This window comes from Yinghuangia sp. YIM S09857, assembly GCF_051388915.1.
Classification (GTDB): Bacteria; Actinomycetota; Actinomycetes; order Streptomycetales; family Streptomycetaceae; genus Yinghuangia.
Map to the genome: position 1 here is coordinate 254,912 of NZ_JBPKBH010000010.1, position 45,395 is coordinate 300,306.

Consider the following 45,395-nt stretch of genomic DNA (forward strand, 5'->3'; position numbering starts at 1 on the left):
CCCGGCCGCGTTGTGCGGCCCCGGCCGTCGCCATGCTCCCCGGGTACCGCCCCGAGAACGGCGAGCCCCCGCGCGACCGCCCCCCGCCCGAGCCCGCCGTGCCCCGTCGCCCGGCCCGTGCCCGACCCGGCCCCTCGCCCGGCCCCGCCCGGCCCCGGTCCCTCGCCCGGCCCGTGTCCGACCCCGGTCCCTCGCCCGGCCCGTTCCCGGCCCGGCCCCTCCTGGCTGCCGCGGGGGAGTCGCCCCGCCCCTCGCCTCGCCCGACCCGTGGTCGCCCCTCGCCCGGCCCGTGCCCGCCCTCGCCCGTGTCCGACCCGGCCACTCGCCTGACCCGTGCCCGACCCGGCCATTCCTGGCTGCCGCGAGGGCCGTCGCCCCGCCCCGAGAAGGCCCACGCGGCGGGCACGCGACCGGAGTTCGGCCGTCGGCGAGCCGATCGTGTCCGCCCGACCCGCCGACACCCCTCGGCCGATGGCAACCCCCTCCTGCCGTCCCGGGGCGATCCGGCCCGTCTGTCCGTCGAGCCTCGTTCTGCCGGGTGTCGCGACTACGTCCTGTAGGCACTAGGCGGTGGCCGATCGTCGCCGGGTGGACAGCGCTTGCGTGTGCCGCGATGGGCGGGTGTGACGCAGGACACGATCTACAAAACGGAAATGTCGCTTGAAATCATGCCGCTTTGCCGCGTGCACCCTTACGATGCACGTGCATCCGAGGCATGCAGTTGCATAAATCGAGACTGCACGTGCATCTGGTCTTGCACACGCCGTGAGCATCGACATAATGAACAGGGTGCACGCGCGATCGGTAAGCGCGCGGATACGCGTCGTCGGGCCGGTTCGATTCGCGGGAGGCAAGACGGTGGTCGCAACGCCCCACCGCTGCATCGGAGCGGGCCCGGTGCGCTTACGAGAGGCGCGGGGGTCGCGCCGAGGTCGGCTGCCCGCCCGGAGGTGCGCATGACCGCCGTCAGCGCCGCGGGATTCTCCGTGGCCACCCTTTTCCGCATGGACATGCCGGGTGGGGACTCCCCGGCGTCCGAAGGCGGAGCCGTCACCGACATCGCCGTGCGGGCCCTCGGCCCGCGCCGCGAATCGGTCAAGGCGGCGCGAGATTTCGCCGCGGACACGCTGGCACGCTGGGGAGCCGCCCAGTTGTCCGACGATCTCGCGCTCGTGGTGTCCGAACTGGTCACCAACGCCTTGTGCCACGGTGTCGAAGGCGGGCCCGGCGGCGGGGAAGACCCCGGCGCCGGCACCGCCGGGCACCCGGTGCAACTGGCCATGCTGCGCAAGGGGACCCGTGTGATGTGCGCGGTCCAGGACCCCGGTCCCGGACTGCCCGCCCCTCGGGATCCGGGCGACGGCGCGGAGACCGGGCGCGGCCTGCATATCGTCGAATGCTTCAGCAGTTCATGGGGCTGGTTTCCGTTGACCGGAGTCGCCGGACGGACCGGGAAAGTGGTCTGGGCGATGTTCCGGATACCCGGCCAATAGCCCGGGAAATTTGACGCCACTTACGGAAGTACGGCAACCCGCCGTGCTTCCTGTGCGTATACGGGTGATCGCGATCGGCGTTCACTGTGCTATTTCTCATTCCCCGTTCCGGAAACGCGGCAGATGCCCCGTGGCACTGCGCGCCGGAATGTCCGGAATTTTCCGCCCGGCTTGGGCGATTTGCTGTCCCATGATCGTTGTGAACGATTTCCGCCGCATCGTGCGGTCATTTCTTAAGCCATTCTTAGGCGTGCCCTGTAATGCTTCTTATAGGGCCTCCCGAGCTTGTGTGGTGATGTGTGGGCGTGCGCTATCATCACTTCCGTACGCTGCATTTGCATGGTCAGATGCACGTGCAGATACAAGTGGCAGGGACACGGCGAACGGTGCCGGGAACGGCGGGAGCCTCCCGTACGCCCCGACTCCGGGCGCGACGAACGGCACAGGTCGTACCACCGGGGGTGGGCAATCGTCGCCGGTTCGCCCGGCAAGAGGTCCAGGAGACATGTCATGCACGGAACGCACAACGGGATGCCGGCCGGGTCTCTGCACGGGGTTACGTGGCAGAAGAGCAGGCGCAGCAACTCGCAGGGCAACTGCGTCGAGATGGCCGCGTTGCCCGACGGAGACATAGCCGTGCGCAACTCGCGGTACCCGGAAGGTCCCGCCCTCATCTACACCCGCGCCGAGATCGTCGCCCTCATCCTGGGCGCGAAGGACGGCGACTTCGACAACCTCATCGCCTGACCGCGCCCGGGGCCGCAGCCGCAGCACGGGCGCGCGTCCGCGCGGCGGGGTGAGGGAACCGCAAGCCAGACGGCAAAGCAGACGGGCCGCACCGGGTGACCGGTGCGGCCCGTTCTGTCAGGTCTCCTTGAGGATCCTGGCGAGCAGGTCCACACTTCGGTCCGGCGGCAGGCCGTCGACGCTGAGCCGTTCCATGACCTCGGTGTACTGGTCGACGTCGTCGCGCTTGTCGAGGTACAGCGCGCTGGTCAGCTGCTCCAGGTAGACGACGTCCGGCAGGTCCGGCTCCGGGAAGCGCAGCAGCGTGAACGGCCCGCCCTCGGCCGCGTGCGCGCCGAAGCGGAACGGCATGACCTGGATCGTCACGTGTGGATGCGCCGCGGCGTCGATCAGATGCTGGATCTGACCGCGCATCACATCGCGGCCCCCTATGGGACGGCGCAGCGCGGCCTCGTCGAGCACCGCCCAGAGCCGGGGCGGCCGGACGCGGTCCAGGATCGCCTGGCGCTGCGTGCGAAGGCCCACGCGGCGCTCCACCTCAGGGGCCGAGGCGTTCGGCTGGCCGGCCACGATGACCGCCCGCGCGTAGTCAGCCGTCTGCAACAGGCCCGGGACGAATTGCACTTCGTAGGTGCGGATGACCGAAGCCGCCTCTTCGAGGCCGACATACACCTGGAACCAGCTCGGCAGGATGTCGCCGTAACTGTGCCACCAGCCCGTGGCGTTCGCCTCCCGGGTAAGGTTCAGCAGAGCCTCGCGTTCCGTCTCGTCGGTAACGCCGTACATCGTCAGCAGGTCCGCGACGTCGCGGTCTTTGAAGCTGACACGGCCCAGCTCCATTCGACTGATCTTCGATTCGGAGGCCCGGATCTCGTAGCCCGCGTCCTCCCGCGAAATGCCTTGGGCCTCGCGGAGACGGCGGAGTTGGGAGCCGAGGAGAATACGGCGAACCGTCGAGCCGCTCCCCGGCTGCGCTGTGGGCATACGTCCTACCTCCGGCAGAATGGACCAGCGCATAGTATGACAGCGCCATCTCGCGTGTCCCCGAAACGCGGGATCAACGGTTGCTTCACGCCATCTTGCTACGTACCGCGATCACCGTGAAGGATCATCGACCTGACGGTGTGTCGGACCCTGGACACGCGGTGTCGGATAGTGAGACCCGCGAAGGCGCCCGAAGGTTGTGCCGCCGCACCCGGCAACAGCCCCGCCAAGCCACCCCACCGCCTCACCACGATCCCCCAACCCCGGGCCCGTGTACGGCGTGTCGGACCTTCGCCGTACGTTGCGGGCATGTCGTCCAGCGTTCATTCTTTCACGTATCTGCGCTCGTCCGCACTTCTCGCCGGTGAGGGCGCACCGCGGCTCTCTTTGGAGACGTCCGGCGGGCTGACTTCGCACGGACTCTCCCCGTTTCCGCGCTTCTTCGCCGGATTTCTCACCGCGCCCGAGGCCGCGGCCGGCGGACTTCTCGCGGTCGCCGACGTCGCCGCGACGCGCTACCACCAGCCGCAGAACCGCGCTTGGCTCGATCCGGTGGTCACCGGCAACGGAGACCGGCTGCGTTTCGAGTCGTTCAGCGGCTGCGGCGGCGTGTACGCGCGCCTCGACGTCCTGCCCGACGGCATCGACGGCGAAATGCTCGGCACCGGAACGACGAACGTCGATGTGAACGCCCCGCTGCGGGAGGCCCTGACGATGGTCGGCGGCTCCGACCCGCTGCACATGGCCGTCGGCCCGGAGGACGTCACCGTCACCACCTTCGACGGCCCCATCGTGGAGAAGAAGGTCCCGCTGCCCGACCGCTGGCTGCGCGGCTTCGCCGAAGTGCAGGTGCTGGCCTCGCGCTTCGACCTGCGCGCCGAGCTCACCGCCGTGGAGGCGGTGCGCTTCCTGCGCGCGCTGCCCAAGAACAACCGTCAGGTGCTGTGGGTGCGCCCGGTCGGCCGTACGCTGCGGGCGGCGCCCGGCCCGTCCGCCGGAGCGGTGTGCCTGGCCGGCCCCGACCGCCTGCGCGCCCTCGCCCGCATCCTCCGGCACGCCAAGGCACTTCGCGTGTACGGGCCCTCCGTGACGCCCGCGAGCCCCGCCGTCGCGTCCGCGTGGGAGGTCGAACTCCCGGGCATGCGGCTGACGCTGACGGTCTCCCCGGACGCCGCCCGCGGTTTCTCCGGCGAGGGCGCGGTGCTCGACGCCCTGGCCACCGACCAGGCGGCCGAGGACGCCGACCTGGTGTCGGCGCTGCTCGCCTGGGAACCGCGCGTCGAGGTCGGCGACCTGGCACGGGACGCCGGGATCGACGCCGAACGGGTACGTGCCGCGCTCGTGCGGCTCGGGACCTCCGGCAGGATCGGCTACGACGTCGCGGAGGCCGCGTACTTCCACCGCGAACTCCCGTACGACACAGGGCGCGCCGAGCGCATGAACCCGCGGCTCCGGGACGCGCACGCGCTCGTCGACGGCGGGTCGGTGTCCGTCGACGGCGACAAGGCCCAGGTGCGCAGCGGGGAGACGACGTACCACGTGCGTACCGCGGGGGACGGCACGTGCACGTGTGAGTGGTGGGCGAAACACCGTGGCGGGCGTGGTCCCTGCAAGCATGTGCTGGCGACCCAGATCGCCGCCCGGCGGGCATCGGGCGGCGGCAGGGCCCCAGGTGACGGCACCGCGGCGGCGACCGCGACGACGGGAACGGAGGCGGCTCGGTGACGGCTCCCACGTGGTCGGACGTACAGGCGCAGCTCAGGCGCAAAGGCGGGCGGCAGTCGCTCCCGGGCCTTTTCGAAGGGCTGAGTGAGAGCGAACGTCGCACGCTCGTCCCGGAGTTGAAGGACGCGGTCAAGAGCCGCAGCAACCACTGGGGCAACGAATCGGTGGTGGTACCGCTGCGGGTCGCCGGTGCCGCGTGCATCGGCGGCGCCGCCGGAGTCAGCCAGTGGCTGGCCCGGCGGGACCTCCAACTGGGCTGGAAGGCCTCGCCAAACGAGGAAGTCGTCACCGTCCTGATGCAGCGCAGTCCCGAGTGGATCCCCGAGATCGCCGAGCGGCTGTCGGCGCGCCTCAGCGGCGAATGGTGGTCCGGCGACTGGGACCTGGTGGACCGGCTGGTGCGCGTCTCCGGCGCCGAGCCGCCGACCGCCGAGCGTTACACGCTGGGCTGGTTCGACAACCACACGCGGCAACAAGGCCGTCGCCCGCAGCACTTGGTGCAGTCCCTGCACGCCGACCCGCTGGCGCCCGTCATGCTGATGCGGCTCTTCGACGTGGAGCAGATCGGCCGCGCGGTCGCCGACAACGAGGGATGGCGGGACAGTTCGCCGGAGCGGACGTGGACGCACGCCTTCCGGAGCCTGGCCGACTCCGGCTTCATCGACCGCGAAGCCGTCCTGAACGCCTGCCTGTCCCGCCTCCTGCGCGGCGTCCAGCCGCCGGACGCCCGGGGATTCGTCTGTCTCTACGAGGCATTGGAGTCGACCGAGGACGAGCAGGCCGCGCGCACCACCACCTACCTGCGCCTGCTGCCCGACGGGCCCTCGGCCGCCGTCGCGGTCGTCCAGCCGACGCTGCGCGCCCTGGACGAGGCCGGGCGGCTCACCGGCGAGCAGGTGGCCGAGGCCACCCGTGCGGTGCTGTTCCGGCCCGAGAAGAAGTACGTGCGGGCCCAGTTCACGTGGCTCGACAAGGCCGTGCGCCGCCACCCCGACCACGCCGCCGACCTCCTGGCCGCCGCGGCGACGGTCTTCACGCAGGACGCGTCCGATCTCCACGACCGCGCCCTCAAGTCCATCGCCAGGTTCCTGCCGAAGCTGACCGTGCCGCAGAGCCTCGCGGTGCGCGCCGAACTGCGAGTGGCACTCGACTACCTTGTCGAGCCCGGTCTCGGGGTGGCCGCCAGGCTGCTCGGCGAGGAGGCCGCACCCGCCGTTCCCGCGGCCGGGCCGGAGCTCCCGCCGTGCATGCCGCGCGAACTCCCCCCGCCCATCGCGTCGATCGACGAACTCGCGGAGGAACTCAACGCGTTCCTCGCCACGCGCCGCAACTCGTGGTCGAGTCGGACACCGCCCACCGACCCGCTCGCCGTGGAGCGTCTCGTCGAAGCCCTGCTCCGGGAGTCCGCCCGCGACCGGCAGGCCCTCGCGGACGGCCTGCGGCCGGTCGTGGAACGGTCGTTGGAGGCCGGACGCATGACCGTGTACGGCGCGGACGTGCGGGACGCCTACACAGCCGTCGCCGCGATGGCCACCGCGAGCATCGGCAAGGGAGGCGGGCAACAGGGCTGGTTCCGAAGTCTGTTCGGCAAGGGCGAGGGCGGCACGCAGAAGCCTGACAAGGGCACGCCGGGGCCGCAGCACGCCGTGGTCATCCGCCTGCACGAGGTCGCACAGCGCCTTCGCGTCCCGAGCAGCGGGCCATACCTCGCCCGGCCGGTGACGGCGACCGGCTACGTCGACCCCGCCGAACTCGTCCATGGCCTTGAGGCGTGGGAGGCCGCAGGGCGCACGCCGTGGGCCTGCGACCTGGAGCAGGCACTGCTGCGCCTGCCCCGCGAGATCGACGCGGACACGGTTGCCCGGGCCGGGAAGCTCGGTTCGCCTGCGGGCGAGTGGGCGGCCCGGGTGATGGCCGAGGGCGGCATGCCGGCGCCCGAGGTGACGACGTGGCAGGGCAGCCGCGTACAGCCCCTGCACTGGTGGCAGGAGTCGGGGGCCGGACAGCCCACGCACCACTACCGCTTGGCGGCGATCGGTCCCACGCCCAAGGTCTTCGCCGACAGCAACATGGCACGGCTTCTGTGTGACCTGCCTGAGGGCAGCGGCCACTGGGAAGCGATCAACGGCTATGCGGTGTCCTCCGATATGCCGTGCTGGGCTCTTCTCGCCCCGGCCCACCGCGACGTCATCGCGGCGCATGCCGCCGTCCCGCTCATCGTGACCGCGAACGACCACCGGGGGAACACCGAGATCCTGCCGCTGCTCGCCGAGGCGGACGGAACCCCCGGTGCGGGCATGTCCCTTGCCCTGGCGTACGGCTTGGGTGCCCGGCACCCGGAGGACCGGACCGTGGCGGCGGACGCGTACCTCACCCTCGCCGCGCGCACCGACGTGCCGTGGGACGCGTCGGCAACGGGCGCGACACTCGCGGGACTTGCCGCCATCGACCGGGTCAAGACGACGCGCGTGGTCGACTCGCTCCGGCAGGTCGTCACCGCGGGTGCCTACGCCGCGACCTGGGACCTGATGACGGGGCTCCTGCCGCCCCTCTTGGCCGCTGAACGCCGCCCCGCGGGCCTCGGGGACCTCCTCGCGATCGCCGCCGAGGCCGCGGCCCGCAGCGGCGCCAGGGGGCTGTTGCCGGGTCTGGAAGCTGTCGCAGCGGCCAAGGGCGGGTCGCGCATCGTTGTGGAGGGCAGGCGGCTGCACACGGTGCTCAGCGCGGGCTGATGCCCGTCCCCCCGGCCGCCCCCCGAGGGCGGTCCGGTCCCGTGCGTCTCCGTCCCGGTGCGTCTCCGGTCACGGTCCGTCTCCGGTCCCACGCGGCGGGGCCGGAGACGGTGCCGGGCACAGGGCGGAGGTGGAGCGCGCAGCCCGCCGTCAACCGGTGTGTCAGCCGAGTACGCGCGCGAACGTCAGTCCGTCGGCGACCGGCAGGATGACCGCCTCGACGCGCGGGTCGGCGCGCACGTGCTCGTTGAAGCGGTGCACCGCCTCCGCGGCACTGTCGGGGGCGGGGGACACGACGTCGCCGCTGAAGAGGACGTTGTCGGCGAGCAGCAGGCCGCCCGGGTTCATGCGGGGGATCAGGGCCTCCCAGTAGTCGACGTACCCGCCCTTGTCGGCGTCGACAAAGGCCATGTCGATATGGGGGTACGACGGCAGCGCGCTCAGCGTGTCGAGCGCCGGGGCAATGCGCAGTTCGATGCGGTCGGTGACCCCGGCCTTGAGCCACGCCTCGCGCGCGACCGCGGTCCACTCCTCCGACACGTCGCAGCACAGCAGCCGTCCGCCCTCGGGCAGGCCGCGCGCGATGGCGAGTGCGGAGTAGCCGGTGAACGTGCCGACCTCGACCGCGAAGCGCGGGGCGACGAGCTTTGTCAGCAGCGTCAGAAGGGTGCCCTGCTCGGGCGGGATCTGCATGGCCGCGCGGTTGCCCAGCGATGTTTGGGTGCGCTCGATGAGCTCTTCCTGGACCGCGTCCGGGGGCGTTGAATGGTCGAGGATGTACTCGTACAGCGCCTCGGTGATCTGGACGTTCTTCGAGAGCGACATAGGCTTCCTTCCGGGACGCCGGGTCCGGTCGACTCGGTGATCGATCTTGTCAGAGTCGGCGGCCCCGGGACACGAGAGAAGGGTGCGACGCGTGACCGACGCGAATGAGCCGTGGCGGCAGCGGCCCGAGGGAGCGGACACCGACGAGGCGGCCATGCAGGAGCTGGCTACCCGCGTGTTCGGTGCCGCGCGGTCCGGGGACGCGGAGATGCTGGCGAGCTACGTGGACGCCGGGCTGCCGGTCGACCTGGCCAACGACGCGGGCGACACGCTGCTGATGCTGTCCGCGTACCACGGGCATGTCGCGGCCGTCGAGGTGCTGCTCAAACGCGGTGCGGACGCAAACCGGGCGAACGACCGGGGGCAGACGCCTCTGGCCGGCGCAGTGTTCAAGAACGAGCCGGAGATCGCCCGGGCGCTGCTCGCGGCGGGCGCCGACCCGGACGCCGGGACGCCGTCGGCCGCCGACACGGCCCGCATGTTCGGCAAACAGGACATGCTTTCGCCTCCCGCCGGGTAGTAACGCTGACGCCGGGAGGCGGAGGCGATGCGATGGGCGGCGGGGAGACGGGCACATGGGACGCCCTCGCACGCTTCGAGTTCGGCGCCGGGCTCCTGCACGTGCGGTCCGACCTGCCCGTCGCCATCGACGGCTCGCTCACCCCGTGGAGCGACCGCTACCACGGCCTGGTGCTGCGGGTGCCGGGCGTGCGGCGGGTGCGCCGCTTCGAGCTGGTCGGCGCGTTCGCGTCCGGCGAGCCCGGCCCGACGGCCGACGAAGCCGCGGAATTCCCGGAGCCGGCCCGGTTCCTGACGCTGTACGACCTCAAGCACCCGGACGTGCTGAAGACCCCGGAGTTCCTCGGCCTCACCGCGATCGGCGGACCCGTGCCGCCGCAACTGGCGGCCGAGCTGGACGGGATCCGCCTCGTGTGCCGCGAACGCCACCGCTGGCCCTCGATATCCGTCGCCCGGTTGTTCCCCGCGGGAGACAAACTGCTGCACCTCGCGGTACGCGGCGACGACCGCGCGGTGGAGCGGTGGCTGCGCTCGGAGGCGGTGCCCGCGTTGTTGCCCGCGGTGGGCGCGGTCGGCGTGCGGTGGTTCGACGCGGGCGAGGGGCGCCACGTGGTGCTGTGCGAACTCCAGGGGCCGATCTGGCCGTTGCCCCCGACGGTCACGCACGATCTGGGTCCGGCGGTGTGGAGCGCGTACCGCCAGGACTATGTGCGCGACGCGCCGGGGGAGTGAAACGGGCCGTCGGGACGCGCCCGCTCTCGAAAGGTCGGCCGGCGGGCTTCCGTGCTCAGTCCTCGACCCGCGTGACCTCGAACCCGTTTGCCTCCAGCCCGGGGAGCACCGCGGCCGCGTCGCCCTCGACCACGATGGTGAGCGCCTCGGGACGCAGGTACGCCGCCGCAGCGCGGGTCGCCTCGGCGGGCTCGGCCGCCACGATCTCGGCGTACTGCCGCGTGACATGGTCGTCCGGCAGCCCGTGCACGACCGCCTCGCGCACCCGGCCGCCGATGCCGCGGGGCGTCTGGAGGCGGATCGGCACGCTGCCCAGCATGTGCGTCTTGGTGGTGCCGAACTCCTCGTCGGTCACCCCGTGTTCGTGCATGCGCCGGACCTCGGTGAGGGCGTCGGCGACGGCGTCCGCGGTGACCTCGGTGTGCACGGACGCGGCCACCGTGAAGGTGCCCACCCGGCGGCCGTGCGCGAACGAGGCCCCGGCGCCGTACGTGTAGCCCTTCACCTCGCGCAACTGGTGGTTGAGCCGCGACGTGAACGAACCGCCCAGCACCTCCGAGAACAGGTCGATGGCGACCAGGTCGGGGGTGGAGCGCGGCGGCGCGGTGTGGCCGATGCGCAGGACGGACTGCACGGCGCCGGGGCGGTCCACGAGGAGCACGCGTACGCCCGGCGGATCCTGCGGTGCGGGCGGTGCGTCGGCGCGGCCGTCGGCTCCGGAGGCGCCCGCGAAGACGGTGCGGCCGAGGGCGTCCAGGTCCACCGCGTCGAGGTCGGCGGCCACCACGAGGGTCCCGGCGGCGGTCATGCGTCGGGCGTGGAAGTCGCGGATGTGGTCCGCGGTCACCAGGGCGTTGCTGGCCGGTGTGCCGTCGAGCAGGCTGCCGTAGCGGCTGTCCGCGCCGAACAGCGCGCGCCGGTACGTCTCCAGCGCCCGTGTCCCGGGCTGCGCCCACTGGTGCTTGAGCGAGCTGGCGATGTCGGCGAGGAAGCGCTCCACGTCTTGGTCGGTGAACGCGGGGCGGCGTACCGCCTCGGCGAGCAGCGCGGCGCCGTCCGCGAGCCGGGCGACCGGGATGTCGACGCCGATGCTCTGCGTCTCCCAGTCGTGGCCCCAGGTCCAGCGCGCGCCCAAGCCCTCGATGGCGAGGGCGAATTCGTCGGCCGTGTAGTTCTCGGTGCCCTCGTCGAGCAGGCCGCCGGTGGCGCGCGACAGCCCTTCCAAGCCCGCGGGTTCGTGCAGCGCCCCGGCCTCCAGGACGAGGCCGGCCCAGGCCATGGCGCGGCCGGGGAGGTGCGCGGCGACGATCTCGCCGCCGGCCACGCGCAAGCGGCGGACCTCGGGGAAGGTGTAGGGACGCGGCCCGACGCCGGCGGGTCGCTCGGCGATCAGGAGGTCGGCGTACGCGGGTACTTCGTCCGCCGGGGTGGTGGCGTTCACGCCGCGTCCTCCTCGTCCGCCGCCGCGGCCTCGCGCGCGGTGTCGCCGGTGTTGTCGGTGTCGCTCGCGGACTTGGCCTGCGGCAGGTACGTGAGCACGATGCGGTTGTCGGGCCGGAACGTGTCGGCGGCGACGCGCAGCACGTCCTCGGCGGTCACGGCGTCGAGCAGGGCGACGCGGTCGCGGATGGCGGCGGCATCGCCGAAGCGCGTGGCGTACTGGCCCAGCGCGTCCGCGCGACCGTTGACGGACGCCAGTTCGCGCAGCCAGTCGCCGGTCAACATGGCGCGGGCGCGGTCGAGTTCGGCCGCGGTGACGCCGCCGTGCGCGGTTTCGTCGCAAATCTCGGCGTACGCCGCGACGACCGCACCCGGCTCGACCCCTTCGCGCGGCGCACACGCGCCCATCACCATGGACGCGTGGTGCATGAGACCCCAGGAGGCCATGAACCCGCTTTCCGCCTGGGCGAGCCGACGGTCCGTCACGAGCGCGCGGTACAGCCGCGATCCGCGTCCGCGGCCGAGCACGGTGGCCAGGATCTCGGCCGCCGCGGAGTCCGCCGAGCCCCAGGCCGGGCCGCGGTGGCACAGGAACACCCGGGGCAGCGGCACGTCTTCGACAAGGGTGACCTCGCGGCCCGCCCCGAACTGCCGCGGCAGTTCGGCGGCTTCGGGGGCCGGGAAGGTCCCGCGCGGTTGCAGGCGCCCGAAGTAGCGCTCCGCGAGGACGGTCACCGTGTCCGGGTCGACGTCGCCGACCACGGTCAGCACCGCGTTGTCCGGTGCGTAGTAGGTGGCGTGGAACTCGGCGAAGTCGGCGAGCGTCGCGCTGTCCAGCTCGGCCATCGAGCCGATCGTCGAGTGCGCGTATGGATGGCCCTCCGGGTAGGCGAGTTCGACCATCACCTCGCTCCAGCGGCCGTACGGCACGTTGTCGTAGCGCTGGCGGCGCTCGTTCTTGACGACGTCGCGCTGGTTGTCCAGCGTCTCCTGGGTGAGCGCGAGCGACCCCATGCGGTCCGCTTCGAGCCACAGCGCGAGTTCGAGTTGCCCGGAGGGCACGGTCTGGTAGTAGTTCGTGCGGTCGGGGCTGGTCGACGCATTGATCGCGTCACCGCCGCAGGACTGCACGTACGCGAAGTGCTCGCCCTTGGCGACGTGTGCGGACCCCTCGAACATCAGGTGCTCGAAGAGGTGCGCGAAGCCGTGCCTGCCGGGCGGTTCGTGGCGGGCGCCGACGTCGTACCAGAGATTGACCGCGGCCAGCGGCACGGACGGGTCCGGACTGACCACGACCCGCAGGCCGTTGCCCAGCGTGCTCTGGTGGATGGGCCAGGGGAACGGGTCCGGTGCGGCGGACGTCTCGCGGAGGGTCGCCGCGGCGGAGGCGGCGGCAGGGGGAGTCTCGCGGGGTTCCGCGGGCACGGTACGTCCCTTCCGGGACGCCCGGGCCGCGCGAACGCGCCCCGTACCGGCGACCCACCTTGAGTCCAGTGAGAGATGACGAATGGTCAAGTATCACAGGTGGGGCGGGTGTCCGGTGCGGGGCGCGTCGGAGTGCGCGCGGCAGCGCGTACGGCCTTGTGGGCTCAGGCGAAGAGCGCCTTGAACTTGCCGAGGGACTCGACCAGGGCCTCCTGGGTGGCCTTGGTGACCTTCCCGGCCATCATCGCGACGGCGCCGCCCTTGACCTCGGAGTCGATCTTGAAGAGCGTGCCCGTGCCGCTGGCCTCGACGATGAACGACTCGACCATGCTGACGCCCATCGGGCCCTTGCCGTCGAGGTCGATGCGGACGCCCTGCTCGACGTTCTTGATCGTCCACTTGATGTCCGCCGGGAAGCCCATGAGCTTCATCTTCTCGTCGTACTCGACGCCGGCCTCAAGCTTCTCCGGGCCCCCGCCGGGGAACTCGACGTGGGGGACCATCCACTGGGAGAAGTTGCCGAAGTTGGCGAGCTTCTCCCAGACCGCCTCGGGCGCGGCGGCGATCTCGATCTGCTCGTTGATGACAGGCATGCGCATGGTCCTTCTGCTCGGCACGGGGGCGGGCGGACCGCCACGTGCGGTTATCGCAGTTCGCGGGTGAAGCTGGGGAGCCTGGCCGCGTCGTGTGCGTGTACCGGCGCACACGGGCGCTGCCGCCGGATCCGGGTGCCGTGAAGCTATCGCCGATATTTGGCACAGTCAATGGTGTCTGCGTCCGCCGACCAACGGAACGTGACGGTGTGTTCGGCCCGCTGCGAGGCAGGCCGTACGGCGCGCTGCGCGTCCGGCGTCACTCCGTTGCCGCGCGGCCCTCGCGGCGCAGGTGGGACGGCACGACCGAGCCCTGCGGATCGCCGGGCCCCGATGCCACCCGGACCTGCCCCGGACCGACGCGCTCGCCGCAGTCATCGCACACCATCACGGCGTTCATGGTGTGCCCGCAGGACTTGTGGGTGAGGGTCAGCGGGGGCCCGTCGGGGGCCGCCCATTCGTCGCCCCACTGGCGCATGGCGGTCAATACCGGCCACAGTGCGCGGCCCTTGTCGGTGAGGCGGTAGTCGTACCGCACCGGGTTGTCCTGGTAGGCCTCGCGCACCAACACCCCGTGGGCGACGAGGTGTTCGAGGCGCTGCGCGAGCACGTTGCGGGAGATGCCCAGGCGCGTGTGGAAGTCGTCGAATCGCGTGACGCCGAGGAACGCGTCCCGCACCACGAGCATGCTCCACCACTCCCCGGCCACCTCCAGGAACTGGGCGACCGAGCACGGCATGTCGTGGAAGCTCTTGCGGCGCATGCCCCCAGCCTAGTGGGTTGCGTGAAAGTACTCACTGTCTCTACCTTGAGTTGCGTCATAGAACTCACTGGGCGGGACCTGCCCGCGGCAGGCAGCGCGCGGCAGCAGCAGGCAAGGGGAGCCGATGTCCGAATCCGAGCCCCGCGACCCCTCCCGGGGCCGTGGGCTGACCGCCGCCGTCGTGTGCGCCGGTGTCGTCCTGGTCAACGTCGACCTGTTCATCGTCAACGTGGCCGTGCCGTCGATCGCCGAGACATGGCCGGACGCCGACCTCGCCGACCTGTCGTGGATCCTCAACGGCTACGCGGTCGTCTTCGCCGCCCTGCTCGTGCCGGCCGGACGCCTCGCCGACCGCAGCGGGCACCGCACGGTTTTCCTGCGCGGCACGGCCCTGTTCACCCTCGCGTCCGTCCTGTGTGCGGCCGCCCCGGGTGTGGGGTGGCTCGTCGGCGCGCGGCTTCTCCAGGCGGCCGGGGCGGCACTGCTCATGCCGTCCTCGCTCGGCCTGCTGCTCACCTCGTACCCGCCCGAGCGGCGGGCCGCGGTCGTGCGCGTGTGGACCGCCGTGGGCGGCGTCGCGGCGGCCGTCGGCCCGGTGGTCGGCGGGCTCCTCGCCGAGCCCGGGTGGCGCTGGGTGTTCCTGGTCAACGTGCCCATCGGCGTGGCCGCGGTCGCCGTCGGCATGCGCGTCCTGCCGGTCGGCCCGCCGGCCGGCGAGCGGGGCCCGCTGCCCGATCTGCTCGGCTCGGCCCTGGTCACGGTCGGCATCGGCGCGCTGGCGCTCGGACTCGTGAAGGCCGACGACTGGGGCTGGGCGTCGCCGCGTGCGCTCGCGGCGTGGGCCGTCTTCGCGGTGGCGGCCGCGTGGTTCGTCGTGCGGACGGCCCGGCACCCGCGCCCGGTCGTGGAACCGGCGCTGGTGCGCGTACGGGCGTTCGGCGTCGCGGGGGTCGCGTCGGTGCTGTTCGGCCTGGCGTTCGCGGGCATGCTGCTCGGCATCACGCTGTGGGCGCAAGGCGCTTGGGAGTGGTCCGCGCTGCGCACCGGCCTCGCTGTGACACCCGGACCCCTGCTCGTGCCGCCGACGGCGATCCTGGCGGGCAAGTGGGCGGTCCGCATGGGGCCGGGGCCGCTCGCCGTGGTGGGCGGCGTGCTGTTCGCGGGTGGAACCCTCTGGTGGGCGGCGACGTTGGAGGTGGACAGCGGGTACGCGTCCTCGATGCTGCCGGGCATGATGCTCACCGGTCTCGGCGTGGGCCTGATGCTGCCCACCCTCGTGGCCGCGGCCGTGACCGCGCTGCCGCAGGAGCACGCGGCGACCGGGTCCGGCGTCGTGACGATGCTGCGCCAACTCGGGTCGGTGCTCGGGGTGTCGCTTGCGGTGGTCGTGCTCGGCACCCCGGCGGTCGGGAGCGCGGCGGCGGACGACTTCGACCGGGTTTGGTACCTGCTGGCCGGGGCGTCCCTTGCCGCGTCGGCCGTGTCGGTACTGCTCGCGGGGGGCCGGAGGGGCGGGGCGCCGGAGGACGCGGAGGCGGCGTACCGTGCGGGTGAGGCGAGATCGGCCGTCCCGGAGACGGCGGACCGGTCGTGACGTCGGGTCGGTGGCGAGCCGGGGGCCAGTCGGGGCCGAGCCAGGGTCGAGGTCAAGTCGACGTCGAGTCGGCGTCGAGTCAGGGAGGGCAAACATGACACACGACACGGCAGCAGGAGCGGACGGCGCTTCGTACGCGACACACCCGGCGCGGCGCCTGTGGGCGGGTGTCGAACCCATCCACGCGCTGGTCTACTTCGCGCCGGAGGTGGAAGAGGCGGCCGCGAAGGCCGGGCTCAAGGGCTGGTTCATGGGCTACTTCGCGGGCCGCGCCGCACCGCTGGGGGCCGTCGGGCCCGAGGCCGTGGGCGCGATGTTCTTCGGCTTCGCGCCGCACAAGGTGGCCCGCGCGCTGCCCGACGCGTGGTCCTTCGCGACGCCGCGCGAGGTCCTGGACTCCCGTCTGGACGCCGTCGACCGCGCGCTGGCCCGCGCCCTGCCGGACGGCGCGGACCTGACGCGCCTCGCCACGCTGCTCGAACACGCGGCAGCCTCCTGCGACTTCGGCGCGCGGCCGCTGGCGGCGGCGTGGTCGGGCGTACGCCTGCCGGAGGACGCCCACCCGCGCCTGCGCGTCTGGCTCGCCGCCACCGTGCTGCGCGAACACCGGGGCGACGGCCACGTGTTCACCGCCGTCGACCACGGACTCGACGGTCTCCAGGCTTCGGTGACCCATGCCGCCGCCGGACTCGCGCCGGGGGAGCGGCTGTTGGTGTCCCGGGGATGGTCCGAGCAGCAGTGGGAACGCGCGCTGGTCGACCTCATCGGGCGTGGCGTCCTGGACACCGAGGGCAACCTGACCGAGGCGGGGGCGGCGCTGCGGACGTCGATCGAGGAGTCCACGAACCGCCTTGCCTCGGCGCCGATCCGGGCGCTCGGCGAGTACGCGGTGGAGGAGACGATCGCCCTGGCGACGCCGCTGGCACGGCATCTGATCGACACGGATGCGGTTCCGGTGCCCAATCCGATCGGTGTCGCGCGGCCGTGAGGGTGCGGCGCCGCGGGTGAGCGGGGGCTCGCGGGGCGCGACGTCGAGAGGCGCTCACGCGTGGGTCTCGGGACGCGGCACCGCTGACCCCGAGCGAGTCGTACCGGCCGCGGATGTCCACAGGGCATTTGCCTGTGGATATCCCGCAGTGTGTGTCCGGGTGACGGACTAGCCTCAGGCGTCATGACAGCAGGTACGCAGGCCGCTCCCGCCGGGGCTCCGGGCGGCCCCCGCGCCGGGGCGGCTGGGCCCGCAGCCGGCCCTGCCGGGCACGCGTCGCCCGCGCGCCTTGAGGCCGTGCTTGAACGCATCACGTACCAGAACGACGAGAACGGCTGGACGGTCGGCCGCGTCGACACCGGCCGCGGCGCGGGCACCGGCGACCTGCTCACCGTCGTCGGCCCGCTGCTGGGCGCGCAGCCCGGCGAGTCGCTGCGCATGTGGGGCCGGTGGGGCAGCCACCCGCAGTACGGCAAGCAGTTCCTGGTCGACGCGTACGAGACCGTCCTGCCGGCGACCGTCCAGGGCATCCGCCGCTACCTCGGTTCCGGGCTCATCAAGGGCATCGGCCCGAAGATGGCCGACCGCATTGTCGAGCACTTCGGAGTCGACGCGCTGGACGTCATCGAGGAGGACGTCCAGCGCCTCATCGAGGTGCCCGGCCTGGGGCCGAAGCGCCGCGACCTGATCGCCGCCGCGTGGGTCGAGCAGAAGGCCATCAAGGAGGTCATGGTCTTCCTCCAGGGCATCGGCATCTCGACCTCGCCCGCGGTGCGCATCTGGAAGGAGTACGCGGAGCGTTCGATCGAGATAGTGCGCACCGAGCCGTACCGCCTCGCCTCCGACGTGTGGGGCATCGGCTTCAAGACCGCCGACGCCATCGCCCGCGCGGTCGGGATACCGCACGATTCGCCGCAGCGCGTCAAGGCCGGGTTGCAGTACACCCTCTCGGAGGGCGCCGACAACGGGCACTGCTATCTCCCGCAGGACGAACTGGTCGACGACGCCGTCAAGATCCTCGACGTCGCCGCCGGCCTCGTGCGCGCGTGCCTTGACGAACTCGTCGCCGAGGAAGGCGTGGTGCGCGAGGAGGTGCCCGGCCCGGTCAGCCCGTCCGGCTCCCAGGGCGACCCGGTCGACGCCGTCTACCTCGTGCCGTTCCACCGCGCCGAGATCTCCCTCGCGTCGCGGCTGCGCTCCCTGCTCCGCGCGCCCGACGACCGGCTGGCCGCGTTCGCGGGCGTCGACTGGACCAAGGCACTCGCCTGGCTGCGCGACCGCACCGGCACCGACCTGGCCACCGAACAGGAGGCCGCGGTACGCCTCGCGCTCACCGAGAAGGTCGCCGTCCTCACCGGTGGCCCCGGCTGCGGCAAGAGCTTCACGGTCCGCTCCGTGGTCGAACTGGCCCGGGCCCGCAAGGCGAAGGTCGTGCTGGCGGCCCCCACCGGCCGCGCGGCCAAACGCCTCGCCGAGCTGACGGGGTGTGAGGCGGCCACCGTGCACCGACTGTTGGAGCTGCGTCCGGGCGGGGACGCGGCGTACGACCAGGACCGCCCGCTGGACGCCGACCTCGTGGTCGTCGACGAGGCGTCGATGCTGGACCTGCTGCTCGCGAACCGCCTGGTCAAGGCCGTACCGCCGGGCGCGCACCTGTTGTTCGTCGGGGACGTCGACCAACTCCCCAGCGTGGGGGCGGGGGAGGTGCTGCGCGACATGCTCGCCGCCGAGCCGCTGCCGCGCGTACGCCTGACCCGGATCTTCCGCCAGGCGCAGCAGTCCGGCGTGGTCACCAACGCGCACCGCATCAACGCCGGACGCCAACCCGTCACCGACGGCCTCGCCGACTTCTTCCTGTTCCCCGTCGAGGAGGCCGAGGACGCCGCGACCCTCACCGTCGACGTCGTCGCCCGCCGGATCCCGGCGAAGTTCCGCCTCGACCCGCGCCGCGACGTCCAGGTCCTGGCCCCCATGCACCGAGGTCCAGCAGGCGCGGGCGCGCTCAACCTGCTCTTGCAGCAGGCCCTGACCCCGTCGCGGCCCGGCCTCCCGGAAAAGCGCTTCGGCGGCCGTACGTTCCGCATCGGTGACAAGGTGACCCAGATCCGCAACAACTATGAAAAGGGCGAATCAGGCGTCTTCAACGGCACCGGCGGCGTCGTCACGGCCATCAACCCCGACGACCAGAAGCTCACGGTGCGCACCGAGGAAGACGAGGAAGTCCCCTACGACTTCGCCGAACTGGACGAACTGGCCCACGCGTACGCCGTCACCATCCACCGCTCCCAGGGCAGCGAATACCCCGCCGTCGTCATCCCCGTGACCACCAGCGCCTGGATGATGCTGCAACGGAATCTCCTCTACACCGCCGTAACCCGCGCCAAGAAGCTCGTAGTCCTCGTCGGTTCCCGCCGAGCCCTCGCCCAAGCCGTCCGCACCATCTCCGCCGGCAAACGCTGGACCGCCCTGGGCCACCGCCTCACCGGCTAACCGCTCAACCGCCGCCCCCGGTTCAGCAGTCCTCGCGCGCGGCCTTCCAACTCGCGCGAGTTTCCTTCAGTCCACTCTTCTCGAACGGAACCATGCCATCGCCATACGCCCGCAGCCGCGCACAGGAGCGGGCAAGATTCCGCCCATAAGGGAACAAGCCCAAAGCAACGCCGAGCGCCAGAACGTCCTCGATCGTCAGCACCTCCAACCCCCACCGCGCCGCCAACCGCCGGCCTGCTCGGTCGTCGATCGGGACCTCACACCGACGACCCGTTCTCGCTCGACCTCACACGCGCCGCTTGCGAACTGCCCGTCCGAGGGCGCTCTCGCGGAACGCGGAGCGGCCGGGTGGTCAGAGCGCTTTGGCCAGGGTTTCGGCGAGGGTCTGTAGGCGCGTGAGGACCTGGGGGAGCTGGGTGGGGGCGTGACGGGCTTTGAAGGGGGCGATGAAGAGGGCCGCGGGGGCGGTGCACCAGGCGAGGACGGCGGGGCCCGCCACGGCTTCGGCGGCGGTGTGGATGCGGGCGGCCACGTCGGGGTGGTAGCCCTCGACGTACGCCTCGCGGAGGAGCGCGGCGTGGTCGAGGACGCGGGTGCCGCTGCCGAGTTCGTCGATGTCGATGACGGCGGAGACGGTGCGGTCCGGACGCAGGAGGACGTTGACACTGTTGAAGTCGCCGTGGACGAGGTCGCCGGTGGGCAGTGGGGTCGGACCGGCGGCGTCGAGGAGGCGGTCGTAGCGGGCGAGCAGGGCGGTGCCCGGAGCGCCGAGTGCCGCGACGGCGCGGCGCGGGCTGTCCGGTCCGTCGTCGGTCGCGGCGGTGAGGGCGTCGGCGTTGCGGTCGCGGGAGGGGAGCGGGTCGAGTCCGGTGTGCAGGTCCAGGGTGTCGAGCAGCGGGCGGACCGTTGCGGAGGTCAGCGGGGTTGAGGCGGAGCCGTACGCGAACTCCTGGACGTGGTAGGCGACTCCGTTGTCGAGGAGGCCGGTCGCGAGCCAGCGGGGTGTGGGGTATCCGCCGGAGCGCACGCGTTCGACCGCTCGGGCGATGTCGCCGATGGGGACGTGGGCGTCGGGGCGGCGCAGCTTCAGTACGGCCCGGCGACCGTCGGGTTCGGCGAGTTGCCAGGCCCCGCCCTGGAGCCCGTCCGCGAAACGTCCGCGGATGGTGAAGCGCAGGCCGTGCGCGTGGTTCGCGGCGCTGACGGCCCGAACGGCGGTCTGCGGGTTGTCGAGGCCGTACACGGGCTTCCTTTGCGGTCGGTGGCGCGCCGCGTGGTCGCGGTGCGGGAGGGGGGTGGGTGTGGCTGCTGATTCACCTTCCCGCCCGCGGCGTCGGAGGCCCGGGAGGGTCAGGTGACCTCGCGGCGGGAGGTGCGGTAGAGACCGGCGGCGAACAGCGCCACGCCGAAGAACGCCGTGTTGCACAGCGCGCGGGACCATTCCAGGGCGGAGATCTCGTCGTGCTCGCTGAGCGGCGTCATCGCCTCGCCGGGGTTGATCCACCTGAAGGGGGCTTCCAGCGCCGAGACGGTGCTGCCCAGGATACCCAGCACGATCGGGATCGCGTAGAAGGCCAGCACCGACAGCATCGGACTGGACAGCAGCATGCCGAAGGCGATGCCGGTGGCCACCGCGACCACGCAGTCGAGCAGGCGCGTGGCGGCGAGGTCGGCGGGGACGCCCCAGCCCCCCTCGGCGTTGTCGGTGGCCAGGGCGAGCGCATGTCCGCCGTACGTCACGACCGTGCTCAGAGCCATGCCCGCCACGGCGATGATCACGCCCGCCGCGAACTTGCCGAACACCACGCGGTGCCGTTTGGGGACGAGGGCGAACGTCGACAGGCCGCTGCGCTGCGACCACTCGGCGGTCACCGACAAGATCCCGATCACCGGCAGCAGCACCGAAAGGCCGAGCTGCGAGGCCAGGAACAATTCCGGCACGTCGCGGTCGCCGTCTTCGCCGGCGAAGACCAGCAGGCACACCATGCCGACCATGGCCAGCACGATCACCGCGAGGACCCAGCGGCCCGAGCGGGTGTCCGTCATCTTGCGCAACTCGACCTTGGTCAGCATCCATTGCGTGGGCCCGGCCGGTGCCGTCTCGGGGACGAAGACCGTCTCGACCGGGTCCTGCCGGGTGGTGGTGTGCAGGCTCATCGTGCCTTCGCCTCCTCGGCGGTCTGTGCGTTCCGGGGCGTCCGAGAGGTCTGCGAGGTCTGCGGGTTCTGCGAGTTCTGCGGGGACCGCGGGTCCTCGTCGGCCTGTGAGCCGGTCAGGCTCAGGAACAACTCCTCCAGGCCCAGGTCCTCCGCACCCCGCAGCTCGGTCAGCGGGACGCCGTGCCGGGCCGCGGCCAGGCCCACCTGCTCGGGGTCCGAGTCGACGACGACCGCGCCGTCCGCGTGCGTGTCGCGTACGCCGAGGCCCGCGCGGTCGAGCGCCTCGCGGAGGGCCGCCGGGTCGCCGGACCGTACAACCGCGCCCGAACGCCCGCGCAGCAACTCGTCCTTCGGCCCCTGTGCGACGATCCGCCCGCCCGCGATCATCACGTAGCGGTCGGCGATCGCCTCCACCTCGAACAGCAGGTGCGAGGACAGCAGCACCGTGCCGCCACGCCGCGCGAAGTCCCGCAGCAGCACGCGCATTTGGTGGATGCCCTCGGGGTCGAGCCCGCTGGAGGGCTCGTCGAGGATCAGCACGCCCGGGTCGCCCAGCAGCGCCTGCGCGATGCCGAGGCGTTGGCGCATGCCGAACGAGTAGCCGCCCACGCGGCGGCGGGCCGCGGCCGAGAGGCCCACGTCCGCCAGGACCTGGTCGACGCGCGTGCGTGGGACGCCGAGCAGCATCGCGGCCAGCACCAGCGTCTCGCGCCCGGTGCGGCCGGGGTGGCGGGCCGAGGCGTCCAGCAGCACGCCGACGTGGCGGCCGGGGTTGGGGATGGTCTTGTACGGTACGTCCAGCACGCTGGCGGTCCCCGCGCTGGGCTCCGTGAGCCCGCAGATCATCCGCATGGTCGTCGACTTCCCGGCGCCGTTGGGCCCGAGGAAGCCGGTCACCGTGCCGGGCTCGCACGTGAACGAGACGTCGTCGACGGCACGGTGGTCGCCGTACCGCTTGCTGAGGTGTTCGACTCGGATCATGCCTCCGAGCCTGCCGACGCCACCCGGCCCGCGGCATCGGCCGTACGTCGACGGCGGCGCGACCAAAGGCTATGCGCCCGGCGCCTTTTCGCCCGTGGCCGGCGTCGCCGTTCGGACATCGGACATCGGGCATCGGACGTCGGATGTCGACGTCGGCGCGCGGGACGTCGAACGTCGGAGAGTCGAAGTTCAGGCTCCGCGTTCGTCGGCATCGTGGACGAGCAAGGCGATCTGCACGCGGTTGTTGAGGTCGAGCTTGGTCAGGAGCCGGGAGACGTACGCCTTCACGGTCGCGACACTCAGCGAAAGCTCCCGCCCGATCTCGGCGTTGGTCGCGCCGCGCCCGACCAGAACGGCCACCTCGCGCTCGCCCGGGCTGAGACGTCCGAGCAGGTCGCGGGCGCGGTCGCGACGCGGGTCGCCGCCGGAGTCGGCGACGTACCGCATCATGCGGCGCAGCACGGACGGCGACATCATCGGCTCGCCGGACGCCACGAGCCGGATCGCCCGGGCGATCTCGGCGGGCGGCGTGTGCTTGAGCAGGAACCCGCCCGCTCCGGCCCGCATCGCGCGCAGCACGTGGTCGTCGGTGTCGAAGGTCGTCATGACGATGACCTGGGGCGCGTCGGGACGCGCGCGCAGGCGGGCGGTGGCCGCGAGGCCGTCCATCGTCGGCATGCGGATGTCCATGAGGACGACGTCGGGCCGGTGTTCGCGTACGGCCGCGTCCACCTCGGCGCCGTCGGCGGCCTCGCCGACCACGAGGATGTCCTCGGGCCCCGAGAGCATCATCGACAGACCCGCCCGGACGAGCGCGTCGTCGTCGACGAGCAGGACCCGGACGGGGGTCCGGTCGTCGGGGGCGTGATGCGGCGGTACGTGGCCCCGCGCGGGCGGGGGTTCTTGCTCGGGTGGCGTCACGGTGACCACGGTAGCCAGGCACGCAGCCGGAATTCACCGCGACCGGGTCCGTGTTCGAGACGTCCCCCGGCCAGCGTCACGCGCTCGGCGAGGCCGATCAGACCGGCGCCCGCCCCCGGTATCGGGTCGCCCGGTGCGGACAGCGTGGTCGGCAGCGGATTGACGATCTCGATGCGCAGCCCGGACCGGCCCGCCGTGTCGACGCGTACCCGCACCGGCTCCCCGAGGGCGTGCTTGCGGGCGTTCGTCAGCCCCTCCTGCACGATGCGGTACGCGTGCCGCCCCAGACTTGCCGGCACCGCGGCCGGGTCTGTCCCGTCTGTCCTGTCGACTCCCTCCTCCGCCGCGGGCCCCTGTGCCGCCGCGCCCCGTTCACCCACGGGGGCGAAGGCGAACTCGACGACCGCACCCGCGCGTCGGGACTGCTCGATCAGCGCGGGCAGGTCCGCGAGTGTCGGCTGCGGCCGGTCCGACTCCCCGGCGTCGTCCTCGCCGGGTGAGGTCTCGTCCGTCCGGAGCATGCGGATGACGTCGCGCAGATCCTCAAGCGCGTCGTGCGCGCACTGTCGGATCACCCCCGCCGCGCGTGCCTCCTCCGGCGACGCGCCCGCACGGAACTCCAACGCCCCCGCATGCACCGCGAGGAGCGAGATCCGGTGCGCAAGCACGTCGTGCATCTCGCGCGCGATGCGCTCGCGTTCCAGGTGGCGGGCCTCGTCGACGCGCAGCCGCTGCTCGTTCTCCGCCTGCCGGGCGCGCGCCTCCAGGGACCGCACCAGCATGCCGCCGGTCAGCGCCACCACGTCGAGGAAGAGAAAGGTGCCGACCGCCTGCCAATACTCGCTCCAGGTCACCGTCGCCATGCGGAACAGCGCGAGCACCAGGACGACATGCAGTCCGACCACCAGCAGCGCCGTGCGTGCGCGGCGGAACGAGGCGACGCTGAAGAACGACGCGATCGCGCTGCCCATGACCGGTACGACCAGGAACCCGGCCACAGCGAAGAACACCCCGAGCACCGTCGGGTGCGCCCGACGGAACAGCGTGACCGACAGGGCCGCGACCGCGCCCAGCACGACCTGCGGCGTGGCGTGGGCGCCGGCGTCCGGGTCGTCCGAGATCGTCGCCAGTAGAAGGAGCACGCCGAGCCCGAGTGCGACGGCGCCCAGGGCGGCGTCGTTTCGCCATTCGCGGCGACTGCGCCGCAAGCCGTTCGCCCACCGCGCGGTGCGTGAACCGGGGACTCCGGACATCTCCCGAACTCCCTCGTGTCGTGCCTGGTGCCGGGCAGGTTCGACGCTGCTCGTCGAGCGTATCCAGGGCGCGGGTGACCACGGCAGCGGCGGAAGTCGCGTCTCCCGTCGACTTTGGTAGGTGCCGACTCCGCAGAGGGTTGGACGGGCCGCCGCCGTTCGTCCGCAGCGCGGTGCCGACCAGGACGTGCACAGGGGCCGAGTCAAGGTGCTCGACGGCACGACGAAACGCCCCCGGCGTCCGTCAGGGACCGCCGGGGGCGTCGTCGTCAATTGCCGCGGTGTTCGCGCAAGCCATAGCCGTAGTCTCAGCCGCGTGCCGCGGCGACTAGCGGATCATGCGAACACCGATGAACCGCGCGCCGCGCCGCGTCATCGCGACCACCGGGATGCTCAGCGCCAGCGAGATCTGAAGGGTCGCGCCCATCGTCAGCATCGCGTCGCCGCCCGGAGAGTCGGTCGCCCACAGCGTCAGGCAGCTCACGCTCGCCGCGATGAACAGCATCGTCAGGATCGCCAACTTGCCCTGCGGCTTGGGGTACTCGATGCGGCTGACCATGAGCCACGCGGTCAGCAGGATGCCGGCGGCGCCCACCACGAACGGCAGGTCCAGCAGCACGATGGAGACCACCGTCAGCGCGCCGAACGGAATCGGCATGCCCTGGAAGACCCCCGGCCGTCCGGGCGTCGACGCGAAGCGCGCGAGCCGAAGCACGCCCGCGATCAGCACCGACAGCGCCACCAGTACGGCAGGCGTCTTGCCGGGGCCGAGCGGGATGGCCGCCCATGTGACCACGAAGAACGCGGGGGCCACGCCGAAGGTGATGACGTCGGCCAGGTTGTCCAGCTCGGCGCCCAGTGCGGAGCGGCGGAACTTGCGCGCCACCAGCCCGTCGCACAGGTCGAACAGCGCGCCGATCAGCATGAGGACGACGGCCGCGGCGGCACTGCGGCGGTCGGCGGGTACGCCGTACCCGTCCATGTGCTGCGCCACGGTGGCGACGGCCAGGAAGTACACCGCCAGGAAGCCGCACGCGGCGTTGCCCAGCGTCAGGACGTCGGCCGCCGAGATGCGCGACGACAGCGGCGTCTCCTCCGCGACCGGGTCGGTGCGCGGGATGGGGTGCTCGTCGGCGTACTCGATCGGCTCGAAGCCGTCGAATTTGTCGAAGTCAGTCCCGGTCAAGGCGCGTCTCCCCGGCTCGGGTCCGCTGTCCGACCTGTACCGCGGGCTCGATGCCCGGCGGGAGGTACACGTCGACACGGGAGCCGAAGCGGATGAGGCCGATGCGCTCGCCGACCTCGACCTCGGTGCCCGGCTCCAGGTAGGGCACGATGCGTCGGGCCACGGTGCCGGCGATCTGCACCAGCTCGACCTCGCCGCGCGGCGTGTCGAACACCCACACCACGCGCTCGTTGTGCTCGCTCTCCTTGTTGAACGCCGGGATGTAGCCGCCCGGCTTGTGTTCGACGGACTTGACGACACCCGTCAGGGGAGCGCGGTTCACGTGCACGTTCAACGGGCTCATGAACGTCGCCACTCTGGTCCGCCCGTCGGGCCAGGGGTCGATGCTCTGCACGACGCCGTCGGCGGAGGCGATGATGCCTTCCTCGACCGGAGTGCGCTCCGGGTCGCGGAAGAACCAGAGCATGCCGCCGGTCAGCGCCAGCGTCGGCACGGCCGCGATGGCCCAGCGCCGGGAGCGGAGCGCCGCACAACCGGTCACCGCGGCGGTCAGCGCGGTCGGCACCAGCCAGGGGGAAGCCCCCTTGGCGAGGCGCACGGACCTGCCGGTCTGCGATGCGGCTGCGAGGGTCGGCGCGGGGGAATCGTCACTCATCGAGAACCTTTGTCGGGGGCGTGCCCGTCGGTAGCGGGCGGCACTCGGCGGATGCTACCTAGACTGAGGGTCATTGCGCTCTATGCCTGGTCGACTCTTTGACCATGGCAGGGCGTACAAATCACCGAAATCGGATGGTTCCTGGGTCTTTCATGGTCGCGAGACACATCAGCTCGTACCGTCAAGGTTGCCCTTCGCATACGCCCTGTGCCAAATCCCCTCCCCCCTGAACAGGCCTCTGAAGAGCCGAATCGGGGGCGAACAGCCCTCGCTTGTGGGTTTTGTGACACGTACGTGACAAACGCCGGGCCGGGCACGTGCCCGGCCCGGCGTTTGTACCGTGCCTCAAGGGTCGCTCCGGCCGGATAAGGAGGCCGTGAGGTGAGCGGATCCGCTAGATTGCAGGGGTGTCGCGGGGGAGTCGCGACGAAGTTGCGCGGAAGCCCTGTCGACCGCTCCCGTCAAGCGGAGTCGACCGCTCCGGTCAGTTGCTGCGTCCGATCATGGTGCCGGGGCGCGCCCCGGTCGGCTCGGCCGCGAGGACGGTCGGGACGCCGCCCACGACCGTCGCGCGCACGCCCGAGTTCCCGCGGCTGAAGCGCCACGAGCCGTCCGGGTTGTCGTACAGCTTGACCTCGGGGCGTACCTCGATCTCGTCGAGCGCGAACACCGCGAGGTCGCCGGCCTTGCCCGGGGCGATGACGCCGCGGTCGCCGAGGCCGAAGAAGCCGGCCAGCTTGCCCGTCAGGTTGTGCACCGCTTCTTCGACGGTCAGCAGCCCCGTGTCGCGGACGAAACGGGTGAGCAGATAGACGTTCTCGCCGGAACCGCAGAAGAGCTGGAGGTGCGCGCCCGAATCGTTGATGTTGGTCAGCGTGTGGGGCTCTTTGAAGAGGTCGGCAATGACCGGCTCGTCGAAGTCGTCCGGGATGCCCTTCATGCAGGACTTGATGCCGTTGGCAATGATCCAGTCCGCGAGCGCGTCGGAAAGGTGCTTGCCCTCTTGCTCGGCGTACGCGCGCCACGAGATGTCCAGCGGGCCCGCCCCGGTCTCGGAGATCGCGAAAATCATCGATTCCGGGCGGTCCAGGCGCGACGTGGACGAACTGATCCTGTTGTCGTAGTCCTCGCGCGCACGGGCCCGCCACTCCGGGTCGGCCAGCACGTCGAGCTTGCTCTCGGCCGGGCCGTTGATCCACTCGTTCCACGCCGCGACGCGCTGGAAGGTCAGCGCGCGCTCGAAGTTGAAGAACGGCTCCAGGGGCTTGTGCGGGACGTTCGGCCAGAAGTCGACCCCGCTCTCGCGGATGCGGCGGTGCAGCGCAATCGTCTGCTCGCGCAGATAGTCCTCGCGCACGGTCGAGGGGATGGCCGTCCACTGCCCGCGCACACCCCGTGGCCCGCAGATGTTCGCGAAGCGCTCGACGTCGGCGTCGATGTTCTCGGGCTCGTTGAACCGGGTGATCATCTGGAGCGTCGCGCCCGGGTGCTTCGCGAGGACGTCGACCAGTGCCTCGAACTCGGCGTCCTCGGCGAGCCGCGTCGGCACGAGCTTGAGGTAGCGGTCCTTGTCGAACACGTTCGTCGACATGCCGATGGCCCCGTGTGCGAGGGACTCGTCGAGGAGCGCGGCCATCTCGGCGACCTCCTCGGGCGTCGCGGCGCGCTCCCACGCGGCCTCTGCGCCCATGACGGTCGTGCGCAGAGTGAGGTGGCCGACAAATCCGGCGACGTTGACGGTCGTCTTCTGGTCCTCGCACGCGCGGCGGTACTCCGGCCAGCGCTCCCAGGTCCACGGCACGTGGGTGGTGAAGGCGTCGAGGGGCAGGTCCTCAAGGAAGGTGAAGAGGTCGAGGACCGGGCCGCGGGCCTCCTTCTGGAGCGGCGCCACGGACATGCCGCAGTTGCCGAAGACGACCGTTGTCGTGCCGTACGCGGGCAGCGGGTCGAGGTCCGGGTTCCACCACATCGCACCGTCGACGTGTGTGTGCGCCTCGATGAAGCCGGGGGAGACGTACGCCCCGCTTGCGTCGATCTCGCGCTCGCCGCGCGACTCCAGGTCGGGGCCGACCTCGGCGATGACTCCGTCGGTGATGCGGACGTCGGCGCGGACGGCGGGTGCGCCCGTGCCGTCGACGACGGTTCCTCCACGTACCAGCAGATCGGCCACGGCCGTCTCCTTGCTGTCGGAAAAGCTCAGGTAGTTATGATGCAGGTTGTAATTTAACTAGGTGAACTAGTCAAGGGCGCCGCCCGCTGGAAGAATCCCGGACCGTGCCGACCTCCACCCCCGCCGCGCGCCGCCCGATCGGCGGACGCCCCCGCGACCCGCAGATCGACGCCGCGATCCTGACCGCCGTGCGCGAGCTGCTGGCGGAGGAGGGATACGCGCGGCTCAGCTTCGAGACCGTCGCGCGCCGCGCCGGAGTGACGCGGCCGACCATCTACAGGCGGTGGTCCTCCAAGCCCCAGTTGGTGCACGAAGCCGTCTTCCCGGCGCGCGACACCGCCGTGCTCATCCCGGACACCGGCGACTTCGCGGCGGACGTGCGGCGGATGATCGCGGACACGGTCGCGTCGTACGCCCGTCCGGAGGCCCGCGCGGCGCTGCCCGGCCTGTTCACCGATCTCAGCCAGGACCCGCTGCTGCGCGCGGAGGTCATCGACGGCCTGGAGAACCGGGTGCGGGAGCAGTTCCACGCGCTGGTCCGCGCGGCGTGCGAGCGGGGGGTGGTGCGTTCGGACGCCGATCCGGACGTCCTGTTCGACGCCGTCCTCGGCGCGGTCTTCACCCGCTCGGTGGCCCACCGCGACGTGGACATCCCGCCCGCGTTCGTGGACGCGCTCACCGCTCTCGTCATCAACGGGGCAGCGGCGCAGCCGGGCGGCTGACTGCCGCGCGAAATGGATGGTGCCGACTCGTCACGCGCGTGGCCGCGGACGGCTACTGTCCTGTCCGTAACCGGTGCAGGTACGGCACGAGGAGCGCGCGATGTCGTCCGACAGGAAGCCGAAGTCCCCGCGGCTGCCGCCGCGTTGGTTCATCCGGACCGCCTGGTACGTCCACCGCGGCCTCTACCGCGTCTCCCGCGGCCGCATCGGTCTGTGGCGTCCTAATGACGAGGCCGACAAATGGGGGACGCTGCGACTGACCACCACCGGGCGCCGCACCGGTCGGCAGCGCAGCGTGATGGTCGGATACTTCGAGGACGGCCCGAACTACGTCACCCTCGCCATGAACGGATGGGGCGCCGCGGAGCCCGCGTGGTGGCTCAACCTCCTGGACAATCCGAACGCGAGCCTCGAACTCGTCGACGGGACAAAGCTCGTACGCGCCCGCGCCGCCACCGGGGACGAGCGCGAACGGCTCTGGGCGCGCTGGCGGATCGTGACCGAAAACCTCGACAGCTTCGCGGCAAGGCGACCGTCCGAGACCGCGGTGGTGGTTCTGGAACCTCGGCCCGCGGAGACAGCGGACACGTCCCTGCCCGCCGAGTAGCGACCCGATTTGTAGGTCGTGTCTGTCGGATCGCGCGTCACCGGAACGTCCCCGCCGCACGGTGCACGGCGCCGTGCGGGTCCGCGCGGTGCTGCGCCGATCACTGGGGTGCGCCGCCGTGACCGCCTGCGCCCCCGACAGGGGCATGGCGCGGGTCCAGGCGGGTAGCCGCGTGGCGTAAGAGAGAGCGTCGTACCCGTGCTCGGGGCGCGGGGACCAGGTGAGGGAGCGCCGCAGATGATCCGCAGCCGTCACCACAAGCACGCGGTCGAGGAAAGCGCCGGGCCCATCTCCAGGGACAGGGACCACGGCGGCCAGGGGGCGTCGTCCGAGGAATCCGCGCTGCCCGCCGAGGCCCGCGCGGATGTGGCGGGCTCCGGATACCCGGGGTCCAACCCCGCCGAGAAATACGCGGCCGCCCGTGACGAGCGCCGCCGTGCCACCGACGGATCACCCGCGCTGGACCGGGCGGTCGGTCGGGACGACGTCGAGGGCGCCGACGACTCCGGGCCGAAGGCCTCGGATCCCGAAGCGTCGGACGGTCAGGCCCCCGGCTCCGCGGACACTGAGACCCGCGAGTTGTTGACCGACCAACCCCCGCCCAACCGCCGTACCGCGCCCTGACGTGCCGTCAATTCCCAAGGGCCGCGCCGCGAGCGGTCGCGCGGGCTGGTCCGTGTCCGACGCCGGTCCGACCCGGGGCCGGTGCGTTGTCCACAGCTCGCGGATCACTTTCCAGGTCTTCCACAGGTTCGCGGCCCGCCCTCAAAACCTCGCGCCATCCGTGCCACGATGCGATGCAAGCCGGTGATCACGGGGTCGCCGGGGGCACGGCAGGCCGCGTGGTGCGGGCTGCGGACGCAAGGGAGGCCGCCTGATGGGGCTCGACGCATGGAACCTGCCGGGGGAGCGCGAGGGAAGGCCGGCGCCGGATGATCTCGCCGAGCGACGCAAGGCGATCTCCGCGATCCCGCAGCAGGTGGAGCCGGGGGCGAGCGTGTCCCAGGAGGTCTTCGGAGGTGTACCGGCGGTGGTCGTCACCGTCGCCGAGCCGGTGCGCACGGTCTTCTATCTCCACGGCGGCGGCTATCGGCTGGGCGAGGCCGCAGGCTGGACGGGCTTCGCGTCCCGCCTCGCCACGGCGGCGGAGGCGCGCGTGGTGCTGGTCGACTACCGGCTCTCGCCGGAGGCCCCCTTCCCGGGGGCGCTGCGCGACGCGGCGTCCGCGTACGACGCCGTGCACCAGGCCTTCGGCCCGGTCACCGTCGGCGGCGACTCGGCGGGTGGCGGCCTCGCGGCGGCGCTGGCCCTGGCGATCCGGGATGCCGGACGCCCCGCGCCGGTCGCGCTGATGTTGTTGTCGCCGTGGCTCGACCAGACCTGCGAGTCGGCGGCGTACGCGCGAAGTGGCGCGACGGACCAGCTCTTCGGCCTGGAGGCCGCCCGGACCGGCTCGGACCTCTACCTTCAGGGCCACGACCCGCGCGATCCGCTGGCCTCACCCGTCCTGGCCGACCTGGAGGGCCTGCCCACGACGCTGCTGTTCGCAGGCGGCGCCGAGGTGCTGTTGGACGACGCGACCCAGTTCGCCCAGAAGGCCTCCGCGGCGGGCGTCACCATAGAAGCCCACTTCGTTGCGGGGATGCAGCACGTGTGGCCCACGGTGTTCCCCGACCTGCCGGAGTCCATACGCGCCTTGGCCACCATGGCCCGCTTCCTCCGCGACAACTGAGGCACCTCACGCGGGGCGCCCTCTTCGCGTCGACGCCCCCACATCCCCCCAGCTCGCGCAACGGCTCTCGGCTCGCAACCCCCACAACCCCAACATCCCTACCAACACCCGCTCTTGCCGTCGTCCCCACGACGGCGAGTCGGCCTGGCGCTGCCTGGTGGTCGTGCCCGGCAGGCAGCGGCAATACGTCCGATGCCGCCCGGGGTGCGACCCCTGCGTGCTTCCCCACACGGCAGGGGCCGCCCCGGCGAGCGAAGTGCCGCTATGCGGCGGTGACGTTCTCGGCCTGGGGGCCCTTGGCGCCTTGGGCGATGTCGAAGGAGACGCGCTGGTTCTCCTGGAGTTCGCGGTAGCCCGAGGCATTGATGGCGGAGTAGTGCACGAACACGTCCGCCCCGCCGCCGTCCTGGCTGATGAAGCCGAAGCCCTTCTCCGAGTTGAACCACTTCACGGTGCCTGTCGCCATCGACCGGTCCCCTTCGATCACGCCTCGGGCACCTCCGTGGTGCCCGCCGGGCCTTCCGCGGCCCGGCGATCAAGGGCCTGCCCCGTGCGCACGCCCCGCAATCACCCGAATGCGCAACGGGTCTCCAGACGGGCAGTTGTTCGCTCCTTGACAACAACATAGGGTCACGGTCGAGTCACGCCGTGCGTTCACTCCGAGTGTGGGTGGTACTCGCCCGGTGCCGGACAGGCAGTCCGGTGCGAGAACACCAAGGAGGATCTTGTGGACGCGTTCGAGACCCGCATCATCGCCGTCGTCGCCGACGAGTTGGGCATTCCCGAGACCGAGGTGACCGTCGGTTCGCGGTTCGCCGACGACTTCGGGATGGACGCCTTCGGCGTGGCCGGCCTGGCGCTGCGTGTCAGCGAGGAGTTCGAGGTCGCCCTGTCCCACGACGACATCGAGGCCGTCGAGTCCGTCCGGGACCTGATCGACGCGGTACGCGAACTCGCCCCGCAGGCGACCTGACGGCGGCCCGGACGACACCGGGCACCCTGCGGTTCGGCAGCCGCGGCAACTTCGGTCGCGGCTGCCGAACCACCGCACGACGAATTCACGGACGGGCCCGGTCTCCGAAAGCCGTGGGGCGACGCCCCGCGGGCAGTCAGCCGGCGGGCGTCCGGGAGGTGGGCAGGGCGATCAGGTCCGCGACGACGGCGCCGCGGTCGGCCGGGTGGCGCAGCGCGGCATCGGGGTTGATGCGGTAGTGGTTGCGGCGGCCTTTGCGGGTGCGTACCAAGTAGCCGGAGGCGGCCAGGTCGCCGAGGATCGAGCGCACGGCGCGTTCGGTGAGATGGCAGGTGGCGGCGATCTCCTTGAGCCGCATGTCCGGGTTCCTGGCCACCGCCGTCAGCACCCGCGCGTGGTTGGTCAGGAAGGTCCACCCGGCACCGGCGCGATAGGCCCGCGTACGTTGGGTCGGCGCGCCGTCACTCATAAGGCCAGGCTAAAACGCACCGGTCCGAACCGCGACAGAGGAAGGAAGATTCCTCTATCTGTTGACGGGCCCTCGGCAGAAGCGGAGTGTGGAAGGGCGGCCGCCACGTGGGCGGCGCAAAGGAAAGAGGATCGCCATGACCCGCAAATTCCGCGCCCGGAAAGCCATCCGGCCGCCTCCGGCACCGCGCCGTGCGCAGCCCCGCAGCCCCGCCGCCACCGCCTCGCACCCCGTCCTGAGCACCGACCTCCGCCGCACCACAGGGCATCTGGTCGCCCAGGTCTCCGGCGAGGTCGACCAGGACAACGCCGACGACCTCCGGCACACGCTCACCGACGCGCTCGCCCGCACCGACGGTCGCAACCTGCACGTGGACATGGCCCGCGTGACCTTCTGCGACTCCTCCGGCCTGCACGCCCTTCTGGCGGTACGCACCCAAGCCGAGGACGCCGCAACCGAACTCTCCCTGGAACCGGGCGCCTACGTCGACCGCCTGCTCGACCTCACCGGCACCCGTGCCCTGTTCAAGGTGGCCCATGTGCCCACCTCGCCCGGTCATCCGGATGTGTGGACTGCGTAACCCCGGTGAAGCTCATCGTCCGCGCAGCTCCCGCAGTCCCGTCACTTCGTGTTGGTCTCCCCGGCCGGGGGCCGATCTTCAGCCGCCGGTGGCCTTCACGAACCAGGCGAGGGATTGCTCGTCGCTCAGCACGGACTCAAGGACCAGATCGCCGGGGACCCGCGCGAACAACCTCCCCGGGTTCCACGACGAGCGTTCGCGGGGTCGGTCCAGCACCAGGAGCCGTATGCCGTCGACCGATCGGATGTCGTCAGGGCATCCGTCGACCGGGACCGCGGAGCCGTCCGCGTTGCTCATGGCGAACTCGGCGTATGCGTCGACGGACGAGACGCTGCCGGGAGTGAAGGGCGCGTTGCGCGCCAGGGCCACGGCCGCCGGGTCGGGCGCGGCACCCGGTACATGGCCGGCGCCGATGAGGACGTCCGCGAGGAGCGTGAGCAGTTGGCGGTTGCAGCCGAGCCCGCCCATGCGCATGCGGTACGCGGCTCCGGACGGCCGGTGCAGCACGACGAGCGGTTCGTCGTCGAGCATGCGCACGATGTGGCGCAGTGAGGGCAGACCGGTGTGCCACACCACAGCGACACGCTCCACCTCGGCTCGGAACTGTGCTCGTTCCGCAAGGCTGTCGCGCAGTGGGCGGTGCGAAAGCACGGCGACGGTGGCCAGTTCCCACTGCTGGACCTGCCACCACGCGATGAGGCTGCGCAGGGCCCGCTCGTCCGCGTCGGCGCCGACGAGCTGCCCGACGATGTCGCCCGGGATGTCGACCGACTCCGGGACCGGTACTGCCGCGCCGCCTGATGCGTGCCATATCCCGGGGAAGTTCACGGCCTCGCGCAGCCCGTCGCGCGCCCGGTCGAGGATGACGGGACCGCAGTCGGTCGGGTCCGCGCCCAGCTCCACACAGGCCCCGATGATCACGGAGAGCATGCCGTGATGGATCAGCGGCAGGTACTGAAGGAGCTCGGTGAGCCGGGGGACGGCCGCCGCCGCTTCGTTGCGGTCGGTCCGCGGCAGGGCTATGAGGAGTGCGTTGACGGCGGCGGCGATCTTGTTCGGGTCCGGTGATTCCGATGCCGCGACGAGTTGGTCGACGGCCAGGCTCATGGGGCGAGCTTCGGTGTCCATGGGCGCAACCTAGCGAGGGAAGGACGTCCGGAAAGGCCAGTTGCCGGCAGAAGGCATTCGGGGGTGTCTGTTACGGGCGGACGTGCGGCATCTTTGACTGTGTCAGGGAAGTGCGCTTCGGCGCGGAGGAGGCACGTGCATGGCACCCAGCGAAGGCACCGACGTATTCGAGGACTTGCGCGCCGAGGGCGAGGCGCTCCACGCCTTGGTCGCGGACCTGGACGACGAACAGTGGTCGCTGCCCACCCCCGCCCCCGGCTGGACCGTGGCTGACCAGATCGGGCACCTCGCCTCGACCGACGAGATGGCGATCCTGGCCGCACGGGACCCCGGCGCGTTCCTGGCGGCGGTGCCCGCCGTGGTCGAGGCGCTGGCGAACGGCCTCGAAGGGAGCATGTCGGGTCGCCGCGACGCGGAGAAGGGCGTGGAGTTGCTGGACCGCTGGCGGGCCGGGCGCGAAGGGGTGATCGCGGCGCTCCGAGGGCACCCGCCCGGCACCCGGTTCCCGTGGTTCGGCCCGCCGATGAGCCCGGCCGGGATCGCCACCGGCCGCCTCATGGAGGCCTGGGCGCACGGCGGCGACGTGGCCGACGCGTTGGGCGTACGACGTGAACCGACGGCACGCGTACGGCACATCGTGCGGCTCGGGGTCAACGCCCGCGACCACGCGTTCGCGACGCACGGACTCCCGGCTCCCGAGGACCCGTTCCGTGTCGAGCTGGTCGGCCCGGACGGCGCCGCATGGGACTTCGGTCCGCCGAACGCACCGCAGAAGGTCTCCGGTCCCGGCTACGACTTCGCCCTCCTTGCGACCCGCCGCGTGCATCGGCAGGACACCGCACTGACCGCCGAGGGGCGGGACGCCGACCGCTGGCTCGACATCGCCCAGGCGTACGTGGGGGCGCCGGGCGAGGGGCGGGCACCGGGAGCGCGGCGTACCTGACCGGAGTTGTGGTTTCTGCGGTACGGGAGCGGCGAGCGGGACCATGGTGGGAGTGCGCGGAACGCGGAGCGAATGACCAGGTGTCCAGGTGTCCAGGTGACCGCGGCGATCGCGTACGACCCGGGGCAGGTCTTGGGGACGGGGCTGGCCCAGGAACTGCCGTGGCCGCTGCGGACCGCGTGGTCCCTGCTGGGGACGCGCGCAATGCGTTGGTCGATGCGCAAGGTGAACCGCGACTTCAACTCCGCGTCCGACGCCGCAAGCGCCCTGGCGGACTTGGTGCTGGGGCGCGTGGCCCCACCGGAGGGACGGACGTACGCGGCCCTGCGCCATGGGGAGTTGGGCTGGCCGGACCCATCGGAGTTGGCGCGCGATGAGGTGGCCGCGAGGGCGTTGTGGCGGGAGAGCGCGGGGTTGGTCGGCGTGTCCGAGTAAGGGCGAACGTGCGGCGGTGTCCCCGGGGCCGTCCCACCGGCGACGCGGGCGGCGGTGAACTCGGGGCTGGTCGCTCCTCCGGAGCGGACCGCCCGGGTCGGGATATGCGGCGGCTCCGACGATCGGCGATACCCGGCACCCGCCACCGCAGGTACGGCGGTTGACACCTGCGGTGGCACCGGCGGCCCCGGATCTCCGCCCGTCCTCCGCCGCGGTGCGGCATGATCATGGGGTGAGCTCAGCCGTTGACAGGGACGCCGTCCCGCAGTTCGTCCTTCCCCTCGTGGTGCGCATCGAGCGCGAGGCTCCGCCCGCACGTACCGCCGCACTAGAGGCTGCGGCCCGGGCGGTACTGGTGTTCCTCGCCGACGAGCGGTCGACTGAGGGGGAGTGGGCCGAGCGCGTCACGGAGTGGACCGACGGGCGCATCCGCAAGGTGGTACGCCGGGCCCGCGGTGCCGAATGGCGGCGCGCCTCCGTGCTGGACGGCATCACGTCGGAGCACGAGGGCGCGGAAGTCCGCGTGTTCCCGCCGGTACCGCTCGACGCGTGGCCCAAGGAACTCGCCCGGCTCCAGGTCTCCGGCACGGACCTGGACGATCCGGAGCCGCCGCCCGCCCCCGAGCCCGGTGTTCCGGTGCTGTGGTTCAACCCCGAGTTGGAGATGAGTGCGGGCAAGGCGATGGCCCAGGCCGGTCACGGTGCGCAGTTGGCCTGGATGAGCCTGGACGCCGAGGCCCGCAAGCGCTGGGCGGACGACGGGTTCCGACTCGCGGTGCGCACCTCCCCCGCCGCGGCGTGGCCCGCGCTCACCGACTCCGGACTGCCACTGGTCCGCGACGCGGGGTACACCGAAATCGCCCCCGGATCCTGCACGGTGGTGGCTGATTTGCCGGAATTGCGGGCCCGGCGAGCCTGAACCGCCGTCCCCGGACCGGCCGATCGGCGCCGGGAGCCGACGTCCGAGCACCTGGATGCGGGTACTGTGCCACCCCGCGACACGCCGGACGGCACACCTGTAAACGTGACCTGACTACACGTCACATCGCTTGCCGCCACGCGTATTTGCAACGGCTCGGTGACAAACTCGGCCAACAACCGAGACCGGGGCGTAACCGTGCCGCCTACGCCACGTCATCCACCGAGGACTACGGTGGATCGCGGCCGGGTCTCCCGCCCGGCCCCGCGCCGCGCGGCCGGGGAAGCGGTCCGCAGGGGCGGTGCCCGCCTGCCGACCAGGGAGCGCCCGCGAGTGAACCTTCAGGTGACCACCGAGGACCACCAAGGCTGGACCGTGCTTTTCGTCGCCGGGGAGGTCGATTTCGCCGTCGTCCCGGAACTGGGGGAACACGTCAGACGGGCGGTGGCCCAGGGGCGCCACCACCTGATCCTGGAGTTGACCGAGGTCGTCTTCTGCGACTCGACCGGGATCGGGGCCCTGGTGGGCGCCAGGAGGTTGCTGCGCTCGTGCTCGGGCCAGTTGCGGCTGGTGATGCCGGAGAGCGGCGAGCACCATGTGAACCGTGTGTTCACCGCTCTCGGTCTGCGGCGGCTGTTCGACGTGCACCCCGACCTTGACGAGGCGCTGGCCGCCGACGACCCGCGCGAGCGCACCGCCGAGGCGGGCTAGCACGTCGGCGAGGCGAGGCGAGGCGGGCCGGCGCCTGCGGCGAAGCGGGCTGAAGCGTACGGGAATCCGCGTGTGGCGGGGGCGGATCGTACGCGTGTTTCTGATCATTGCCCAGGTCAAGTGTCTGCGCTACGTTGCGGCCCAACACTCGTAGCCGCTGCGCAGGAGGGCTTGGCATGGCACTCGAAGGCTCCAAGATCGTCGTCACCGGGGTCACCGGCCAGGTGGCCGAGCCGGTGGCCAAGCTGCTCGCGCAGAACAACGAGGTGTACGGCGCCGCGCGCTTCAACGACGACGAGTCCCGCGCGCGCCTGGAGGCCGCCGGGGTCAACTGCGTCAAGATCGACCTGGCGGCGGGCGACGTGGCGGGCCTCCCCGCGGACGCCGACTACGTGGTCAACTTCGCCGTCGCGAAGAGCGGCGACTGGGGCGCCGACCTGGACGGCAACGCGGGCGGCGTGCTGTGGCTCATGGACCACCTGCGCGGGGCCCGGGCGTTCCTGCACTGCTCCTCGACGGCGGTCTACCAGCCCGACGGGCACCGCACTTTCAAGGAGTCGGACGCGCTGGGCGACAACCACCGGGTGTGGTCGTTCCTGGAGACGTACAGCATCTGCAAGATCGCCGCGGAGGGCGCGGCCCGGTGGGGGGCGGCCAAGTACGGGCTGCCGACGACCATCGCGCGGCTGAGCGTCCCCTACGGCGAGAACGGCGGCTGGCCCGCGATCCACCTGGAGATGATGATCGCCGGTGCGGCGGTCCAGGTGAACAGCGACACCCCGAGCGTGTACCACCCCATCCACGAAGAGGACATCGTCGCCTCGCTCCCCAAGCTGCTCGGCGCGGCGTCGACGCCCGCGACGGTGGTGAACTGGGGCGGCAGCGAGGCGGTCAGCATCGAGGAGTGGTGCACCTACCTCGGCGAACTGACCGGTCTTCAGCCGGAGTTCGAGGAGACCGACCAGACCATCAGCAGCGTCGCCCTCGACCTCACCCGCATGCACGAGGTCATCGGCACGACCGACGTGCACTGGAAGGACGGCATGCGCCGCATGGTCGAGAAGTTCCACCCGGAGCTGCTCAAGAGCTGAGGCCGTGGGACGCGGGCCGCGTGCGCTCAGCGCCCGAGGCCCGCGTCCAACTGGTCCGCGCTGCGGCTGCGGATCAGGTCGTTGACCGCGAGGCCGGGGCCGACGTTCTCGAAGAGCGACGGCGGGTGGTACGTCACGTACATCGTGCGCCGCCCGCCGACCCCGGTCGGTGCCGGGGACGCGTGCAGAACGTCGCCGATGTGCACCGTGACGTCGCCCGGCTCGGTCGGGATCAGCATGTGCGGCAGGTCCGCGAGCTCCCCCTGGTTCGGCGGCGGACAGGTCTTGCCGTGCGTGCCCGCCACCGCCTCCAGGCATCCGGTCTCCGGCGACGAACCGGTCAGCTGCACACCGATCGCGACCGACGGGCACATGATGTGGTGGCCGCCGAGCCCGCAGTCGGTGTGCCAGGGGATGTTCGCCAGCCCCTTGAGCCGCCCCGGCGGCTTGAGCAGCACGCCGACGCCCTCCATGCGGTCGGTGGACGCCACGAGGTCGTCGTGCAGCAGCGACGACAGCCGCAGCATGCGCGGATCCCGGGCGACTTCGGCGATCAGCGGCGAGCGCTCGCTCGCGTACACCAGGCGGCACAGCACGTTCTCACCGTCCTCGGTGGCAGCCCACCACGACCGGTCGTCGCCGACGCGGGCTTCCGCCGCGAGCCGGTCGACCTCGGCGTTGAGGGCGGCGACCTCGTCGGCGGTGAAGACGCCGCGCACCCGCATCACGCCGGTGGCGTCGAAGAAGGCGGCCAGGTCGGCGTCCGCGTCGGCGAGGGTCCAGGCGCGTTCGAGGTCGACCGTACGCCCGGCGCGGTCGGCGGGCGGGACGCCGTCCGGCCGGTACACGGGGATGCCCGTGTAGAGCGCGCGCAGCGCGGGCTCCCAGGCGAACAGGTCGAGGACGGTTCCGTCCCGCACCTCGACCTCGCCCGCGATGGCCAGCGCCGCGCCGGTGCGCATCTGGGTGACGAAGTCGGTCCAGGCGTCCGGTGACATCAGGCAGGTGCAGCCGTCGTCGGCCGTGGTCTCGTCGGCGGGGTCGACACGCAGGCGCCCGTCCAGCGGGCGGTACGTCCACGCCGCCTCGCCGACCTCCAACGTCAGCGGGCGCAGCCCCGCGAGGCCGGTCGCCGCGAGCAGTCCGTGCTCGCCGGCGAGCAGCCCGGGCACGATGTCGCGGTGGTACGTCTCCGCGTCGATCCGGTCGCGCGCGTGCATGCTGTGCCCCTCCCCGCAGGTGACATCGGGCGCAGTATGCCGTGCCTGATGAACTGTCACCAGCCCCTCAAGCGCAGGCTCGGACGTACATGGTTGGACGCCCATCAGCGGCCGCCACCCGTCCCGCCCTGAACTCCCCGCGCGAGCCGCGGCATGAAGCGTACGAGTGGACCCGCGGCCAACACTCCGGCCCTCGCGTCACCCACTCCCCAACCACTCGTTCCCCGTATGTGCCTCCCCGCCTGCCGTGCCGCCCGCCGCCGCGCCCGACGGTCGCGCCGGGCCGCCTCGTCTGCCCGCCGCGCCCGACCGCCACGCCCGACCGCCACGCCCGACCGCCACGCCCGACCGCCACGCCTGCCTGAGAAGTCCCAACCCCGTCGGGGCCTCGTCCGCCCGGCCCCGCACCCAACGTGCGTGCCACCCCCATTGCGCGCGGAAGCGCCACAACCCCCGCCCACACCCGATCGTCCGCGACTCGCCGCGTTGCCAACCCCGCTCTCCCCGCTGCCGCCTCGCTCTCCGCCCCACGGGCCCACCACCACCCGCCACCGCGCGGAAGCGCCTCAACCCCCGCCCACGCCCGATCGTCCGCGACTCGCCGCGTTGCCAACCCCGCGCTCCCCGCTGCCGCCTCGCTCCCCACGGGCCCACCACCACCCGCCACCGCGCGGAAGCGCCCCCACAACCGCCTGACTCCCCGTCAACCCCGCCCCAACGGTCCCTCCTCGCCGGCGCCCCTCCACCCCGTCCAGCCATACCGCACACGGCTCTTCGGGTGATTCGAGGTTTACCACCCCCCGGTCAATTGATGTCCGAATTAGTACGAATGGGCGTGACTTGTGTGATTAATGGTGTTCAATCGTGTTGATCATCCAAGCAACTGGTACAACGGCGAGGCAGGTGCACATGGAAGCCCCCGTATTCGACGACATTGCCGATCCGTCCTGCACATGCCTGGCGTGTGTCGGGACACGTCGGCAGGAGGCGATGGCCCTGCGCTCCGGTGGAAGTCCGGCGCGGCGAGCGCGCCGTACCGCCGCGACCGTCGTCACGGCCGGCTTCGTCGCGGCCGGTGTCGCGCCCGCCGCGGCGCGAGCTCTGGACGCCGACAAGAGCGTCGACGACCAAGGACCGCGCCAGCCGCTCGCCGACACGCTCATCGACCAGGCGCAGCTTCCGCCCGGCGCGTCCGACCACACCGTCCCCGAAGCGGCCGTGTGGGAGGGGGCGTACGGCTCACCCCAAGGCGAACCCGGCCCGCTGCGCCTCGGCTCTTCCGGCGGCAAGAGCATCACCCCCGTCCTCGTCACCGCGCCCTCGCGCCTCGGCCTGGCGACCGTGACCCGCGACCAGATAATCGAGCGGGCCCGCTCCTGGTCCGACGTGGTCGTGCCGTACAGCCAGTCCGGCTACCGCGGCGGCTATCGCACCGACTGCTCCGGCTATGTCTCGATGGCCTGGGGCCTCGCGCAGAACGCCTGGACCGGCAACCTCGCCGACTACGCCACACCGATCTCCAAGAGCGCCCTCAAGCCGGGCGACATCCTGCTCTTCCACAACGCGGCCAACCCGGTGCGCGGCTCACACGTCGTCATCTTCGACCGGTGGACCGACTCGTCGCGCACCAGCTACGTCGGCTATGAGCAGACCCAGCCGGGTACCAAGCACCGCACGATTCCGTACGCGTACTTCAACTACTCGTCCAGCTACAAGGCCTACCGCTACAAGAACGTGGTCGAAGGCGGAGGCTCCAGCCCCGGCCCGACGACCCCCGGTGCGACGGTGTTCCCGGGTGCGCAGTATTTCGGTCCGGGGAAGTCGAACGCGTACATCACGCAGCTCGGCAAGGCGTTGGTGGCGAAGGGGTACGGCAGCTACTACCGCGAAGGCCCCGGCCCCACCTGGGGTGCCGCCGACCAGCAGGCCACGGCGGCGTTCCAGCGCGCCCAGGGCTGGACCGGCGCCGACGCCGACGGCATACCCGGACGCGAGACGTGGGCCCGCCTCATGGCCGGGTTCGACGGCGGCACCGGCGGCAACCCCGCGCCGCCGCCCACGAGTCCCGGTGCGACGGCGTTCCCGGGTGCGCAGTATTTCGGTCCGGGGAAGTCGAACGCGTACATCACGCAGCTCGGCAAGGCGTTGGTGGCGAAGGGGTACGGCAGCTACTACCGCGAAGGCCCCGGCCCCACCTGGGGTACTGCCGACCAGCGCGCAACGGCGGCGTTCCAGCGCGCCCAGGGCTGGACCGGCGCCGACGCCGACGGCATACCCGGCAAGGACACCTGGGCGCTGCTCATGCGCTGACGTGCCGCGGGTGACATCCCGCGAGTGACGTCCTGCGGGCGGCGCCCGGCCGGGGCGTCGCACCGTCGGCGCACCACCACCAGAACCACCAGGCGGCGGCCCCGAGGGCGGCGCCGCCACCGGAAGGGCGTCGACGGCGACGCGTGAGGAGCACAGGTGACACGCGAAGACCCGACGGGGGAATGGGCGGGGCCGGGAGGCCGCCGCAGGCTCGGCGAGGGCGGCACCTCCGGCACCGCGTCCGGTACCGCCTCCCCGTCCGGTACCGCCTCCGCCGCCGCTCCCGTGATCGTGACGGTCCTGGACCGGGCGGCGAACAGCGGCACGGCAGCGGCGCCCCTGGACGGGCGCGTCCTCGACACCGCCGAGGTCCGCGCGCTGTCGGCCTCGGGCCTCGGCTCGGCCGCGCCGCCCACCACGGCTCCGCCGACCGCGACCTCGACCGCATCCGCGTCCGTGACGCCGACGCCGCCGTACGCGCAACAACGTGACCCGCTCGACCTGCCGGAACCGGAACGGGGCAAGGACATGGCGACCAAGACCACCCGTACCCACACCGACACGGCCGTCGCCCCGGTCGCGACCAACACGCCCGCGGCCGACCCGCCGTCATCCGCCGCAGCCACCACGAGCGCGACGGCGACGTTCGGAGGCACGCACTTCGTGGCGCCCCCCGACGGCCAGTCGTCCGCCCTCACGCGCGCCCGCTACCCGCGCGCCGACCAGGAGCTCCGCGAACGCCCGGCGTTCGTCCTGCCCGGCTGGCTCGCGGGCCCGGCCCTGCTCGCGGCGGTGTGCGCCATCGTGTGGGCGGTCGCGGCGTCCGGCCACATCGACTCGCGCCTGCCGGACCAACTGCGCGGCAGCGCGCTCCTGGACGTCGCGGAAGCGGTCGCCGTCACCGCCGGGGCGGTCGCCGCGCTCCTCGGCCTGGTGCTCCTGCTCGGCATGTTCGTCGTACCGGCGGGATCCGCGCGCGTCATGAGCCGGTACGGCCGCTACAAGGGCACGGTCCGGCGCACCGGCCTCGTCTGGGCGGTGCCGTTCCGCCGCCGCCGCAAGGTCGACACCCGCCTGAGGCACTGGCGCAGCCGCCCGATGGACCTGACCGACCGCCAGGGCACTCCACTCCACGTCATGGTCCTGGTGGTCTGGCAGGTCCGGGACACCGCCCGCGCCAGGTTCGCGGTCCGCGACCACGAGCAGTACCTGCGCCAGCAAATCGAGGCGGCGGTGAGCGCGGTGAGCGCGAGCCTGCCGTGCGACAGCTTCACCCGCGGCGCGGCGTCCCTCCGCGACACCGAACACGTCAACGACGAACTGACCCGCCGCCTGTCCGGCGCCATGACGGCAGCCGGCGTGCAGGTCTTCTCCGCCCAAGCCCTCCACATCGACTACGCCCCCCAGGTCGCCGACTCCATGCTGCGCCGCCGCATCGCCGCCCTCGACGCCGCGACCCGCACCGCCGTCCTGGACGACGTTGTCGACACCGTCTCCCAGGCCGTCGACCAGTTCACCCGCCGAGCCCTCGTCCGCCTCGACGAGGACGGCCGCACCGACTTCATCCGCGACCTCACCGTCGCCATGTACACCGCCCGAGGCAACCCCCACCCCACCCCCACCCGCGACTGACCCGAGCACACCGGATGGAGCCCGTCCCGACTGCGGCGGGCCGATTGAGGCATCTCCACAGCGGAGCAAACGGATGGCTGATGCGCGCAAGCCGACGGGGCGCCGTGTCTCGGTGAACGCCTGACGCTGCGAAGCCAGCGGTGGCGGTGAGCGGTGGGACTTGGGGCGGGCATGTCCAATTCCAGGGTCTGCGGCAAGGAGTGCGCGAAGCAACTGAGGTACCTTGGCGCGGGCTGATACCCGGTGTAATTCAACGCAGTTGACGCAGTCGGCTCCGCGCTAACCCGGTTTGTTCTCGTTGGTCCTCGAGCCGCGTGGCGGGCTCGGGGAGACCCGGCGGAACGCCCAGTCCATACGCGGTTCTATCGCCCAATGAGCGCACCAGCGGACAGGGCCGGTGGCCAGGACGACGGCAAGGCCGACACCGACGAGGGTTGTCAGCGCCAGTCCTCGAAGGCCTTCCAAGACCGACTTGTCGTACCACCCGTGCGCGAGTGCCATCTGGACCACGAGGCCGTGGAGCAGGTAGACGTACTGGGATTTCTCACCGAACCGACTCAGCGGGCCGGGGCGGGAGGGTACGAGCGCCAAGAAGCATGCGCTCAACAGGAGTGCGGCGCCCGCGATGACGATGCTGGTGCCCCACCAGCGGACCAGGCTGACGTCAAGGTTCTCGTGTCCCGTGCGCCGGTACAGCCATTCGGCATTCGTGGTCGGCGCCATTGCGTAGACCAGGAGAAAGGCGGCGGGGAAGACCGCGGCAGCCCCCCAACGGAGGCGACCCGGCGCGCGTATGCGATCGACATGCGCCCGTCGCACCACCAGTCCGAGGACGAAGAAGGGCAGGTACTGGAAGAACTGGCCCAGAGCGAGATCGCCTGACGTCTCCGTCGTGCCGATCGCCAGCGCCGCGGCGCACGCGACAACCAGCGGGGCCTTGACGACACGCCAAAGCGGCGACGTGATCCGCCACAGGAACAGGGCGATCAGGAACCACGTGAGATACCACGGTTCCAGAAAGTCGATGGGTACCCATTCGTCTGCCTTGTAGCTGCGCATGAGTCCGTACGCCGTGGCGAAGATGACATACGGCACCAGTGTGCTGGTGACCAGACGCTGGAATCGTCGTTTGCCGACGGGATTGTCGGCGAACGATCGCGAAAAGAAGCCGCAGACCATCACGAACAGCGGCATGTGGAACGTGTACACCGTCAGGTATGCCGCGCGCACCAGCCTGTTGTCAGCGGAGTCCGCCAGCGGCCCCCAGACATGTCCGCACACCACAAGAACGACGGCGAAGAACTTGGCGTTGTCGAAGTACGCGTCCCGAGGCGTTGCCGCGAGCGGTGGGTCCCCGCCGGGCGGTCGAGAACCCGTCACGGCAGCGCTCTCGGACTTGCGGGGCGGTGCCAATTTGCCGCCCTCGCGTCGCGAGCCGCTCACACCTGGACCGCCTCGCGCACGAAGTCCTTGAGCCAGGCCCGGAATTCCGGCCCCAGGTCTTCACGCTCGCACGCAAGTCTGACGATAGCCCGCAGATAGTCCCCG

At 71.8% G+C, this 45,395-nt stretch carries 42 protein-coding genes and 1 pseudogene; 22 read left to right on the forward strand and 21 right to left on the reverse strand.

The features are described 5' to 3' along the window. Nucleotides 1-956 precede the first annotated feature (956 nt). The gene (locus ACRX5S_RS22855; protein ID WP_436774904.1) at nt 957-1,493 is read left to right on the forward strand and encodes an ATP-binding protein; all 537 of its coding nucleotides are present in this window, start codon (nt 957-959) and stop codon (nt 1,491-1,493) included. A 510-nt stretch (nt 1,494-2,003) separates the two neighbouring features. Next, on the forward strand, nt 2,004-2,240 hold the full coding sequence (locus ACRX5S_RS22860; protein ID WP_436774905.1) for a DUF397 domain-containing protein: 237 nt from the start codon (nt 2,004-2,006) through the stop codon (nt 2,238-2,240). A 117-nt stretch (nt 2,241-2,357) separates the two neighbouring features. Here ACRX5S_RS22860 and ACRX5S_RS22865 read toward each other — a convergent pair whose 3' ends face one another. After that, nucleotides 2,358-3,224, reverse strand: coding sequence for a helix-turn-helix domain-containing protein (locus tag ACRX5S_RS22865; protein WP_436774906.1), 867 nt, complete (start codon nt 3,222-3,224; stop codon nt 2,358-2,360). A gap of 309 nt (nt 3,225-3,533) precedes the next feature. On the opposite strand from ACRX5S_RS22865, the gene ACRX5S_RS22870 reads away from it, so the two are divergent. After that, nucleotides 3,534-4,949 carry an SWIM zinc finger family protein gene (locus ACRX5S_RS22870; protein WP_436774907.1) on the forward strand — a complete coding sequence of 472 codons (1,416 nt, stop codon included), beginning with the start codon at nt 3,534-3,536 and terminating at the stop codon, nt 4,947-4,949. Then, nucleotides 4,946-7,681 carry a hypothetical protein gene (locus tag ACRX5S_RS22875; RefSeq protein WP_436774908.1) on the forward strand — a complete coding sequence of 912 codons (2,736 nt, stop codon included), beginning with the start codon at nt 4,946-4,948 and terminating at the stop codon, nt 7,679-7,681. Before ACRX5S_RS22870 ends, ACRX5S_RS22875 begins: the two co-directional genes overlap by 4 nt. A 162-nt stretch (nt 7,682-7,843) precedes the next feature. Here ACRX5S_RS22875 and ACRX5S_RS22880 read toward each other — a convergent pair whose 3' ends face one another. Beyond that, on the reverse strand, nt 7,844-8,506 hold the full coding sequence (locus tag ACRX5S_RS22880) for an O-methyltransferase (RefSeq protein WP_436774909.1): 663 nt from the start codon (nt 8,504-8,506) through the stop codon (nt 7,844-7,846). Between the two features lie 154 nt (nt 8,507-8,660). Between ACRX5S_RS22880 and ACRX5S_RS22885 the strand changes: the two genes are divergently transcribed. Then, entirely contained in the window at nt 8,661-9,026 is a 366-nt protein-coding gene (locus ACRX5S_RS22885) for an ankyrin repeat domain-containing protein (protein ID WP_436774954.1), read from the forward strand. Between the two features lie 32 nt (nt 9,027-9,058). Further along, entirely contained in the window at nt 9,059-9,757 is a 699-nt protein-coding gene (locus tag ACRX5S_RS22890) for a hypothetical protein (RefSeq protein WP_436774910.1), read from the forward strand. Nucleotides 9,758-9,812: 55 nt separating this feature from the next. Here ACRX5S_RS22890 and ACRX5S_RS22895 read toward each other — a convergent pair whose 3' ends face one another. The 4 genes from ACRX5S_RS22895 to ACRX5S_RS22910 all read right to left on the reverse strand — a co-directional run bounded on the left by ACRX5S_RS22895 (nt 9,813) and on the right by ACRX5S_RS22910 (nt 13,978). Further along, nucleotides 9,813-11,198, reverse strand: a complete 1,386-nt coding sequence (locus tag ACRX5S_RS22895) for a M16 family metallopeptidase (protein ID WP_436774911.1) — start codon at nt 11,196-11,198, stop codon at nt 9,813-9,815. Beyond that, nucleotides 11,195-12,622, reverse strand: coding sequence for a M16 family metallopeptidase (locus tag ACRX5S_RS22900; RefSeq protein WP_436774912.1), 1,428 nt, complete (start codon nt 12,620-12,622; stop codon nt 11,195-11,197). Before ACRX5S_RS22900 ends, ACRX5S_RS22895 begins: the two co-directional genes overlap by 4 nt. Before the next feature lie 164 nt (nt 12,623-12,786). Continuing rightward, nucleotides 12,787-13,215, reverse strand: coding sequence for a type II toxin-antitoxin system Rv0910 family toxin (locus ACRX5S_RS22905; protein ID WP_436774913.1), 429 nt, complete (start codon nt 13,213-13,215; stop codon nt 12,787-12,789). A gap of 259 nt (nt 13,216-13,474) precedes the next feature. Further along, nucleotides 13,475-13,978, reverse strand: coding sequence for a winged helix-turn-helix transcriptional regulator (locus tag ACRX5S_RS22910; protein ID WP_436774914.1), 504 nt, complete (start codon nt 13,976-13,978; stop codon nt 13,475-13,477). A gap of 124 nt (nt 13,979-14,102) precedes the next feature. Between ACRX5S_RS22910 and ACRX5S_RS22915 the strand changes: the two genes are divergently transcribed. From ACRX5S_RS22915 to recD2, 3 genes are all read left to right on the forward strand, one after another. Then, nucleotides 14,103-15,572 (forward strand): DHA2 family efflux MFS transporter permease subunit, encoded by a 1,470-nt coding sequence (locus ACRX5S_RS22915; RefSeq protein WP_436774915.1) that lies wholly within the window; start codon nt 14,103-14,105, stop codon nt 15,570-15,572. Between the two features lie 94 nt (nt 15,573-15,666). Continuing rightward, the gene (locus ACRX5S_RS22920; protein ID WP_436774916.1) at nt 15,667-16,560 is read left to right on the forward strand and encodes an SCO6745 family protein; all 894 of its coding nucleotides are present in this window, start codon (nt 15,667-15,669) and stop codon (nt 16,558-16,560) included. A 183-nt stretch (nt 16,561-16,743) separates the two neighbouring features. Next, nucleotides 16,744-19,050 carry an SF1B family DNA helicase RecD2 gene (gene recD2, locus ACRX5S_RS22925; RefSeq protein ID WP_436774917.1) on the forward strand — a complete coding sequence of 769 codons (2,307 nt, stop codon included), beginning with the start codon at nt 16,744-16,746 and terminating at the stop codon, nt 19,048-19,050. Nucleotides 19,051-19,072: 22 nt separating this feature from the next. On the opposite strand, the gene ACRX5S_RS22930 is transcribed toward recD2, so the two are convergent. The 9 genes from ACRX5S_RS22930 to ACRX5S_RS22970 all read right to left on the reverse strand — a co-directional run bounded on the left by ACRX5S_RS22930 (nt 19,073) and on the right by ACRX5S_RS22970 (nt 28,375). Next, a complete protein-coding gene (locus tag ACRX5S_RS22930; RefSeq protein ID WP_436774918.1) occupies nt 19,073-19,252 on the reverse strand; it encodes a hypothetical protein in 180 nt (59 codons plus the stop codon). A 150-nt stretch (nt 19,253-19,402) separates the two neighbouring features. Beyond that, nucleotides 19,403-20,293, reverse strand: a complete 891-nt coding sequence (locus ACRX5S_RS22935) for a phosphotransferase (protein WP_436774919.1) — start codon at nt 20,291-20,293, stop codon at nt 19,403-19,405. A gap of 107 nt (nt 20,294-20,400) precedes the next feature. Beyond that, nucleotides 20,401-21,207, reverse strand: coding sequence for an ABC transporter permease (locus ACRX5S_RS22940; RefSeq protein WP_436774920.1), 807 nt, complete (start codon nt 21,205-21,207; stop codon nt 20,401-20,403). Then, nucleotides 21,204-22,190, reverse strand: coding sequence for an ABC transporter ATP-binding protein (locus ACRX5S_RS22945; protein ID WP_436774921.1), 987 nt, complete (start codon nt 22,188-22,190; stop codon nt 21,204-21,206). Before ACRX5S_RS22945 ends, ACRX5S_RS22940 begins: the two co-directional genes overlap by 4 nt. A 189-nt stretch (nt 22,191-22,379) precedes the next feature. After that, nucleotides 22,380-23,111: a response regulator transcription factor gene (locus ACRX5S_RS22950; protein WP_436774922.1), complete on the reverse strand. Its 732-nt coding sequence runs from the start codon at nt 23,109-23,111 to the stop codon at nt 22,380-22,382. Further along, nucleotides 23,108-24,364 carry a sensor histidine kinase gene (locus ACRX5S_RS22955; RefSeq protein WP_436774923.1) on the reverse strand — a complete coding sequence of 419 codons (1,257 nt, stop codon included), beginning with the start codon at nt 24,362-24,364 and terminating at the stop codon, nt 23,108-23,110. The genes ACRX5S_RS22950 and ACRX5S_RS22955 overlap by 4 nt, the downstream gene beginning before the upstream one ends. Before the next feature lie 328 nt (nt 24,365-24,692). Continuing rightward, nucleotides 24,693-25,550 carry a CDP-diacylglycerol--serine O-phosphatidyltransferase gene (gene pssA, locus ACRX5S_RS22960; protein ID WP_436774924.1) on the reverse strand — a complete coding sequence of 286 codons (858 nt, stop codon included), beginning with the start codon at nt 25,548-25,550 and terminating at the stop codon, nt 24,693-24,695. Then, the gene (locus ACRX5S_RS22965) at nt 25,537-26,205 is read right to left on the reverse strand and encodes a phosphatidylserine decarboxylase (RefSeq protein WP_436774925.1); all 669 of its coding nucleotides are present in this window, start codon (nt 26,203-26,205) and stop codon (nt 25,537-25,539) included. The genes pssA and ACRX5S_RS22965 overlap by 14 nt, the downstream gene beginning before the upstream one ends. A gap of 484 nt (nt 26,206-26,689) precedes the next feature. After that, nucleotides 26,690-28,375 (reverse strand): N-acyl-D-amino-acid deacylase family protein, encoded by a 1,686-nt coding sequence (locus ACRX5S_RS22970; protein ID WP_436774926.1) that lies wholly within the window; start codon nt 28,373-28,375, stop codon nt 26,690-26,692. 104 nt (nt 28,376-28,479) lie between these two features. On the opposite strand from ACRX5S_RS22970, the gene ACRX5S_RS22975 reads away from it, so the two are divergent. From ACRX5S_RS22975 to ACRX5S_RS22990, 4 genes are all read left to right on the forward strand, one after another. Continuing rightward, nucleotides 28,480-29,097, forward strand: a complete 618-nt coding sequence (locus tag ACRX5S_RS22975) for a TetR/AcrR family transcriptional regulator (RefSeq protein WP_436774927.1) — start codon at nt 28,480-28,482, stop codon at nt 29,095-29,097. 100 nt (nt 29,098-29,197) lie between these two features. Further along, nucleotides 29,198-29,704 carry a nitroreductase/quinone reductase family protein gene (locus tag ACRX5S_RS22980; protein WP_436774928.1) on the forward strand — a complete coding sequence of 169 codons (507 nt, stop codon included), beginning with the start codon at nt 29,198-29,200 and terminating at the stop codon, nt 29,702-29,704. A gap of 237 nt (nt 29,705-29,941) precedes the next feature. After that, a complete protein-coding gene (locus ACRX5S_RS22985; RefSeq protein ID WP_436774929.1) occupies nt 29,942-30,328 on the forward strand; it encodes a hypothetical protein in 387 nt (128 codons plus the stop codon). Nucleotides 30,329-30,581: 253 nt separating this feature from the next. Next, entirely contained in the window at nt 30,582-31,436 is an 855-nt protein-coding gene (locus tag ACRX5S_RS22990) for an alpha/beta hydrolase fold domain-containing protein (RefSeq protein WP_436774930.1), read from the forward strand. Nucleotides 31,437-31,698: 262 nt separating this feature from the next. On the opposite strand, the gene ACRX5S_RS22995 is transcribed toward ACRX5S_RS22990, so the two are convergent. Further along, a complete protein-coding gene (locus tag ACRX5S_RS22995) occupies nt 31,699-31,902 on the reverse strand; it encodes a cold-shock protein (protein WP_436774931.1) in 204 nt (67 codons plus the stop codon). Between the two features lie 261 nt (nt 31,903-32,163). On the opposite strand from ACRX5S_RS22995, the gene ACRX5S_RS23000 reads away from it, so the two are divergent. Continuing rightward, entirely contained in the window at nt 32,164-32,409 is a 246-nt protein-coding gene (locus ACRX5S_RS23000) for an acyl carrier protein (protein WP_436774932.1), read from the forward strand. Between the two features lie 136 nt (nt 32,410-32,545). On the opposite strand, the gene ACRX5S_RS23005 is transcribed toward ACRX5S_RS23000, so the two are convergent. Further along, nucleotides 32,546-32,878 (reverse strand): helix-turn-helix transcriptional regulator, encoded by a 333-nt coding sequence (locus ACRX5S_RS23005; protein WP_436774933.1) that lies wholly within the window; start codon nt 32,876-32,878, stop codon nt 32,546-32,548. Nucleotides 32,879-33,014: 136 nt separating this feature from the next. Between ACRX5S_RS23005 and ACRX5S_RS23010 the strand changes: the two genes are divergently transcribed. Further along, on the forward strand, nt 33,015-33,458 hold the full coding sequence (locus tag ACRX5S_RS23010; protein WP_436774934.1) for an STAS domain-containing protein: 444 nt from the start codon (nt 33,015-33,017) through the stop codon (nt 33,456-33,458). Nucleotides 33,459-33,536: 78 nt separating this feature from the next. Here the strand turns inward: ACRX5S_RS23010 and ACRX5S_RS23015 are convergent, their stop codons facing one another. Continuing rightward, a complete protein-coding gene (locus ACRX5S_RS23015) occupies nt 33,537-34,586 on the reverse strand; it encodes a hypothetical protein (RefSeq protein ID WP_436774935.1) in 1,050 nt (349 codons plus the stop codon). A 139-nt stretch (nt 34,587-34,725) separates the two neighbouring features. On the opposite strand from ACRX5S_RS23015, the gene ACRX5S_RS23020 reads away from it, so the two are divergent. The 5 genes from ACRX5S_RS23020 to ACRX5S_RS23040 all read left to right on the forward strand — a co-directional run bounded on the left by ACRX5S_RS23020 (nt 34,726) and on the right by ACRX5S_RS23040 (nt 38,685). After that, nucleotides 34,726-35,529: a TIGR03084 family metal-binding protein gene (locus tag ACRX5S_RS23020; protein WP_436774936.1), complete on the forward strand. Its 804-nt coding sequence runs from the start codon at nt 34,726-34,728 to the stop codon at nt 35,527-35,529. Nucleotides 35,530-35,625: 96 nt separating this feature from the next. Next, the gene (locus ACRX5S_RS23025; protein WP_436774937.1) at nt 35,626-35,964 is read left to right on the forward strand and encodes a hypothetical protein; all 339 of its coding nucleotides are present in this window, start codon (nt 35,626-35,628) and stop codon (nt 35,962-35,964) included. A 214-nt stretch (nt 35,965-36,178) separates the two neighbouring features. Beyond that, a complete protein-coding gene (locus ACRX5S_RS23030; RefSeq protein ID WP_436774955.1) occupies nt 36,179-36,883 on the forward strand; it encodes an aminoacyl-tRNA hydrolase in 705 nt (234 codons plus the stop codon). A gap of 333 nt (nt 36,884-37,216) precedes the next feature. Beyond that, nucleotides 37,217-37,594 carry an STAS domain-containing protein gene (locus ACRX5S_RS23035; RefSeq protein ID WP_436774938.1) on the forward strand — a complete coding sequence of 126 codons (378 nt, stop codon included), beginning with the start codon at nt 37,217-37,219 and terminating at the stop codon, nt 37,592-37,594. A 176-nt stretch (nt 37,595-37,770) separates the two neighbouring features. After that, the gene (locus ACRX5S_RS23040) at nt 37,771-38,685 is read left to right on the forward strand and encodes an NAD-dependent epimerase/dehydratase family protein (RefSeq protein ID WP_436774939.1); all 915 of its coding nucleotides are present in this window, start codon (nt 37,771-37,773) and stop codon (nt 38,683-38,685) included. A gap of 26 nt (nt 38,686-38,711) precedes the next feature. On the opposite strand, the gene ACRX5S_RS23045 is transcribed toward ACRX5S_RS23040, so the two are convergent. Then, on the reverse strand, nt 38,712-39,905 hold the full coding sequence (locus tag ACRX5S_RS23045; RefSeq protein ID WP_436774940.1) for a phytanoyl-CoA dioxygenase family protein: 1,194 nt from the start codon (nt 39,903-39,905) through the stop codon (nt 38,712-38,714). A gap of 909 nt (nt 39,906-40,814) precedes the next feature. Between ACRX5S_RS23045 and ACRX5S_RS23050 the strand changes: the two genes are divergently transcribed. Both ACRX5S_RS23050 and ACRX5S_RS23055 read left to right on the forward strand, forming a co-directional pair. Next, nucleotides 40,815-42,215 (forward strand): peptidoglycan-binding protein, encoded by a 1,401-nt coding sequence (locus tag ACRX5S_RS23050; protein WP_436774941.1) that lies wholly within the window; start codon nt 40,815-40,817, stop codon nt 42,213-42,215. Nucleotides 42,216-42,371: 156 nt separating this feature from the next. Then, on the forward strand, nt 42,372-43,847 hold the full coding sequence (locus ACRX5S_RS23055; protein WP_436774942.1) for an SPFH domain-containing protein: 1,476 nt from the start codon (nt 42,372-42,374) through the stop codon (nt 43,845-43,847). Between the two features lie 279 nt (nt 43,848-44,126). Here the strand turns inward: ACRX5S_RS23055 and ACRX5S_RS23060 are convergent, their stop codons facing one another. After that, nucleotides 44,127-45,290 carry an acyltransferase family protein gene (locus tag ACRX5S_RS23060; protein WP_436774943.1) on the reverse strand — a complete coding sequence of 388 codons (1,164 nt, stop codon included), beginning with the start codon at nt 45,288-45,290 and terminating at the stop codon, nt 44,127-44,129. Next, nucleotides 45,287-45,395 (reverse strand): annotated as a pseudogene (locus ACRX5S_RS23065) (UTP--glucose-1-phosphate uridylyltransferase); the annotation flags it as partial. The pseudogene ACRX5S_RS23065 and the gene ACRX5S_RS23060, both read right to left, overlap by 4 nt.

What these genes read in the sequence shown, in the direction of transcription:
- ACRX5S_RS22855 (WP_436774904.1), top strand. Translation starts at nt 957, where the DNA reads ATGACCGCCGTCAGCGCCGCGGGATTCTCCGTGGCCACCCTTTTCCGC.
- ACRX5S_RS22860 (WP_436774905.1), top strand. Translation starts at nt 2,004, where the DNA reads ATGCACGGAACGCACAACGGGATGCCGGCCGGGTCTCTGCACGGGGTT.
- ACRX5S_RS22865 (WP_436774906.1), bottom strand. Translation starts at nt 3,224, where the DNA reads ATGCCCACAGCGCAGCCGGGGAGCGGCTCGACGGTTCGCCGTATTCTC.
- ACRX5S_RS22870 (WP_436774907.1), top strand. Translation starts at nt 3,534, where the DNA reads ATGTCGTCCAGCGTTCATTCTTTCACGTATCTGCGCTCGTCCGCACTT.
- ACRX5S_RS22880 (WP_436774909.1), bottom strand. Translation starts at nt 8,506, where the DNA reads ATGTCGCTCTCGAAGAACGTCCAGATCACCGAGGCGCTGTACGAGTAC.
- ACRX5S_RS22885 (WP_436774954.1), top strand. Translation starts at nt 8,661, where the DNA reads ATGCAGGAGCTGGCTACCCGCGTGTTCGGTGCCGCGCGGTCCGGGGAC.
- ACRX5S_RS22890 (WP_436774910.1), top strand. Translation starts at nt 9,059, where the DNA reads ATGGGCGGCGGGGAGACGGGCACATGGGACGCCCTCGCACGCTTCGAG.
- ACRX5S_RS22905 (WP_436774913.1), bottom strand. Translation starts at nt 13,215, where the DNA reads ATGCCTGTCATCAACGAGCAGATCGAGATCGCCGCCGCGCCCGAGGCG.
- ACRX5S_RS22910 (WP_436774914.1), bottom strand. Translation starts at nt 13,978, where the DNA reads ATGCGCCGCAAGAGCTTCCACGACATGCCGTGCTCGGTCGCCCAGTTC.
- ACRX5S_RS22915 (WP_436774915.1), top strand. Translation starts at nt 14,103, where the DNA reads ATGTCCGAATCCGAGCCCCGCGACCCCTCCCGGGGCCGTGGGCTGACC.
- ACRX5S_RS22920 (WP_436774916.1), top strand. Translation starts at nt 15,667, where the DNA reads ATGACACACGACACGGCAGCAGGAGCGGACGGCGCTTCGTACGCGACA.
- recD2 (WP_436774917.1), top strand. Translation starts at nt 16,744, where the DNA reads ATGACAGCAGGTACGCAGGCCGCTCCCGCCGGGGCTCCGGGCGGCCCC.
- ACRX5S_RS22940 (WP_436774920.1), bottom strand. Translation starts at nt 21,207, where the DNA reads ATGAGCCTGCACACCACCACCCGGCAGGACCCGGTCGAGACGGTCTTC.
- ACRX5S_RS22945 (WP_436774921.1), bottom strand. Translation starts at nt 22,190, where the DNA reads ATGATCCGAGTCGAACACCTCAGCAAGCGGTACGGCGACCACCGTGCC.
- ACRX5S_RS22955 (WP_436774923.1), bottom strand. Translation starts at nt 24,364, where the DNA reads ATGTCCGGAGTCCCCGGTTCACGCACCGCGCGGTGGGCGAACGGCTTG.
- ACRX5S_RS22965 (WP_436774925.1), bottom strand. Translation starts at nt 26,205, where the DNA reads ATGAGTGACGATTCCCCCGCGCCGACCCTCGCAGCCGCATCGCAGACC.
- ACRX5S_RS22980 (WP_436774928.1), top strand. Translation starts at nt 29,198, where the DNA reads ATGTCGTCCGACAGGAAGCCGAAGTCCCCGCGGCTGCCGCCGCGTTGG.
- ACRX5S_RS22985 (WP_436774929.1), top strand. Translation starts at nt 29,942, where the DNA reads ATGATCCGCAGCCGTCACCACAAGCACGCGGTCGAGGAAAGCGCCGGG.
- ACRX5S_RS22990 (WP_436774930.1), top strand. Translation starts at nt 30,582, where the DNA reads ATGGGGCTCGACGCATGGAACCTGCCGGGGGAGCGCGAGGGAAGGCCG.
- ACRX5S_RS22995 (WP_436774931.1), bottom strand. Translation starts at nt 31,902, where the DNA reads ATGGCGACAGGCACCGTGAAGTGGTTCAACTCGGAGAAGGGCTTCGGC.
- ACRX5S_RS23005 (WP_436774933.1), bottom strand. Translation starts at nt 32,878, where the DNA reads ATGAGTGACGGCGCGCCGACCCAACGTACGCGGGCCTATCGCGCCGGT.
- ACRX5S_RS23010 (WP_436774934.1), top strand. Translation starts at nt 33,015, where the DNA reads ATGACCCGCAAATTCCGCGCCCGGAAAGCCATCCGGCCGCCTCCGGCA.
- ACRX5S_RS23015 (WP_436774935.1), bottom strand. Translation starts at nt 34,586, where the DNA reads ATGGACACCGAAGCTCGCCCCATGAGCCTGGCCGTCGACCAACTCGTC.
- ACRX5S_RS23020 (WP_436774936.1), top strand. Translation starts at nt 34,726, where the DNA reads ATGGCACCCAGCGAAGGCACCGACGTATTCGAGGACTTGCGCGCCGAG.
- ACRX5S_RS23040 (WP_436774939.1), top strand. Translation starts at nt 37,771, where the DNA reads ATGGCACTCGAAGGCTCCAAGATCGTCGTCACCGGGGTCACCGGCCAG.
- ACRX5S_RS23045 (WP_436774940.1), bottom strand. Translation starts at nt 39,905, where the DNA reads ATGCACGCGCGCGACCGGATCGACGCGGAGACGTACCACCGCGACATC.
- ACRX5S_RS23050 (WP_436774941.1), top strand. Translation starts at nt 40,815, where the DNA reads ATGGAAGCCCCCGTATTCGACGACATTGCCGATCCGTCCTGCACATGC.